Here is a 57671-nt window from a genome sequence, read left to right on the forward strand (position 1 = left end):
AAAGTGAAACTTTAATCAGCCCTCACCAATCGGGCGTTTACGGGCAGCAGGGCCTCCATCTAACTTCTTTGCTTCCGCTGAATTTTTGGGTGGGGGTCTTACTGCCCGGCAAATAGCGGGATAACTATTTTCTTCAATATAAAGAGCATGTCCTAAAATTAGAACATGCCACCCTCATCCTGTACATTCAGTTTAATAATAACCGTTGTTCCCTTACCTTTTTCACTTTCAATTTGCCAATGTCCACCATGTATATGAACAATTTGTCTCACAATGGCAAGGCCTAAACCTGTTCCACCATGTTGACGACTTCTCGCTTTATCAACTCGGTAAAAGCGCTCGCCAAGATTCTCTAAATGCTCTCTATCAATTCCGATTCCTGTATCCTTTATTTTTAATTCACAGTAATCATCGATCTGCTCTAAAGTTATAACGATATCTCCGTTTTGATTTGTATACCGTATCGCATTATCTAACACATTATGGAGCACTTGTTGCATACGATCCTCATCAATCATGACAATGACCTCTGGGTTTAAATTGGTTGAAATATGAATTTCCTTTTCTATAAACTTAATTTCATACGTATCTAATACGTCTTCAATCAGCTGTGAAAAAACGATAGGTTGCTTCTTTAACGGAAAATGCTCACCTTCTAATTGTGCCAAGTCTAACAAATCATGAACGAGACGCTGCATACGCCCTGCTTCTTTATGAATCAGCTGCGTTACTTTTTCCTGCTGTGGTCCCTTTGCAACGCCATCTAAAATAGCCTCGCTATATCCTTTTATATAACTAAGCGGTGTTCTAAGTTCATGCGAAACATTTGCTAAAAATTCCTTACGCTTTACATCTTCTGTTTCTAATGAATTTGCCATTTTATTAAATGCTTTTCCTAGTCGTCCAATTTCATCCTCTGAAGAAACGGTAATCCGCTCCGAGAAATCTCCCGTAGCCAAATGGTTTGCAACCCGCTCCATTTGCGAAAGCGGCTTCGTTATTGCAATTATAATTTTTCTTCCAACCCATATCGTAATTAAAATCATTGCAATTGCTAGTGGTGCTAAAATAAGACCCATATCATATATTAAGTCTTTTATACTTTTTAAAGGAATATAAGAATATACAATTCCGACTAATTTTTTATTTTCCAATACAGGGATGACAACCCCCATAATATTACGGTCAAAATGTTCTTCATATCCTATCTTTGTCACAGTTTTCCCATCTAATAGTGTTTGCCTATCTCCTTCACTTATAAGAGAATGATGATGCACATCAAAAGGCAAACATGCACTTAAATCACGCGGATTAGACACGAAAAGAACGTCTGAACTAGATATTTGATCAAATGACCTTACTTTCTCTTCAAAAGTTGATATTCCTTCGTGCTTATCATATTGAGCAGCAAGACTTTTTCCTTCCATTACTAATGAACCTTTTAAATTATCAACATATAGTTTTTCATACGAGTATAAAGATACGAAATAAAGAAAGGACACTGTTACACACACTGCACATACTACTGTAAGCCAAAGCTTTTGTACCATCGTAAACATATGTTACACCTCGAATTTATAGCCTACACCCCAAACAGTTTGAATGTAGTTTCCACTTTCTCCAAGCTTCAATCGCATCGTTTTCACGTGCGTATCTACTGTTCTTGTACTTCCCGCATAATCATATCCCCATACCTTTTCCAGTAATTGCTCCCGGCTAAATACTTGTCCTGTATGTTGGCAAAGAAAATATAGTAAATCAAACTCTTTTACAGTAAGAGAAATCGGCTCACCATCCGCCTCGATTCGTCTACTTTTTTCATTAATAAGAATTGGTCCAAATTGAATCTCTTCTTGCTGTTCTTGCTTTGTATATCTTCTTAACACTGCTTCCATACGTGCTACCAATTCACCAGGACTAAACGGTTTTACAATATAATCATCCGCTCCCATACGTAAGCCGTTCACTCTATTCCACTCTTCACCTTTTGCGGTTAAAAATATAATCGGCACATCGGACGTTTTTCTAATTTCTTTACAAACTGAAAGTCCATCCATTTCTGGCATCATAATATCTAATACAACGAAATCATAATGATCCGTTTCTAGTTTTTTAAGAGCCTCTTTTCCATTTTCAGCTTCTCCCCACTCATATCCGAAGTTATCCAAATACATTCCAACAAGCTGTCTCATATCACTTTCATCATCTACAACTAGCACTCTATATTTATTCATTGTCCTTCCCTTCCCTCTCTATGAGTTGAAACGGTCCTTTTCCGACTTTAATTGTTTGTTTTATTTTCAAATTTTTCATATCCATGACACATACTTCATCACTATCATAACTTGCTACATATCCTTCTGCTCCACTCTCCAAAAATGCAAATGGATTCGATCCTACTTCTACAGAAGCTATTTCTTTATATGTGCTACTATCAAACTTTCTAAGTGTATTCGACCCGTGACTTAATGCATATACGTACTTACTATCCTTCGTTATATTCACAGGCATAAATGGAGCGTGTACAGAACGCACCATCTCGCCGCTCTGTAAAGAATACACTAACACTTTCTCATTTACTTGATTTCCATCACCATGTCCGCCAATCCATATTTCTTTCCCATCAGGACTAATCGTCGCTCCTGTTGATGCTGGCGGAATCATAAAGGATTGAACAACCTCTTTTTTCTTCGTATCAATTGTCGTTAGTTTCGTATCATAAAAGTTTAGTACAGATAACTGATTATGATACTCTACCATAGTTATAGGCCCTTTTCCTGTTGAAACATTTCCTGTCTCTTTCCCATTTATCGTAAAGAACCTTACCTTTTGAACATTTTGATCGGCAGCAAATAATTGTTTTTTATCTTCTGATACGACCACATTTACAATGCCCTTTCCAGTTTTATATTTTGCCACTTGCCTTCCTTCCGCTAGTGAATATACATACATATATTCTAATTGCTTACCGTATACAAGGATTTCCTCACCGTTTGGAAGCAGTGTGATTCCGGCCATTGGCTCATTTAGTTCCCATGTCGTGATTAACTTTTTATCTTTTTTATCAATAAAACTAATACTGCCTTCTTTGATATTCGTTGTTATAAGAACATTTTTATCTTTAGCAATTGGTGTATATGAACTTCCTTGACACCCTACTAATAGAAATAAAAAACAGAGAAGAAAAACATACTTTCTCAAAAGATTCCCTCCATCTTCGGATGATTTCGTTATAATTGTAAAATAACAAATAAATGTGTGGAAAGTGTGAAATTTTCCTTTCTTACTCAATTTACATATATAATGTACAACAAATAGAATTTGAGGTGTGTCAATTATGCTATTTCCTGATTTAGCGAATAAAATTGTACGAGAGGTACGCAGACTAATTACAGAAAATATTATTATTATTAATATACAAGGCGTTATTATCGCAAGTACAGATACAGAAAGAATTGGTCAATTTCATGAAGGTGCACTCCGCTGCGCTAAACAAAAGAAAACCGTCATCATTACAACAGAAGATGAAAGGCAGTTGCAAGGTGTAAAGGCTGGGATGAATCTTCCTTTATTATTTCATGACGAAGTAATTGGTGTCATTGGAATTACAGGAGAACCTGAAAATATTTCACGCTACGGAGAAATATTGCGTAAGATGACCGAGTTATTAATTCATGAAAACTACTTTTTAGAGCAACTAGAACTTGAGCACCGTTCTTATGAAGCTTTCGTCTTTGATTGGCTTCAAAATATAGAATGGTCTCCAAGTTTTCTCGATCGCGCCAAAACACTTGGTATTGATTTATATAAGAAAAAACAACTTATTTTGTTTTCTATTGGCCAAAATGACACGATGCTCCAGCGTAAAATATGGCAACATGTACGCAATATATTAACAAAGGAGCATCTATTTGTTCGGTGGGGAAATGATCGTTTTATTTTATTTACAGCGATGAGCTCCAAAGAGCAAACGTACCAATTTTTAAAACGATTAAAACAAGACTGCGAAGCTTTATTTTCTATTCCTTTATATATCGGGATTGGACAAACAGTTATCCCAAACAATATGAACATATCTTACGAACAAGCATTACGTGCTCTTTCTGTATCATTGGAAACGAAACAAATTGTATTTAATGAAGATTTACGTTTAGAAATGTGTTTACAAGATATTTCTACCGAAACGCGTGAACAATTTCTAGAGCGCACCATCGAAAATTTACTATCATCTCCTGAGCTTCTACATACTTTACGCTTATTTATCGATTATAACCAATCTTATAAACAGACAGCTAAACAATTACATATACACATTAACACATTACATTACAGGCTAAAAAAGATTGAAGAACATACAGAACTTGATCCAAAACAATTCAAAGACTTACATATTTTATACTTCGCGCTCCTCTTATTAGATAATCACACAAAAAAGAACGATAAAATAGAGTAATCTTTAGATGATTATATATAGAAAGAATCCCCCAACTTTTTTATCATTATAATGAAAGCACTGTTACCACGTTGTTTATTATAACTAAACACGTTAACAGTTTGAGGGGGATTTCCAATGTTAGAAAATCAAATTATTCATTCATTCGTATCTATTGTTGGCGAAGATAATGTAGATACATCCAATATGGGTCGTTTAACTTATAGTTATGATGCCACTCCAAACTTCCAAGCAATGCCTGATGCAGTCATTGCTCCACGTAATACAAATGAAGTAGCTGAAGTGTTAAAAGTATGTAACACTCACAAAATTCCTGTGTATGTTCGCGGGTCTGGAACAAATCTTTGCGCAGGAACATGTCCACTTGAAGGTGGTATCGTCCTTATTTTCCGCCATATGAACAATATTTTAGAAATTGATGAAGAAAACTTAACAATTACTGTACAAGCCGGTGTCATTACACTTGATATTATTAAAGCAGTAGAAGAAAAAGGTTTATTTTATCCGCCAGATCCAAGTTCGATGAAGATTTCTACAATCGGCGGCAATATTAATGAAAATTCAGGTGGATTACGCGGCTTGAAATATGGCGTAACACGTGATTATGTAATGGGGCTTGAACTTGTCTTACCAAATGGTGATATTATTCGCACTGGCGGTAAATTAGCAAAAGATGTAGCTGGTTACGATTTAACTCGTTTATTTATCGGTTCTGAAGGAACACTTGGTGTGGTAACAGAAGCGATATTAAAACTTGTTCCTATGCCTGAAACAAAGAAAACAATGCTTGCACTCTATGAAGATATTAATGAAGCTGCACGTGCTGTTTCTTCTATTATTGCAAATAAAGTCATTCCAGCGACACTGGAGTTTTTAGACCAACCGACAATTGAAGTAGTAGAAGAGTTTGCACAAATCGGTTTACCTACAGATGTAAAAGCAATTTTATTAATCGAACAAGACGGTCCGCCCGAAGTAGTCAATCGAGATATTGAAAAAATGGCTAACGTTTGCCACTCTATGAATGCAGTTGATGTTCGCGTTGCAAAAGATGAGACGGAAGCAGATGCGCTTCGTACCGCTCGTCGAAGTGCTCTATCAGCGCTCGCAAGATTAAAACCTACTACAATATTAGAAGATGCAACTGTACCACGTTCACAAATCGCTCCAATGGTTGAAGCTATTAATGCCATCGCAAAAAAATATAATATTCCTATTTGTACGTTTGGGCACGCTGGTGATGGTAACTTACATCCAACTTGTATGACAGATGCTCGTAATGAAGAAGAAATGCACCGAGCTGAACAAGCTTTTGCTGAAATCTTTGCGAAAGCAATTGAACTTGGTGGCACAATTACCGGTGAACATGGTGTTGGTGCGATGAAAGCTCCATATTTAGAAATGAAATTAGGTAAAGAAGGTATTGCAGCTATGCAAGGGATAAAGCAAGCTTTCGATCCAAATAACATTATGAATCCTGGAAAAATGTTCGCGAAAGACACTCGAAAAAGAGTGGTGGTTGAGCGATGACCACATTAAATAAAGCAAATATTCAAAAGGAATTTAAAGAACGATTAAGTGAAGATGAGCTACTAAACTGTATGCGATGCGGTTTTTGTTTACCTACTTGTCCTACCTACATTCAATCCGGATATAACGAGGCACATTCACCGCGCGGACGTATCGCATTAATGAAAGCAGTCGTTGATGGTTTAATCGAGCCAGATGAAGATGTTGAAAATACATTAAACGTTTGTCTTGGTTGCCGTGCTTGTGAGCCTGTTTGTCCATCTGGTGTAAATTATGGACATTTATTAGAAGAAGCTCGCGATATTATTAATCAAAATAAAAAATTCTCAATGCCTGTAAGAGCCGTTCGTAAAGTCGTTTTTGAAGGATTATTCCCGCATCAAAATCGAATGAGAATATTAACAGGACTAATTGGATTTTATCAACGTTCTGGTTTACAAACACTAACACATAAAACAGGTATTATGAAGTTATTCCCTGAAACACTTACAACGATGGATCTCGTTTTGCCGAAAGTCCCTAAAATGAAAGCAATGAAAGATCGTCCTTCATTTTTACCTGCAGAAAGTTCAAAGAAAAAACAAGTTGCATTCTTCACAGGTTGCTTAATGGATACGATGTTTTTAGAAACAAATAACGCAACGATGAAACTTCTTCAATTAGCTGGTTGTGATATCGTTATTCCGAAAACACAAAGTTGCTGCGGTGCATTGCATGGACATGCTGGTGAAAAGAGTGGAGCAACAGAATTAGCAAAGCGAAATATAAAGGCATTCGAAGATTTAAACATCGACTATATTATTACGAATGCAGGTGGTTGCGGAGCTTACCTCGTAGACTATGATTATCTTTTAAAGGATGATCCGGAGTGGGCTGAACGTGCTAAGCAGTTTGTTTCTAAGATTAAAGATATTACTGCTATACTAGTAGAACTAGACTTCCATAAGCGAACTGACTTACGACTCCCGCAGCAAATTATTACGTATCAAGACTCTTGTCATTTGCGCAATGTTATGCGCACAGCTTCTGAACCTCGTATGTTACTAGAGGCTATCCAAGGTGCAACATATCGTGAAATGAAAGATGCGGACCGCTGCTGTGGTTCTGCTGGTATTTACAATATTGTTCATTCAGAGCTATCAATGGAATTTCTAGATTACAAAATGGACCGTGTGCATGAAACAGACGCGACAACCATTGTTACTGCAAATCCAGGTTGTTTATTGCAAATGAAATTAGGTATTGAGCGAGAAGGCCTTTCTCATAAACTGAGAGGAATTCACATTGTAGATTTATTATTAGAAGCAATTGAAACCAACTCGTAATAACTCGTAACATACGTAATAATAGGAAAACGGCTATCTCCTTCGTCTATGTAAAGAGATAGCCGCTTTTTTGTCTGCTACAACATTAAAAATATGTTACTTTATTATAAAAAAGAACAACAGAAACATTACAGTTTTGTAAAAATCAATCCATTATATTCCTCAAAAAAATGCTCAAACCATTGATACAATAGGATTCTTCATTTTCTATTTAGGTAACTTTATCCAAAAACCCTCTCTTAAAACCAAGTATAAAAACGCTATAAATGCCTTTTATACTCTATATTTCTCTTATTTTTGCTCTCTTCTTCTCTTAGGATAAATTAGGTAATTTTAAAGTCTATGAATTTTTTTCCATCTTTTTTCTCGCAAATTGTATGCTACGATGAATTTGTCAGTCAGACAGGCTGTCAAAAACAAATCGTGTGAAAACAAATTAAAACTTTATATAGGGGGACACACATCATGAAAAAGCGTGTTTTATTATCTGTAGCTGCTGCAACAGCTCTTACTTTAGGAGTATCTTCTCTAGATGCACAAGCTGCAACAGTACAACCATCTAACTTAAAGGTTCAAAATATTCAGCATTCAAAAGTGATGATGAAACAAATGAGCCAACAAGAATTACAAGCATTCTTACAATCTATGGGAGTTGAATCATTAGCACAATGGCAACAAGGGAACTTCCAACCAAACTGCTTCATTCCTGGTCAACAACCTACTGAAAATGTTGTAACTGAGCAACCAACAGCTAAGCCAGAAACTCAAAAGCCTGTTGAGCAAAAACCAGTTGAGCAAAAGCCTGCTGAAGAGGTTCAAAAACCAGAAGCTCAAAAACCAGCTGAAAACAACAATACTCAAAAACCAACTGAACAAAAACCTGCTGAGCAAAAGCCTGCTGAAGAAGCAAAATCTTTAAGTGAGTTCGAACAACGTGTTGTTGAATTAACAAACGCTGAGCGTGCAAAACAAGGCTTACCAGCACTAAAAATTGATACTGAATTAAGCAAAGTAGCACGTATTAAATCTGAAGACATGCAAAAAAACAACTACTTTGATCATAACAGTCCTACATACGGATCACCGTTTGACATGATGAAGAAATTTGGTATTTCTTATACATCTGCAGGTGAAAACATCGCTCAAGGCCAACGTACACCTGAAGAAGTAGTACAAGCTTGGATGAACAGCGCTGGACACCGTGCAAACATCTTAAATAACGGCTTCACTCATATCGGTGTTGGTTATGTAGAAAGCGGCAACTACTGGACACAACAATTTATTACGAAATAAATAGATTAAAAGAGTCTTCTCATGATGAGAAGACTCTTTTTTAAGTTTCGTAACTTTCTATTATGTATGAATAAAAAATATAGAACATAAACAAAATAGATCCACAACTTATTACACTAAGCAATACATAAAATCCCCACTCTAAGTTCAAAAACACTGAAAACAATATACCACATGCCATCACTTGAAAAATCCGTCTACTCACTAAACGAATTTTTTGTAATTGAATCGGATCTTTTTCTGTACCTTTTATTTTCTTAAATTCTTTACTAAGCATAAAAAGAAACATACTAATCCCAATCGTTAATCCGGTCTGAAAGGATATAAAACCCCAAAAATCAATAAATAGAATAAGCATATGAATAAACAAAATAAATAACGTAATTTTCTTTATAAATCCGCCTATAATACAATGCTCTCTTTCATTAAACTTATATATATTATGTGAAATAATATACAAAAATCCATATGAAAAAATAATAAAACAAGGAATAAATGCTACAACAACTTGTTTACTCATAAACTCGTTCGGCTCACCACTTACGTTCCAATGTACTGCCATACGATTTGGTAAATAGGGATAGAGGCATAGCGTAATTAAAAGACAAGCGAAAAATATTCCAAGTACATACTTATATTTGATCAAGTGATTCTCACCTCTCTTTTCTCTTAACGGCTTCGCTTCTTTTAGAGAAATCCCTGCAAAAATCTACTTTTTTCAAAGTAAAACTTATACTTTACGCATTTTCTTTTTGAAATTCTTTTATTTTATTATTTAGCTTTGTAGGAAACGGCACATCAACTTCAATCGCTTCTTTTGTAATTGGATGTAAGAAATTTATCTTCATTGCATGTAATGCTTGGCTAGACATATATTTTGTTTGTCCACCATATAATACATCTCCAACTAGTGGATTACCATTATGGCTCATATGAACACGAATTTGATGCGTTCTACCCGTTTCTAATTGTAACGTTACGAAAGTCGTGTTTTGCTTCTTAAAATACTTTTCTACTTTATAATATGTGATAGCTTGGTCACCTTTTGGAGAAATACGACGCCTTGTAGCATGATGGCGATCCCTGCCGATAGCAGCATCAATCGTTCCTTGTTTCTTCTTTACTTTCCCTTCAACGAGCGCTGCGTACGTTCTTTTAATTTTTCGTTCCATTAATAAACGATCCATAATTGCACCAGCAATTCTATGCTTAGCAAACACGACACCACCTGTCGTATCTTTATCTAAACGATGAATATGACGAACCTTCGTCTCTAAACCTTGCATTTGAAAATGAAAAGCAACAAGATTTGCAAGCGTCCCGGTTCCACCTTTTTCAGCAGGATGTGTGTCCATTTGCTCTGGTTTATTTACGATGAGTACGTGATCATCTTCGTATACTACATGTAATTCACCATACTCTGGATCTACACCGTACTCTTCCCCCGCAAACATATGAACTTGTAACTTATCGTTCTCTTTTAAAAGCTCATTCCATCTTCTTTGTTCTCCGTTAACCGTAACACCTTTTTCCATACGAAGCTGATGTAATAGCTTTTTCGGTATTTCCCATTCTACTTTTAATAACGATTCAATACTTATACCATTCCATTTAGCTGGAACTGTAATTTCGCACCATTCACCCTTTTTCTTTGTTTCCATACTGTTTATCACCTTATTTCTATTGATTCTCTCATTGTAACGGAAAACACACTTTGATGCACCGTCAAAAATAGAGGACAGTCTTATAATAGACTGCCCCGTCAAGCTCTAAGCCTTTTCATTTCTAACAATACTTCTTCAGCTTTTTGTTCATATGATAAGTCTTTAAAGAAGTCTGCCAACCTTTTATAGTCATTGTAAGCATCTAATAAATCGTCCATCTTTTCTATTTTCATCACTTGTTGTTTTTGCTTCATTTTTACTGGATAACGATAACCTGATACTTCTTGTATTTTGTAATACTCATCCTCTACTTGAACGACCTTTACAAGTTCTTCCTCCTCTGCATCCATCGTATAACCGTCAAATTCTCTAAGTAGTTCATAAATGATATGAGTCCATTCATCTTTCGGATAAAATCCCTTTTCTAACCGATAACCGACAATGCGATACATATGCCCATCGTTTTCACCAAATTGTACTGTATCATTTAACTTAAACTTAAAATAACGAAACATTGCCTTCACCTACTTGTATGTAATGTTCTTATCACATACTATTTGCAAAATATAGGCCTTGCTATTCATAAAAAAATGCTCATCAATATGATGAGCACTTTTTACGATGATTTTTCTCGTTTTTTTCGAAATGGTAACCACCAATTCCAGTCTCCAAATAACTTCATTAAGCTTGGTACGAGCATAAGACGAATAATTGTTGCATCAAGAAATATTGCTAATGCCACGCCAAGCCCCATTTGCTTTACTGGTAAAATATCAGTAAATGCGAATGCACCAGTTACAACAATCATAATTAAAGCAGCTGATGTAATGATTCTACTTGTCGAAACGAGCCCTTCTAACGTTGCTTGATCGTTATCTCCTGTTTCTTCATAGAGCTCGTGAATACGTGAAATAAGAAATACTTCATAATCCATACTAAGCCCAAATACAAGGCCAAAAATAAAGATTGGTAAGACAAACAGAACTGGGCTCGCTTCTAAACCGAAATGACCACCTTCAAATAACCAAACAACAATTCCAATGGTCGCACTTAAGCTAAGTATATTCATAATAATTGCCTTAATTGGAATGAGTATAGATCGGAATGCAAATAATAATATCATAAAGGTCGATCCAAATATAACAGACATACCAATTACGACTTTATCTTTAATTTCATCTTCTAACTCTTGTTGAAACGTCGTCATTCCGCCCAGATGATACGTAACATTCGTTTCTTTATAGTTCTTTTTAAAGTCACGCACCCACTGTTTCGCAGTTTCTGTACGTGGTTTCGTTTTCAAAAAGACTTCTATCGTCGTCTTATTCCCTTTCGTGTATGCTTCAAATACAGGATTTAGTTTCGCTGCTTCTGGCGACTGCAATATTCCAGCAACTTGATCTGCTTTCATTCCAGTTAGCCCGTCGTATAAACTTCTTACTTCATATACTTTCTTATCATCTTTTAACTTTTGAACGACTTCTTCTATCTTTTGTAGACTTTCTTTTTCTTTCATATCTTCTTTCGTCTCTACAACTAACGTAACATCAGCGTGTGTTTTGACAGTTTCATTAAATGCTTCTTCATACTTTTCATATGCAATCCTTGTATCACTCTTTTCAGGTAAAGCTTCAACACCAGGGAACTGCAAATTAGCTGTACGTAACGGTAATAAGCAAATAACAATAAATGTTGTAACAACAATAATCATTGCAATTGGATGTTTCATCACAAATTGTGCAAATTTACGCCATGCTTTTGCCGGCGTATGTGCTACTTGATTCTTTTTTAATATTCTTTTACCAATTAACGATAATAATGCTGGAAGAAGTGTGAGTGAGAATAAAATACTCATAATCACAACAATCATTCCGCTAATTGCGACAGATTGAATATAATCTATCTTAAAGAAAAACAAACCGGACAACCCAACAAATACGCATAATCCTGAAAATACGATTGCTCTTCCTGCCGTCTGATATGTAATTGCTATCGCTTCTTTTACCGTTCGTTTTGCAACTTCCTCTCGAAAACGGTTCACAAATAATAGTGCAAAATCAATAGATAGTGCAAGTCCAATCATCGGTGCAACGTTTAACACAAAAATAGATAATTCTTTATCAACACCGATGAAATACAATATACCCATCGTGCTAATAACACTAAGCGCCCCATTCAAAATCGGTAAAATTGATGCTAAAAGGCTACCAAACGAAAATAGTAATACAAGAAACGCAATTGGTAATCCAATCATTTCTGCTACTTTTAAATCATTTTGCGTTCTTTCGTTAATCTCTTGATTAATTTTTGGAAATCCTGTAGGTGTTACTTTTAATGCTGCATTACTTTCTTTCTCAATCTCATCAGCAAATTGTAATGTCTTTTCCATTCTTTCTTTATTTGTTTTCCCGGAAAATAAAATTGTCGCATAACCAATATCGCCTTGTAACATTTCTTTATTTTGGATTGGGTGATGGAAAGATTCATAGTTCTCTTTCTCTTGAACATTCTTTACAATTTCATCTATTCGCTTTCTAAATTCCTCATGTGAAGCATCTTTATTTTTCTCAAAAACGAGTAGAAGCGTATCTTGAGACTTCTTAAAATCTTTATCTAAAATCTCTTTTGTTTTTTGATAGTCTCCTTCCGTTTGGAAACCGTCACCACCTAATACTCCCGGTAGCTTTGGAGCAAAAATTCCAAGTGCGATTGCAAGCAACAGTAACGCTACAATTACTGTATAACGAAATTGATATAAAAAAGCTCCTAACTTCCCCCACTTATCAACTTTATGAACATTTGTCTTCACACATTTTCACCTACTTTAAATAATTCAATTGTCTCTTATACTGTATCATATCTTTATACAAACAAAAAACGCCTGGGAACACTATAATGATAGTTTTTCCAGACGTTTTTTCTATCTCTCTTTATTAAGTCCCAATCTCTCAGTAAGTAAACGATGGTAGTAAATCGTGATAATTAACAAAATACCACCTACGCAGTAACCAGCTAAAATATCAGTTGGGTAATGTACATTTAAAATGACTCTACTTAATCCAATCGATAAGATTACTATACCCATTACAATCGTTATGACACATTTCCCAGCTATGCTTTTCAAATTAGCAGCAATGATATAAGCAAGAAATCCAAATGTCATAATCGATAGCATTGCATGTCCACTAGGAAAACTATATCCAAGTGCATCTAGTGCTTCGTTTAATGACGGACGTTCTCTCTTTACGATCTCTTTTATCCCTTTATTCACAAGATGTGTTATTAAAATCCCCATTGGATACACAATCATTGCAGCATAATAACGCTTCTTCCAAAAAACAAGCAAACTTATAACGAGCGTAGTGACTATCCCAATTGCTGATCCCAATTTTGTAAAGTACGAGAAAAATGTAAGAGAACTCTCCGTTTGTAGCCCTTTTACTAATCCACGGACATATGTATCCATCACTGTCACGCCACCTATATGTACTCGCCAAGCAACAATACTAAATACAGCAAGTAATAAAGCGATACATATTACCTCATATTGATGTAACTTCTTCTTCAAACGATTTCCTCCTACTATGAAAAAATGCGATTTCTACTTTAGAAACCGCATTTCCTTACTTATTTACCTTTTGTTTTTAACTCTGTCCAGTAACGATCATAGTCTTTCAACTTGTCGTCTACATCAACAAGCCATTCTGTACGATCTAACTCTTCTTTCGTTAAGAAGATCATGTGGTTATCACGATATTCTTTACTATGAAGAGGACGAGCTTTTTCATTTGGGTTACTGTAACCGATTGACTCGTAGTTTTTCACACTTACTTTTTCATCTAGTAAGTAGTTCATAAATTTCTCAGCAAGCTCTTTATGTTTTGCACCTTTTGGAATTGCTAACGTGTCAGCCCAAATTGTGCCGCCTTCTTTTGGTACAACGTATTCTACATCTTTATTATCTTTTGCGATGAAGGCTGCATCTCCAGACCAAACTGTTCCAATCCAAGCATCTTCAGTAATGAATTTTTGTTTAATGTTATCTGTATCAAATGCTAATAAGTTTGGAAGCAGCTTCTTTAAATCATCTGCTGCTGTCTTTAACTCTGCATCGTCTTTCGTGCTGTTTGAGAACCCATGCTTCTTAAGACCCATTCCTAATACTTCACGAGAATCGTTTAGTAACGTTACATGTCCTTTATATTTCTCATTCCATAAGTCAGCCCAGCTTGTAGGTGCTTCTTTCACATACTTTTTATTGTATGCAATCCCTGTTACACCCCAAGTATATACTAAAGAATATTTATTCTCTGGATCAAACGCAGGTGTTTTGAAATTAGAAACCATATTTTCGATGTTCGGGATATTCTTTTTATCTAACGGTGCTAATAAATCCATTTTTGCCATTGTTTTAACCATGTAATCAGACGGCTGAATTAAGTCATACTTTGCGCCACCAGCTTGTAATTTCGCAAGCATTTCTTCGTTACTTGCGTACTTATCATAGTTAATTTTCACATTATATTTCTTTTCAAAATCTCTTAGCACTTGCTCATCAAAATTGTCAGCCCAGCTATAAATATTTAATTCTTCTTTCTTTTCACCACAACCAGCAAGCACACCAGCAACAAGGCTAAAGCTAATTGCTACGCCAGCTATTCTTTTCATTAATTTCATCGGTTTATTACCCCCTCGTACTTTCTATATCGTTCGTATTATAAAGGAAGGTGTCCTCCAGAGTTTTCTTCACCATCTGCACCTTTGTTACGGAAGATTTCAGATAGAACCATTAATCCTACGATAGCAACAATTAAAATTGTAGAAAGAGCATTAATTTCTGGTGATACTCCGCGCTTAACCATACTGTAAATGTATAATGGCAATGTTGTTGATCCTGGTCCTGATACGAAGAAACTAATCACAAAATCATCAATTGATAATGTGAATGTTAATAGTGCTGCTGAAATAACTCCCGGTGCAATTGCTGGGAACGTTACATAACGAAACGTTTGCCAAGGCGTTGCTCCTAAATCATTTGCAGCTTCTTCTAAGTCACGTCCCATACTTGAAAGACGTGCAGCTAAAATAACAACAACAAACGAAATACTAAATGTAATATGTGCAATAATAATCGTTGTTTGTCCAAGTTCCATTCCTAACTGACTGAAAAGAATTAGTAAAGATAATCCCATTAAAATATCAGGAATTAAAATTGGTAAATATACAAGGCCATTAATAGCCCCTTCGAAACGATATTTATAACGATGTAAAGCAATCGCAAAGAATACACCAAGTACCGTTGTCACAATCGTTGTTATAACTGCAATCGTAATACTATTTACAAATGCATCAATAACATCTTGCTTTTGAAATAAATCTGTATACCAATGGAATGTAAAACCTTCCCACTCCGCATTAATGCGAGAGTCGTTGAAAGAATAGACCATTAAAACCATCATTGGAAAATACAAGAATAACAAAATTAACCAAGAATAAGAAACTAAAAACTTCTTCATCTTTGCCTATTCCCCTCCGTTCTCATTATATTTATATACTTTCGTTGCACGATAATATAAGTAAATTAACAGAACAGAGAATAGAACAACGATAATCGATAACGCAGATCCAAACGGCCAGTCACGTGCACCTAAGAATTGATTTTGAATAACGTTTCCGATTAATGCTACTTTCGATCCACCCATCACGTCTGATACAACAAACATTCCGATAGAAGAAACGAATACTAAAATAGAACCAGTCGCAATTCCTGACATCGTCATCGGCACTGTTATATTCCAAAATGCCTTTATTGGTGTTGCGCCTAAATCATAAGCTGCTTCTAGCTTACGCTTATCCAGCTGCTCAATTGCTGCATACACCGGTAAAATCATAAATGGTAATAAAGAATAGACCATTCCGAGTATTACTGAAGGTGTATTATATAATAAATTTAACGGTTCACTAATAATACCAAGCTTTAATAACAACGTATTCACAAGACCTTGTGAACGTAAAATAACAATCCAGGCGTATGAACGAACAAGGAAGTTAATCCAAAACGGGATCGTTGCCAATAATAAAAGAATAGAACGGTATTTGCGATCAACAATTGTAATTGTATACGCAAATGGATAACCAATTAATAAACAGATTACCGTTGTAATAACTGCGATTTTAACAGTTTCCCATAACGTCCCTAAGTACAATGGATCAAACACACGGGATATATTCTCTAACGTAAATTGCATTTCTACTGTCCCGTATGCTCCGCGTTGCATGAAGGCGAATCCTAATACGAATACGAGCGGGATTAGGAAGAAAATTAACAGCCACGCGACTGTAGGTAGTGCGAGTAATTTCCCTTTTTTCAATTTAAGGTCACCTCGTCCTCTTTCTCCCAGCCTACATATACATTATCCCCAATGCTCCACTGCGCTGCTTCTTCAGCAGTTTGATATGCCATTAGTAATTCTGATGTTTTCTCATCACGTACATAAAGCTTCTCCATATTTCCAACAAACTCGATATCTTCAATATGTCCAAGATGGTATTCTTTTAAAATTGGTTCTTCAACCGAACGTACTTTTACATTTTCAGGGCGAATTGCTACATAGCCTTCCCCATTTTTTACAATATTATTTTCACCGATAAATGTCGCAACGAACAATGTTTTCGGCTTATTATAAATTTCTTTCGGCGTTCCGATTTGTTCGATATGTCCTTTATTCATAACGACGATACGATCACTCATGCTCATTGCTTCTTCTTGATCATGCGTTACGTATATGAACGTAATTCCTAAATTACGTTGTAAGTTTTTCAATTCACGTTGCAAGTCTTTTCGTAACTTAAAGTCAAGCGCTCCAAGTGGCTCATCTAATAGTAATACACGCGGATTATTTACAATCGCTCTTGCAATTGCAACACGCTGCTGTTGTCCACCAGAAAGCTTCGCAGGTTTACGATTACGGAACTCAAGTAACTGCGTTAAACGCATTGCCTCTTCAGCACGCTCTTTCTGCTCTGCTGCTGGTACCTTCTGCATTTTCATACCAAAACAAATATTCTTCTCCACTGTCATATGTGGGAATAGTGCGTAATGTTGGAACACTAGGTTCATATGACGCTTATATGGCGGCAAATCATTAATTTTTTCATCATCTAATAAAAGATTCCCTTTAGTTGGAGTTTCAAATCCTGCGATCATGCGAAGTAAAGTCGTTTTCCCGCAGCCACTCGGCCCTAAAATTGTTACAAACTCTCCCTCTTTAATATCTAAAGAAAGAGGTGGGATAATCACTTGATTTCCAAAATGTTTTTCAACTGCTTCAACTTTAATAATCTTTTTCATTTTCCCGTCCTATCTACCTTAAATTTAAATTTTTATATTCATGAATAAATATTTATGTTCTATAGACTATTTTTTGTTTCGATCCAAACAAAAATGGTTATTTAGCAAGCGTTCGTTTCTATTCTTTATGTAGTATGTTTGATTCATTTTCGCATGATACATAACGTCGAACAGAAAAACCCCTTCCATTGCGAAGGGGCTATTATCATACGGCTACGCCTACTGATAAACACCATCATCATTTTAACAACTTTCGTATGAATTTTAAAGCACTTTTTGTAGAAGAGTAACGAATTTTCATGTCGAATGCTGTAGATTGGGCTAAAATGCTTTTATAATGTGAAAAAGTCCGAAAACTTTCTTCCCCATGATAACTCCCTAATCCGCTACTTCCAACACCCCCAAAAGGTAAATATGGCGTGGCAAGATGATAGACAGCATCATTAATACAACCTCCACCATATGAAATATTACTCGTCACTTTCTTTTGTACTTCTTTATCTTCAGAAAATACATATAGCGCTAACGGCTTCGGATGTTGCTGGATTGTGCCAATTACATCTTCTATGTTGTCGTACTCTATGATTGGTAAAATCGGACCAAAAATTTCATCTTCCATAACAGCATCTTGCCATGTAATATCCGCTAGTACTGTCGGTTCAATATGTAATGTGTCCTTCTTATAGTTTCCACCAATTACGACTTGACCATCTTGTAAAAAGCGACATAATCGTTCAAAATGACGCTCACTTACAATACGCACATAATTGTCATTTTGCAAAGGTTCTTTACTATACTGCTCCGTAATTTCATGTCGCAGTGCCTCAATTAGCTGTTCTTTCACGGAAGAATGCACATACATATAATCAGGCGCTACACAAGTCTGGCCTGCATTTAAAAACTTCCCCCAAACAATTCGTCTTGCTGTCACCTCTATCTTTGCATCCTTATGTACAATACATGGGCTTTTCCCACCAAGTTCTAACGTAAGTGGCGTCAACTGTTTCGCTGCTGCTTCCATTACAACTTTTCCAACGCCAACACTACCAGTAAAGAATATATAATCAAATGGTTCCCTCAGCAAAGCGGTACTCTCTTCAACGCCACCTTCTACTACCGCTACAAGCTCTTCTGGGAATAATTCATCTAACATTCTCTTAAGCACTTTTGAAACGCTTGGCGTTAACTCTGACGGCTTTAAAACGACTGTATTCCCAGCTGCAAGTGCTCCTACAATTGGTGCAATGGCTAATTGAAACGGATAGTTCCACGGTGCAATAATAAGCGTCACACCATATGGTTCTGGTACTACTTTTCCTTTTGAGCCAAAATGAGTGAGTGCTGTTCGAACTCGCTTCGGTTTACTCCACGATGAAATATGTTTCAATTGAAAAGAAATTTCTTTTAATACATATCCAATTTCTGTTGTAAACGATTCGTGAACCGACTTGTTTAAATCTAATTTCAACGCTTGAAATATCTCATCTTCAAAATGTTGAATTCCTTCATAAAGTTTTTTCAAATTACGCTTTCTCGTTTCTACACTTCTCGTATGTCCTTTATAAAAATATTCTTTTTGTTTATTTACAATAGAGGAAATACTCATTCATTCACCTTCTCCCACTATTTTTATCCAATTCTTTCATTATTTATATAGACTTTATATGTAACAACTTTCTATTCGTAAAGTTACATTATATATGACTTTTTCAGCTATATAAAATTCAATGCTCACAAAAAAACTACCGAAAGAAAATCTCTCGGTAGTTTTTTGTATTAACGATATAAACGAACAGCACCTGCAGAATTATCATCAGCTTGTCCTACTACTTCAAACTTCAGGCCAAGATTCGGTAAAATACGTCCTGCATCTGGAATCTGCTGATTAATATACGTTTTAGAATCATCAAACTTAGGTACACCTGCTAAGCCATCATACGTAAACGTTCCACGCGTTGGAGATACAACTTTCCAAGCTGGCGTTTTATCGAATGAGAACGCCGCATCAGCAATTTGGAATCGTGTACTACTCTTAACTGTTGGTTTGCCATTTAAAGTTCCTACAATTGCTTCTGGGTGAGAATCAACTACGCCAAGGAAACCGTGCCCTGGATGTACGCCTACCCAGTTATCTGTATAAGCTGAATCCGCATACCATACAACCATACCAGTATTAAATACTGGACCGCGAGCATATTTCAATGCGTTATCTGCACCAGCATAGTTTCTCCACTCTACATAATAGTTATGTTTTTTCTTCTCTGTGCCGTTAGATACAACAAAACCATCTAATTTTAATTGTGGTGTACCTTCTGCATCATCAGAGAATACCACTTTACCATCTACTGTTAATGAAGCATTATCAAGAGCGAATCCATTTAATGCTAAACCACCATCAGTAATGTAATCAAATGTTAATTTTACTTTTTTACCTTTGAATTGGCTTAAATCATATGATTTGTCAATCCATTTTCCATTTGTCGAATCTGCATTTCCACTATTTGCTTTCTCACCAAGTCTTTCAATTAACGTTTGTTTACCATCTTCTGTTACAGCGTGTACTTCAAGGAAATCATAACCTGCTTCAATTTCATACAGTGACTTGAAATCGAATTTTGCATTCGTTGCATTCGTTAAATCGAACAGCGGTGTTTCCATCTTCGTATGAAGATCGTCACCTTTTGTGCTGTAGTAATACTGTTTACCAAATGCTGGCGCAATTGTTTTTACATCTTTATCTGGTAAGTTAACACGAATCATACCTGGTCGATCTGATTTCGTAACACTTTGATCCAAATACGTCGCTAGACCGATACCTTTATTTAATTTCTCGTAATCTACTTCTACGATATTTGACCAGTTACCACCAATTGTTTTTTGGAAAAACTCTTTATTTTGTGGTGAGAAACTCGTTGGCGTCGTTCCAGCGATTTTACCAGCCCAGCTTCCGCCACTCATAATAGACCAAGCTTCAATCGGCTCACCTTGACCACTATATTGTGTATCGTACTCATCCGGAAGACCTAAATCGTGACCATATTCATGTGCGAATACACCAACCGCTCCATCTTCTGGTTCAATTGTGTAGTCGAATGCTGCCATCTTTCCACCCCAATATGGTACTTTCGCTTGTGTACCTTCAATTGGGAATGGCTTTGGTCCAACTGTCCAACGGTGCGACCAAATTGCATCATCACCTAATTTACCACCGCCAGCTTCTTGTCCAACACCCGCATGAATAATCATTAAGTGATCGATTAAACCGTCTGGTTGATTTTTATTTCCATCACCATTTACATCGTATTGATCAAATTGGTCGAACTCTGATAAATCAATACCACTATCTACAGCTGCTTTTAATGCATCTTTTACTAAATCACGTGGTCCTTTTGGCCCTTTATTATCATGGCCTCCGCCCGGAGCATCTGCACCGTAATCAGCAGCTTTACCAGGAACTGTTAACCATTTTGTAACTGTTCCGTCCACTGTGTAACTACCACCAGATTGCTCTTCGTAATATTGTTTAAACGTTTCAATTTTGCTTCCATCATCTAATGTGAATGGCTCGTTGCCAAATAACATTTTTTCATAATGTTCTTTATTAAAATCGTTAGAATACATATATCCAGGCTCTTTGTCGATATTATTATGTTTAAAGTCAGCGTACTCTACAAGTAAAACGAGTACTTTGTCTTTACGAACTTCACCGTTATAGTCTTTTTGCTTTGCCGGAGAAGTTGGTACTTTACCATTTAGACCACCTTTAACTGGGCCTGTCGCTGCAGTTGTACCTGTTGCAGGTTTATCTAATTTTTCTTTTGTATCTGCTTTCGCATCTTTTACTTTCTTTAAAAAGTCGGATGCATCTTTCGTAAGTTGGTCCCCATTCGCTGCTTCTTTCCCAGGATTTTCACCCTTTTTGTTCTCTACATACTTTTCGACTGCTTTCTTTGTTTCTGTCTCTGAAGCCTTCGAATCAATTACCCCACGTTTTTTCAGGGCATCTGCTAAACGTTCTTCCGGAATTAAATGATCATCAACTGGGCTAGTAGCCGTCTTATTCACAGGCGTTTCAGCATATACAGACTGAGTACCAGCTCCGAATGAAATGCCTAATACAGCTGTCAAAGCAATTGATGATAAAACTTTGAACGGTTTCTTTCTCATCCCTTATTTCCTCCCCTAATAAACAATATGTATTACAAATTAAATTTTATTAAAAATTCAATATTTTTTCAATATTTAGTCATATTATGTAATGTTTTTGATATATTTGTAAAAATTCCATAGTTAGCATACGAATATATCACAATTCAACAATGTTTTCTGAAAATATTGAAAGTTTTTATCGAACAATTTATAATTTCCATAGAGGGAGTTTAATGGGGATTTTATCTTTGTTTCATCTACACAATATTTGATAATTCACTATATAAAACACAAAATCCGATTGCATTATCATGTGTTCTGTAGCAGCAATTATGACCGATAATTAGGGAGGAATTACATTTGTACAAAGATAAGACAGACGCACTAGATCAAGAATGGATTGATTTAATACTTGAAGCCCTAGATGCTGGTATCGCCATGCAAGACATCGAGCAATTTTTCCAACGTATGAAGCCATCCAGCCAGGCTCAATAGGTTTGTTCTTTTTAACGAAGTTTATGTTATAATAATGACATCATAAGACAACTACATATTGATAGAAAGGTGCGCAAATATGATTGGAGAACGTATAAAACGCCTTCGTTTACAAAAAGGTATTTCATTAACTGAACTTGCCGAAAAAGCTGGCGTTGCTAAATCTTACATTAGTTCTATAGAACGAAATTTACAAAAAAACCCTTCCATTCAGTTTCTTGAAAAGATCGCAGCAGTTCTACAAATTCCAGTTGATACTTTACTTCATGATGAAACAACAAAGGAAACTAACCTAGACTCCGAATGGACACAGCTCGTTAAAGATGCAATGAACTCTGGTGTCTCCAAAGAACAATTTCGTGAATTTCTTGAATTTACAAAGTGGAAGCAAAATAATAAATAGAAAGAAGTGCTTACAAGCAGCACTTCTTTTTCTTTATAAAAAAAAAGCGGGGGATACCCGCCTTTTTTTATTATCTTTCTTCCCCAGCTTCTTGGTTAGCATTGAATGTCCATTCTAAATTCAATGAGTCACCTTGGAATTTATTTTGGTCTTGACCATTATCTTCGAATACAAATTGTACCCATAGATAATCCTCTGTGCCAGCTTCTAATCCACCTTTTTCTCCCCACTCAGGAGCAAAGATGTCTTTAGCTAAAAGGTCTGGATCAGCTTTTTGTAAGTCTGCTAAAGTTGTTTCATATACAGGCTCACTTTGTTTATCCCAGTTCCAAATAAATTTCACTTTAATGTGCTTGCCAAAGTCTTCCCCAGCATTATCACCTTTTGCATCTTTCACAGTATACTTTGTTGCTAATTTAACGTCTTTAATTTTTAACGAACCATCGTTCTTTAATAAGAACTCTTTCTTAACAGAATCCCCTGGTTTTAAATCTTTAATATCCACAAGCGTTTTAGGGTTTAATGTAAGATCTAATGTCCCAGCTGCAAATGTATTATTTGATACTTCTTTATCACTAAAGAATGCAAACGTTCCTCCACCAATTAAAGATAACCCCAATGCTGCTGATGCAACTCCCATACCTAATTTCTTTTTCAGACTCACAATCAATTCCCCCTAGCTGTTTTTTGTATTTTTACATTGCTATCTCTTATATAAATAAGAGGTGTAACTTAAACTATATTAGCTAAGCTAATATTCGTTCTTTTTTAAAAACCTTATGTTCATTATAGCGAACACACCTGTATAAATACAACAATATTTTTTAGTATTTTCAATTATTTTTATTTCTCAATACTATTTTGATTTTTCTGAAAAATATACGATACTTTATACTAATTTACAACTTCTTTCACGATCAAATGCATGTAAAAAGAAAGACAAAGAGGTGAAGGCTAACATTCCTTCACACTCATATAAACATTAATAGTTTTGCTTATTCGCTCGTTATCGCTTGCACCACATTCTTGTTTTCCAGCTGTTTTACTAAAGCAGTTACCCCGATTTTATCTGTTTCTATTTTTTTGTTCCTCTGCTTTCTTCTGTTCCTCTGCTTTCTTCTGTTCTTCTGCTTTCTTTTGTCCTTCCGCTTCAATTGCAACGTTTAATTGTTGCTGAAGAGCCTGAATTTGCTCATCAATAGCTTTCAAGCTAACTTCTTTCTCAATATAGTCACGCTTCTCTTTGATACTGCTAAAGCCTTCATTTACATATAAGGACACTTGCTGAATCGACTCATCTTTACTTACCTTTAATTCTTCTTGTATTTGATTGTAAGGAGCTTCTATTTCAGTATATACATTTTGCAATGCTTCCTTCTCAGAAACAATTTTCTCACGTCCTTGTTGCCATACAGAAATCGCCTGTTTTATTTCATCAATAGAAGTTACTTTCGATTTCTCCTTCATTGTTGCATACTCACGCTCAATAAACTGTTTATGTTTCTCAGATTGCTCTTTTAACGTATTAACTGTTTTCGGAAATATAATTGCTGTAGAAAGCGTCGCTTCCACTTTCGTTTCATGAATGAACGCCGCTTCTGTATGCGTCATAATTTGAGATCCTAAATAAAACGTAATAGAACACACACACGGCAATATAAGCATCTTTTTAAAATTACGCGGTCTTTTCAGCATCTTAATCTCTCCCATCGAACATCACGTTCTTTATACAGAACATTACCTATATTATAGTAAAGAACTATTAAAATTGATAGACATATACTAGAAAAATAGAAAAAGGGCTATCCATGTGATAGCCCTTTTTCTTATTATCTTTCTTCACCTGCTGTTTGTTGTGCATCAAACGTCCAATTTAATTGTAACTTATCGCCTTGGAATTGATTTTGATCTTTTCCATTATCAACGAACTCAAATTTCACTTTGAATTTATCAGATTTACCTGCTGAAATACCTTTTTCATCCCAGAACCAAGCCGATAAATCATTATCTACAGCTGTAAGTGTGTCACCTTTTAATTTATCTAAAGTAGTTTGTTTCACAATCGTCTCATGCTTATCTACATTTTTTAAGAATGTTACTTTAATATGTTTACCAAAGTCATCTTTATTATCTTTCTTTACATCTTCTACATTATAGTCTGTTTTCAGTAGAACTTTTTTAATATCTAAAGAGCCTTTATTTTCTAGTTTAAATTCTTTTTCAATTGTATCCCCAGGTTTTAAATTCGATACGTTAACAACTGTTGATGGATTTAATGCTAAATCAAGTGTCCCAGCCGCAAATGTATTGTTTGACACTTCTTTATCGCTGAAAAATGCAAATGTTCCTCCACCAACTAATGCTGCTCCTAGTACTGCTGATGTAATACCCATTCCTAATTTTTTCTTTAAAGTCATGTCCATATCCCCTTAATATATATATTTGTTAACTTCCTAAACGGAAAGTATAACCAAATGAACTAGACGGATTGTTCTACTTTTTTATCTTTCTTTTCCCCGTCAATGCTGCGAATAGCGCCAAAAATGGAAATCGCGGAATAACCAAGTAAAAAGACTCCTGGAATAATAAGAAGTAATGCTGCTCCCGCTTTTGAATTCGCATAATTCAATAAATAACCAACATACGGAACTGTAATATCTGCATACTTTCCAACTACATTTTCTGCAAGTACTGGCTCTAGATCTGGTCCGTTGTTGTTATCCCCTTTTGTTTCATACATTACTTTTCCATTTGTATCTTTTACACCGATAATACGGTGAGTGATAATTTTTTGATCTTTCTCTTTAAAGGTAATAACATCACCCTTTTGATATTTAGAACCATCTTTATTTGGTTCTATTGCAATGATTGATCCTGTTAAAAACGTCGGCTCCATTGATCCTGAAAGAACGCTCTTAAATTGATATCCCATCACTGTTGGATCACCACCGCTCGCTTTTGAAGAAATAACTACAAAAGCTAAAAACACCATCAATGCAAATAAAACAAATGAGATTGCGTTGCTAATTACCTTCCAAATTAATTTCATCGACTCTCTCCCTCTCCGTTGTTTTATATTATTTGAAGTATGCAATGTCCATTTTGTTCTTTAACAAGAACACAAGTAAATGATATAACGAACTTCAGGTTATTGCAATAAGAAAATTTACAATTATTAGTTAAATGTATTTTTAGCCTAAAAAAAGACTGTGACAAAATCTCTCCACAGCCTTTTTTACTAATACGTTATTTTTCTTCTGTTTTCATTCCTTTTGTATTTCGGCGTAGTACTACAAATAAAATGGCTCCAAATAATACAAGTGCGCCTATCCCAACACTTATTACTTTCACATTTGACTCTTTTGCTTCAGGGGCAACTGTATCTTTTTTAGGCATCGCAAAAGTAACATCTTCTGTTGAAAGAACATTTATCGTCGCAATTGTTTGATTATTCTTCGTGATATCAACTGCACCAACTACCTCACCACGATGTATTCCTTTATGATACAAAGATTCTTTATCTAATGAAGCTGCCCGGAAAATGGTTTTCACATTTTTCCCTTCATCTTTCTTAAGCATAAGTTCTGCACTTTTTTCCAGCTCAGAATTAACATTTTTATTTAAATATGTTGTTTTTTGATGCCAATCATGTTTATCGAGCACTGTTTGCTTCGTAAATTGACCAAAAGAATACTCCGCCATCTGCTTCAAATCTTCATAAATTTCAGGTCTTTGAGAAGCCATTACTACATTTATAATACGATTTCCATCTTTCTCATTTAATAAAACAAGTGTATTACGCGCTTCATTCGTAAATCCCGTCTTACCACCAATACTATATGGATTTTCAAAATAAGTAGATTTATTAAAAATAGACACCGTCTGGCTAGACGTCGTAACTGTCGTTCGTTTCGTATTCATCGCTTGTAAAATCTCAGGATATTTTTGCACACCTCTCGTAATCATCGCCATATCATACGGCGTCGTATAATGATTCGGATCATGCAATCCATTCGGTGTTACAAAGTGGCTATCTGTCGCCCCTAATTGCTTCGCTTTCTCATTCATCATATTAGCGAAATTCTCAACACTCCCGCCAATCCGCTCCGCAATTGCATACGCCACATCATTCGCACTCAGCACCATTAAAATCATAAGCGCAGTATTTCTATTAATTGTCTCCCCAGGTTGAAACTCAATTTGATAATTACTCTTCTCTTGATCTAATGCTAATTGTGAAAATGTAAATTGATCCTCTGGCTTCGTATGCTCCATGAGTAAAATCGCTGTTAACACTTTCGTCGTACTAGCAGGAAATGCGCGGTGATGTGCGTTTTTGTCATACAAAACATCTCCTGTTTTCGCATCAATCGTCGTTGCAAACTGACTAAAAACATTCGGTCCTTCCGCAGGTGGTGGTGCAACTTGTTCTGGATTCACTCCAATATTCGTCTCAGCACGCAATGTCATAGGTGTCAAAAAAAACAAACAAATAACTGTAATAAAAACCAAAATTTTCTTAAAATTTACCATATGACTCTCCCTTTTCCATTTACTCCCCTAACAAAATAATGAATCTACCAATCATATGTAATTTGTATTAAATTGGAAGAATTTTCACTAATTTTCACTATATCATATTTTTACGATAAAGAACATAAATATACAATAAAAATAAGAAGGAATTACTCTTTCTTATCCTTCTCATCAATCAACGAATCTATTAACTTTTGACTAGCTTCCTCAGGCGTAATCTCATCTGTTATCCCCATAAACGACCAACCTCTAGAATCGACCCACTCAACAAACTCTTGTAAAAATTCATCATGTGTAACATCCACATCAAGAATCGATCCATTAATCGAAATCGTTCTATTTTTAGACACACGCATCTTGAACGTTTTTCTTACCATTACAACTTTTCTCCCTCTACTTCTGAATATTTATAAAGTAAAACTTTAATCCGTGGGGGGTTCTTCATCCCCCACGGATTATTAGTTGAACCAATCGGGCTTTTACGGGCAGTTGATTTCCCACCTAACTTCTTTGCTTTCGCTGAATTTTGAGCGGGGATCTTACTGCCCGTTAATGCGGGGTAAAATAATCTTGTATCTCTGTTATACATGATTTTAAGTAAATTGTAAAAAGGATATATTGGCCAATTGGAAATAGATTCATAAAAATGTACAATTTAAAACATAATAAAGTTGTTTAAAAAACGTCAGTCATGTGATCCAACAATCGGGCTTTTTAGTTGAAGAAGCCATTCTAGTCTTTTGGAAGATATTATCTAAAATAGTATACTAAACTGATAAAGGATATTTGAATAAGGGACCTGAGGCAACTTCATTTAGCTGGACCCTTAAATTGTAAACTTAGAGACTGATGTGGGAATTAATATTTCGTTCCTATTTCTGTACATCATATCGTAAGAAAGAAGGTAGTACTGTGAAAACAACAGAAAATTTTACTGACAAGGCCGATATATATGCGAAATATCGCCCTAGTTATCCTAATGAATATATTGATTATTTATTTTCAGCTAACCAACTGAAAGGGAATCGGATTGTGGCCGATATTGGTTCGGGTACGGGGATATTTAGCCACCAGCTGCTTGAAAGTGGTTTACATGTTATTGGAGTTGAGCCAAATGATGACATGAGGAAGATGGCTGAGCAATCGTTAAAACTATATTCTCGTTTTCAATCCATAAAAGCAACTGCTGAAAATACCACTTTAAAAGAGAATAGTGTGGATTTAGTAACTGTTGCTCAAGCATTTCATTGGTTTAATAAAGAGGCATTTAAAATCGAATGCCAACGAATTTTGAAACAAAAAGCAAATGTTGCTCTTGTTTGGAATAGCAGAGATTTAACTAGCCCGATTATTAAAGAGAATGCGGAAATTTGCCAGAAAACCTGCCCAAACTTTAAAGGATTTAGCGGTGGAATTGAGGAAACTCCAGAAGTATTTAACAGCTTTTTTAAGGATGGAAAGTATGAGTTTAAAGAATATCAAAATGATTTACTTTTTGATTATGAAGGGTTTTTGGGAAGGAATTTATCAGCATCTTATGCTCCGAAAGAAAATGACAAAGAGTATAAAAATTTTGTTTTTCTCCTATCAGAGTTATTCGAAAAACATAGTAAAAAAGGCAAAATTGTTCTCCCAAACTTAACGCGAAGCTATCTAGGCAATGTCTAAGCAGCCAGATACAAAGAGACTTTAATCAAAATTAAAACAAGCCTAACCCCTTCCTACATGTAGAACGGGGTTAGACTTATTTTACGTGTTGAAATGTAATAGCTTTATTATCTTTTTACAAAAACAAAACGACTTGCATTTTACCACATCAAATTCAAATGACTTTCGTACAATAAAGTAGAATATATTAGAAAACACCTTAAAATGAGGAGGAACTCAATGGCGCGTTGTACATATTGTAAAACGAAATGGAAAGTAAAAGATGTATGATCGCTACTCGTGACATTTGAAAAAGATTGTACGTATTGTTTTGGAAGGCAATATCTATCAAAGAAAACAGTGAACGCCATGCCAGAACTTATAAGCTTACCTTTACACTTCTTGTTCCCTTTTCTTGTTGATTTAGGTGATGAAGGTCCTTTAGATTGGTATCAGAAATAATATAACCTCTACATCCAAAGACTACTTTCTACTAAATTCGCTTCTCATCATTATCCCTTCATACATGACTCTCATAATCGCTTATACTTTCCCTTTTGAAGGTCTCGTAACTCAGCAGGAAGAGCTTATCCTGGACAAGGTTTATCAATTATGACTAAAAAACAGTGATATATGTATACTGTTAAACATAAAAATTAGCATTAGGTTCCAATCAAATATTAATTGAAACCCAACACTACTTGTATTCTGTAATTCAGAATACAAGTAGTGTTTTTTATTATGCATTTTTGCATACAGTATGATTTTCTCTTGTAAATAGATAATAATGGTATATAATAAAACCAACGTTTTACCAATAAAAGGTAATAAAGAGACGTGTGATAAGTAAATAACCAAAACGTATTAACAGATTTGTTCTATGTAAATCATGATACATATATAGAATCAAAACTATGAAATTTTATGTAGAGGTTAGATTACTACAAGATGAAAGATTCATAGCGAATACACTCGAGGAAAAAAGCGGTCGATTAGATTAATGTTATAAAACTACTTGATGTGATATCTATCGAACGAATTGAGAATATACTTAGGGGGAATTTTAAGTGAAAGCATTTAGTAAAGTATTATTAACAGGAGCTTTAGCTTTAGGCGGTTTAACAGCTATGAACATTGATACACCAAAGGCACATGCTGACGGAGCAAGCGAGTTCTGTCGTTATATTTGTGGTCCTAGCGAAACGTTGAATGGTTTCACAATTCAATTACACGCTACAGAGTACAGCAACGGCCAAAATATGATTGCAAAAATCACAAATGATAGAGCTGAAGATGTGCGCTATCGTGTAACTATTGAAAAGAAATGGGCAAGTGGCTGGAGTTATTATGACACTGACTTCAATTTTGGATCCGAATTACCAGCTGGAACAAACGAAGAATTTTCCAATACAACTGGTTTGGGTGGACAACTTTCAGAAAACGGGGAGTATCGTTACAAAGTTGAAATTACAAATGTTGACGGTTCTGTAGATACAATTTATACAGCTTCAATGACACTTACAGGAAGATAATTCATGAACAAGCTCCATTATTTATGATTGTATTTTTGATAATATCATTAATAATTGCGGTAATATTATTATTAAAATAAGCTCTTCGGAGCTTATTTTTTTATATAAAAATTGGAATGATAATATTCAGAAAATTACATCTTTACACTACTAAAGTTTGTTGCTATTATAGGAATACATCAAATGTTACAATATTCAACAGATTATACAAATCCTCCGATTACACGAATGAAATGAAAACACATTGCTGATGGTAACATTTATAGTTGGGATCCCGTAGCTCAGCAGGGAGAGCGCCACCTTGACAGGGTGGAGGTCGTGAGTTCGAGCCTCTCCGGGATCATATGAAAAACCCCTTGATAGTCAAGGGGTTTTCTTTATGTAGCAAATAAATGATTATTATTAAAACTAAATTTTTTCCCTACTTCTTTTCTCCATTTTGGAGAAAGACATAAATTATATTAATCATCGCTCTGCGTTGTTCGCTATAACTCGATTCTTTACTCTCTTTTGAAAGCTTTTTAAAATTCTCTTTGAAAAATAGCCTAATACGGCAATTTTTATATTTATTTATATAAATTTCTCAACAAAAAAGATCTACACAGTTTAACTATGCAGATCTTTGTAAATTTAAGTTTAAAAATGAATAGACGAATCCTATTTTTGCCCTAACTTGATTGCCTTTTTGATATTACTAAATGCACCTTTACCATATATTAATACGCCACCGCGGTAAACACGACTCGTTAAACCAATCATTATACATATTGTTGCGATTAGAATCCCTAATGCTAGCGCAATCTCCCATACTGGGATATTAAGGAATCCAATTCGTACAAGCATAACTATAGGAGTAAAGAAAGGTACATAACTAGTAATGGTAACAACCATGCTGCTTGGATTTGACATTCCATAAATTGCGATATACAAAGCAGCAAGTAACATAAACATCAGCGGCATAACAGCTTGAGAAGATTCCTCTATACGCGTAATGATAGAGCCAAATAGACAAGATAATGAGCCATATAATAAGAATCCTAATGTGAAGAATAGAATCCCATAAAACACTAGAGTTGGAGCAACAGAATTTAAATCAATACTATTTAAAATATCATTTTTCGAATCATTAATTGCTGTTTTATATCCAACAGTTGCGACCAAGCCCCAAATTATGATTTGCGTAATACCAGCCAATAATGTCGAGAATAGCTTCGCATATAAATGTTTGGTAGGCGAAATACTTGAAACAACTAACTCCATAACACGAGAAGATTTCTCTGTTGCAACATCTGTTGCTAATTGTGCAGCATACATTAATATCATTAGATAATTTAGCATGATAAAGACATTAATTAAAATCCCTACACCCTCAGTATGTTCTCCATCTTTAACCTTATCTGAAACCGTTTTGGTATGAATTTCTACTGGCGTTGTTAACACCTTTAATTCATCTTGCGATAGATTCAATTGCTGGGCGAAGTTAGAAGATTGTATTTGAGATAAAATCGTTTGAACCTTGCTAACATCTTGCTGATTTACATCCGTCTCAGTTATATACGTAGCCTTTAATTGTTTATTATTCAATTCCTCTACAACGATTGCATATGTATAATCACCATTTTTAACACCTGATTCTGCTTTTTGTTTATCCGTGCTACGTTTAACTTGTATCTTACTATCGACATTTTTAAACACTTGATGAATGGTTGAATATAATTCTTCTTTTTCTGTAACAACAACAACTTGATCGTCCTCGTTATCTGCAAACAAGTTATAAATCTTGTCAAAATTCATCAATCCTATAATTAACATAGAAACTATTATTGTAATAGCAAAATATGATTTTGATTTCACTTTAGATTTATAGTTTTGTAAAAAAATTGTCCAGAAACTACTCATTTTGTGCACCTACTTTCGCAATAAAGATATCATTTAATGTAGGCTCTTCTACTGCAAACTTTTTAACATACCCTAATTTTGTTATCTCTTTAAATAAAACATGTGACACTTCTTCATATGAAATTTTAAGAGTAACTGCATTTTTACGTTTCTTCATACTTTCTACACCTTTTATTTCTTTCAAATGGTCAAAGTCATGATCGCCAACGATTACAACGTTCTTTTTACCAAAATCACTTTTAATTTTGGCAATGTCACCCTGAACAACAGGTACACCTTTGTGCATAATACAAATGTGTTGGCATAACTCTTCCACATGTTCCATACGATGTGAACTAAAAAGAATTGACGACCCTTGTTTTTGCATATCAAGAACAGCGTCTTTTAACATTTCAACATTTACTGGGTCTAAACCACTAAATGGTTCATCTAAAATTAAGAGTTCAGGCTTATGTATAATCGCTGTTATCAGCTGGATTTTTTGCTGATTCCCTTTAGAAAGTTCTCCTACCTTTTTGTTAAGATGCTCAGTAATATTAAAACGCTCCAGCCAATAGTGAAGTTCTTTTTCTGCATCTTTACTTTTCATGTTCTTTAGTTTTGCAAAAAAGTTAACTTGTTCTTTGACAGTCATTTTCGCATAAAGACCACGTTCTTCTGGTAAATACCCAATTTTATCTGTAACACCATAATTTATAGGTTTACCATTCCATGAAATGATCCCACTTGATTTCGATAAAAGTCCAAGTATCATTCGAAATGTAGTCGTTTTACCTGCTCCATTCCCGCCCAAGAATCCAAATATTTCACCTTTTGGTATCTCTATATTCAAATTATTCACTGCAACATGCTCGTCAAATTTCTTTGTTAAATCTTTAATTAGTAAACTCATTATCCACACCCTTAATTCCCAAGATGATTTATTTATACAATTGTATATCCATAGTCAACCACAATATTTTGCCCTCTAATGGCATCGCTTTTATCAGACATTAAAAATAAAATGACATTTGCAGAATCTGAATTTTCAACAAATTCCCTATATGGAATCTTTTTTAATAACTTATTTCCTTCAAAGGACTTCAAATAGCTTTCGTTATTATCGTTTATACTATAGGACAGTAAATTGTATACCACTGTAATGATTCATTTTTTATCTTTCAAAAATGAATCATTACCAACAAATGTTATATTTCGCATTATAAGGTTAGCATAAGATTTTAAATATTTAATATGCAATTCTGCATATTTTAATACTCTCAATTATTTACATAGTGTTTGACCATCTTTATTTAAAGCAGCCCCCACATTTACAAAATTCACTTAAAACAAGAATTTGTTTATCCATACTTTTTCTATAATTTTTCATGGAAGAACTGAAATTAATTAGTACCCCTGTTAAACACCTAAATCTGATACTTAAACTAACTAATCTTCCTCTAATAAATTGTTGTCTTATTTAACTTCACAATTAATAGTATCCAGCAGGCATAGTCACAACATCTTCGTACACCTCCTCATTAAAGCTGAAGGAACACTAATTAAAATCTGGTCCAGAAATTTTACCTTTCTACGTTACAGGATCCGCATAAGAAAACATAAAATACAGTACCTCCTCTGTTACAACTAGCTTTATGTCTTAAATTAAAAAAACATAATATCTAATTTATATAATTAATTTCGTGAGTTCAAACCTCTCCAGGTTCATAAAAAAGAGACACCATATCAACCTTCTACGTGATATGGTGTCTCTTTTTATCTAATTCAATCACTTTCCACCAAACATCTTCTCCAACGACTTCGCATTAGCAAACAATACTTCTTTCAAGTTATCATCTGCAACGATTTTATAATCGCCATCTTTGTTTTTCTTTAAGTTCAAGGTAACTTCGCGAGTTGCCATTGCTGCATCTTTATCCGTTAAGTTTTTGATGATAGTTGAGGTCATTGTTTTTTCGATCGCTTTTTCAGATTGTTCTTTGTCTTCGCTAAATGCGCTAGCGAAAGCCATTGGCATAACTTCTCCCACTGCTTTTGTTACAGCAACGGATAGATCAGCAGATGTAATTTTCACTTTCACTTCTGCTTTGTCATCCTTTTTCGATACTTCTTCTATCTTTTCAAATTTAAAGTTCTTTGTAATTGCACTTAGCATTGCTTTTGCCTCAGCATCATCTGTTTTTTCATTTAGTTTATTAAATTCCTTGTCACTCTCAACAAATGTACGAGCCTTTTCCACATCACCTTTTTGTATCGCTGTTAAAAATTCTTCTGTCGTATCTTTCGGATTTGCACACCCTGCTAAAACACCTACTGTTAATCCTACTACCATCATTAACAGTAATAATTTCTTTATCTTTTGCACGTTCATTCTCCTCTTATCTTTTCTAGTAAGTCAGCATCATACAATATTATGAAACTGACATTACAAACATTTTTTAGTATAGCATTTACAAGATTCGTTTTCTATTAATTCCCAAAAGATAAAGGGCCTTGCAGCATTCCTACAAGGCCTCTCTTCTATCAATCTGTATCCGTAGCACAAATGAACCACATTTTCTGTTCCCTACTATCTAACACCATCCACATACTTCGATCAAAGATCATAAGCGATAACCAAAGTGATATATTAATAGCAGCAAATACTAAATATAAAACGAAGTCTCTCTTTTGTAGTGCCCCTCTATTCATCAAAATGTAAACAGCACCGATAGGAGGAAGAATAAAACAAAGGAAAAAGACAAATGTTTTTCTTACCGACCACAGATACGTAGTTACTGTCTACATATAAATCCCCTTTTCATCATAATACTTGCTTTAACATCGGCCTCACTACCCTATATTCATCACAATAAGCTTCCTTTATGATTAAAGGCGGGTAATCACTTTTTTCTTCCTCAATCATTGTAAACACTTCTGTTTTCTCTTGTAATGTATTAGATTCTTTATTTTTAGTAGGTTTTTTACTTGTTTCAATTTTCTTTGTTACTTCGCCAAGTTTTTGCCCAACTTCTTCTACTTTGGCATGTTCATTCGTAACATAGTATTCTTGTTCGCCCCATACTAATATAGGTGGCACTTGTTCTCTTTTGTTACATATTATATAAGTAGTACTAGCTACAAGTAGTAGACAAGTTAATAAATAGAAGATAGTTTTTTTATTCATATACTACACTCCTTATCTATCATTTCATTGAATTATATAATATAAGTTATTTGTAGTAAATGGATTTAGTGGTAATTTTTAGGTTTAACGATAAAGAAAAGCCTTACCGAAGTAAGGTTCCGTTTTTACATTCTATAGTGACTGATTAATTAATACGATCATTACAATAATCGCTATAAACATAACAACTAAACAGCCGATCATTTTATAAAATCCTCGTTTCGTTAACGTCCCGCCTTGAACGTCTTTACGAATAAATAAGAATACGGCTAAAAATAATACAAGCCCAATGCCAAAAGCATACATCATTTGCATATGTTAATCTTCCTTTCTCTCTTCCATCTTAATATCTTTTTGATAAAACAACAAATGAGATAAAAACTGTACTCATCGTAAGTGCCATAAGTATATTCAATAATTCAGTAGCCGATAGTGTAAGTATTTTTAAGTTTAAGCCGATAGAGAAAAGAAGATAATATGCTGTTAGTGCAAAAAAACTGAAGAACATCCCTTTATAACGAATGAGTTTCATTCGCTCATCTTTTTCTTTAAATTGCGGGTGCAAGTAGCTTAGGCAGAAACTCATAATCATCATCCCAAGCAATGGATACGTTATAGCTGGCGGTGCTGAATGCGTCATTATACCTGTTAATATCATAAATCCACTCATAAATAGAAAAATAATCCCCATAATTACAAAGTACTTTTGTGAATAGTTCATCCTTACTCCCCCTCTTCTTTTCCTTCGTAAATAAATACATGTTCTATCGTTGTCTGAAATGTTTTTGCTATTTCAAATGCTAACGGAAGTGACGGATCGTATTTTCCTTTTTCAATTGAGATAATGGTTTGTCTTGAAACGCCAAGTTTCTCAGCTAATTTTTCTTGAGATAGTCCAAATTTTTTTCGGTATTCGACCATTTTATTTTCCAAGGAAATTTCCCCCTCCTCCCATATATCGAGTATATATGTAAAGGAAACTTTACGTCAAGTTTCCTTTACATTCCTTTTAATCATTTTTCACTCTATTTATATAGAAGAAACTTGTTCGATTTCAACACGTCTATTTTGTAATAAAACCTGGAACACTGTATGTAATCGTTACTATATTTCCTCCTCAGCTTTTTTAAAATTTAATATCTTCATATTTGTTTTATCCTTTTAAAATATTTCATTCTCTTCTTTATTAGATGAAATGCGTTATTGGTTTTACGGTGTTTTTTGGCATATTTATAGAAACTAACGGGTTATGAAGCAATTTTTATGTTTAGCCACTTTTTTTGTGGAAATCCTTCATTTTCCTTTCGATAGTTAACACTATCGAAATAAAGTTTACGCTAAATTCATAATTTTTTATTTTTTATACTATATTCCGTTATATTGTTGTATAATATCTATGAAAGCGCTTATTATTTCAATATACATAATTCTAATCAACTTTTATCAAAACATTCCAACGATTATACTTATATTTACATGTAACAATTCTAGTTTTTAATGTAGGTATACCAAATATATCCACCCCATTTTTCTGTAAAATTACTTTATAAAGTGAAAGATTAACTTGGGTGATAAGTTATTGTGAATGTTTTTTTACAAAACAGATAAGTAATAGTGTTTGGTATTATGTAAATTATTGTAATAACATAAGAGTAAAGAAAACATTTACATTGATTATTGGTTCATCAATTATTGAAAAGAGCAAAATGCACCTTTTGTATGGAAAAAGGATTATATGCATTGGGAGGTTTAAACAAATGACGAGGAAGAATACAACGACAAACCCTTGGGCCAAGTTCCACGGTCCGAACCTTGGTTATGTTATTGAACAGTATGATCTTTACGTAACTGGAGCAGGTTCTGTTGATCCGGAATTACAAGAGCTTTTTGAAATCTTTGGAGCTCCTTCGTTTCAAGATGATGTCGTAACAGGGGACAACACAGCAACACATTTTTCTCCTCAAAACACAGGTAACATTGAAAAAATTCTTAAGGTCGTTCAACTTGTTGAGCAGATTCGTTCTTTCGGGCATACGTTGGCTCACATCAACCCGATGGAAGATGCTGCAAATGGACAATCTCTTCTTGAGAAAGCAATGAACGAACTGAGCGATGCGGACTTGAAAGCGATTCCAGCAAAAACAGTATGGCAAGATGCACCAGAAGGTATTCACACTGCACTTGATGTAATTCATAGATTAAAAGACGTTTATACAAAATCTTTAGCTTATGAATTTTCTCATATACAAGATAGTGAAGAACGCGCGTGGTTGCATCAAATGGTGGAATCAAATTCATTGCGTCAACCACTATCAAATAAAAAACGAACTGCTCTTTTAAAACGTTTAACAGCTGTTGAAGGTTTCGAGCAATTCTTGCATAAAACATTCGTTGGGCAAAAACGTTTCTCTATCGAGGGCGTTGATATGCTTGTACCTGTTTTAGATGAAATTGTTCTAGAAGGTGCTAAGAACGGCGTAGAGGATGTCATGATTGGTATGGCTCACCGCGGTCGCCTAAGCGTACTTGCTCACGTATTAGAAAAACCATATACTCACATGTTTGCTGAATTCAAACATGCAAAAATAGAAGGCGCAGTAGCCAATGCTGGCTGGACTGGCGACGTGAAATACCACTTAGGTAGAGAACAAGTCGTTAGTAATGAAGAAGTTAGCACTCGCGTTACTTTAGCAAATAACCCGAGTCATCTTGAGTTCGTGAATCCTGTAGTAGAAGGTTTCGCACGTGCAGCTCAAGAGAATCGTAAAAAATCTGGTCTTCCAGAACAAGATACTTCAAAATCATTCGTAATTTTAGTTCATGGTGATGCTGCATTTCCTGGTCAAGGTATTGTATCTGAAACGTTGAACTTAAGCAGATTGAACGCATACCAAACAGGCGGAACGATTCATGTTATCGCAAACAATGCAGTTGGTTTTACAACTGACAGCTATGATTCTCGTTCTACGAAATATTCAAGTGACCTTGCAAAAGGTTTCGATATTCCGATTGTTCACGTGAACGCTGATGATCCAGAAGCTTGTCTTGCAGCTGCTAACCTTGCGATTCAATATCGTACGTTATTCAAAAAAGACTTCTTAATCGATTTAATTGGTTACCGTCGCTACGGTCATAACGAAATGGATGACCCAGCAGTTACGCAACCACAAGTATATAAAAAGATTAAAAATCACCCAACTGTAAGAGCAATTTATGCAGATCAATTACAAACTGCTGGTGTTCTAAATGCAGATGAGGTTGAAACAATTACACAGTTTATACAAGAGCAATTAAAATCTGACTATGCACAAGTGCCACCAGCTGATACGGGTAATGCAACAATTCATGTTAAAGTACCAGATGTTGTTGCAAAAGGTATTCAGCCAATTGATACTGGTATTGAGCTTGACTCACTTCGTACAATTAACGCAGGCTTATTATCTTGGCCTGAAGGATTTAACGTATATCCGAAAGTGAAAAAAATTCTTGAGCGCCGTAAAGATGCTCTTGAAGAGAACGGTAAAATTGAATGGGCACTTGCTGAGTCGTTGGCATTCGCTTCTATTTTACAAGAAGGTACGCCAATTCGTTTAACTGGTCAAGATTCACAGCGTGGTACATTCGCGCATCGTCATATCGTATTACACGATACTGATACAAATGAAACATATTCACCATTACATCGCTTACCAAACATTAACGCTTCATTCTCTGTTCATAACAGTCCGTTATCAGAGGCTGCTGTTGTTGGTTACGAATATGGTTATAACGTATTCGCTCCAGAAACTCTTGTTATGTGGGAAGCGCAATATGGTGACTTCTCAAATACTGCGCAAGCATTATTTGATCAATATGTTTCAGCAGGAAGAGCAAAATGGGGTCAAAAATCTGGTTTAGTTCTTCTATTACCACACGGTTATGAAGGTCAAGGACCAGAGCACTCTAGTGCACGTCCAGAGCGATTCTTACAGTTAGCTGCTGAGAATAACTGGACAGTTGCAAACTTAACGAGCGCGGCACAATACTTCCATATTTTACGTCGCCAAGCATCTATCTTAGGAACAGAAGCTGTTCGACCATTAGTACTGATGACGCCGAAGAGCTTGTTACGTCACCCACTTACGCTTTCAACTGCTAGTCAGTTAAGCGAAGGACGTTTCCAACCTGCTTTAGAACAAGAAAACCTTGGTATGAAACCAAACAAAGTAAAACGTCTTGTTTTAAGTACAGGTAAAATGGCGATTGACTTAGCAGCAGAAATCGAGTCTGGTAAACATGAGTACAACTTAGACGAAGTTCATGTCGTTCGTATTGAACAGTTGTACCCATTCCCTGCTGAGAAAGTTCAATCTATTATTAAACGCTTTAAAAACCTAGAAGAAATCATTTGGGTTCAAGAAGAACCTCGTAATATGGGCGCATGGCATTACATGGCTCCAATTCTGTTCGAACTTGCTGGAGATAAAGTGAAAACAGGTTACATTGGACGTCCTGATCGCTCCAGTCCATCTGGCGGCGATCCATTCGCACATAAAGCTGAGCAAGAGCTAATTGTTGCACATGCTTTAGATGTGAAGTATAACTTCCGTCAAGATAAGCAAGAAATTGAAGTTTACAGCAACTAAAAAGTAACAATGAAGGTTTCTAGCTTGTTCCTTGGGCAGATATTCTGCCCAAGGCCCGGCTAACAAATGGAGATTACCGAAGACAAAAGAAGAAAAAACACACCGTTAGGCAAATAAGGGGAGGACATTTAAAATGATCGAAATTAAAGTACCTGAGCTTGCAGAATCTATTACCGAAGGAACTATTTCACAATGGCTTATCAACGTAGGCGACAAAGTTGAGAAAGGTGGCAGCGTTGTTGAGCTTGAAACTGATAAAGTCAATGTAGAAATCATTGCAGAAGATTCAGGTATTGTATCGAAGTTACTAGGCGAACCTGGGGATACAGTTGAAGTTGGCGCAACTATCGCAATTTTAGATGCTAATGGAGCACCAGTTGCAGTAAGTACACCTGCTCCAGCTGCTGAGCAACCAAAACAAGAAACAGCTGAAGCACCGAAAGCTGCAGCTCCAAATGCTGAACAAACTAAGGGTCTACAAGGCTTACCAAATACGAACCGTCCTATTGCATCACCAGCTGCTAGAAAAATGGCTCGTGAATTAGGAATCGACTTAAACGACGTACGTAGCACAGATCCACTTGGACGCGTGAGACCACATGATGTACAAGCTCATGCTGCAGCACCAAAAGAAGCACCAGCTGCTCCAAAGAGTCCAGCTCCTGCTCCAGTTGCAAAAACTGAATTCGAAAAACCAGTTGAGCGTGTGAAAATGTCCCGCCGCCGTCAAACAATTGCAAAACGTCTTGTAGAAGTTCAACAAACATCTGCAATGTTAACAACATTTAACGAAGTTGATATGAGTGCGATCATGGAATTACGTAAAGAACGCAAAGATGCTTTCGAGAAAAAACATGATGTACGTCTTGGCTTCATGTCATTCTTCACAAAAGCAGTTGTTGCAGCATTAAAACAATTCCCATTATTAAATGCTGAAATTCAAGGTGACGAGCTTATCATCAAAAAATTCTATGATATCGGTATTGCAGTAGCAGCTCCAGATGGATTAGTTGTTCCAGTTGTACGCGATGCTAACCAATTAAACTTCGCTGAAATCGAAAGCGAAATTCGTAATTTAGGTATGAAAGCACGCGATAACAAACTTTCATTAAAAGAACTACAAGGTGGTACATTTACAATCACAAACGGTGGTGTATTCGGTTCTCTAATGTCAACACCAATCCTAAATAGCCCACAAGTAGGTATTTTAGGAATGCATAAAATCCAAGTACGCCCAGTTGCAATTGATGCAGAACGTATGGAAAACCGTCCGATGATGTACCTTGCACTATCTTACGATCACCGTATTGTTGATGGTAAAGAAGCAGTTAGCTTCCTTGTTGCTGTTAAAGATATGCTTGAAGATCCAAAATCATTATTATTAGAAGGTTGATAGATTTTTAACCTATTAAAGGCTGTAGAATGAATCATTCTACAGCCTTTTTTTATTGTGTTCATACGGGACAAATTTCATGACATAAAGTAATAATGTATGCCTAAACGTAAGGAGGATTAAAATGAATAACCTTCCAATTCATGCAAAACTTAAAGTAAATAAGGATACTTTCTTCCTCCCCGACTCAAACGGGGGTGTCTATTTTCGAAATAACGCCAGTTCATTTCGCATGGACGGTGCTGGAATTTATGACTGGATTGAAAAACTAATGCCAATGTTTAACGGGAATTATTCTTTAGCAGAAATAACCGATGGTCTCCCTCTCCCCTATCAAAATCGCGTATTTGAAATTGGAGAGATTTTATATGAAAATGGTTTCGTTCGCGATACAAATCAAGATGAACCTCATGAATTAAACAGTACATTACTCGACAGATATGCTTCACAAATTGAATTTTTAGAAGCTGATTCTCATTCGGGTGCTTTAAAATTCGAAACGTACCGTGGGGCAAATGTCCTTGTACTTGGTTCTGGGGATATGCTTACTTCCTTAGTTTCTTCTTTATTAGAATCTGGTTTACCTACATTTCATTACCTCGTTACAGATCGGGATGAAACAAACTATGACAGAATACATGAGCTAATAGAACGTGCATATGAAGTTGATAACACTGTACTCCTTCAAGAAATCGATACTACAATTGACCGTCCTTTGCATGAAGTATTCGAACCTTTTGATTGGATTTTATATGTTTCTCAAAATGGAGACATTGACGGTTTAAAGACAGTTCACACTATTTGTAGAGAAGCGAAAAAGAATTTCATACCAGCTATTTGTTTATCAACACTCGGTATAGCTGGACCTGTCGTAACGGAAAATCGTGATGAATGCTGGGAATCTGCATGGCATCGTCTACATGAAACGACTTTGCAAAATGAAAATTCATCTGATTCCTTCTCACCCATTACATCTGCAATGTTAGCAAATGTAATCGTTTTTGAATTATTTAAGCATGTCGCGGATGATTCACATCGGGAAAAAGGATCACAATTCTTTTTATTAAACTATGAAACACTCGAAGGAACGTGGCATCCTTTTATAAAACACCCTCTTGCAACTGATGAAAGTTTTACAATTGATACGATAGAGAATCTTTCTGAAAAACTTGAGCATCGGTCTAACCAACATACTTCAACTGATGTATTCCAATTTTTCGATTCATTAACTTCTAAAGAAGCCGGTATATTCCATGTATGGGATGAACAAGATTCATATCAATTACCGTTATCACAATGCTATATTCAAGTAGCCAATCCACTATCAGATGGCCCAGCTCCCCTCCTGCCTCTTATGACTTGCAGTGGATTGACCCATAATGAGGCACGCCGAGAAGCTGGTTTAACAGGAATTGAAACATATGTAGCAGAAATCATTCACCGCCTTATTCCTGAACATAACGATATCGGTATCGGTGCTGGAGAAACGATGACAGAAGGGTTTTACCGGGCACTACAACAACATTTAAACAATAAACTGTATGAGCGGCAGTCACATACGCTAGAAGAACTTACAACAATTGATTTAACTGACATTCACGATAAACATTGTAGATTTTATTACGATGCTCTCTCTACAATCCATGAAACACCTACAATAGCAATGAGTGAAGAGATTCTTAGTTTTCCTGTCGTTTGGATTGGTATAAATGATAGATGGTACGGTGCATCTAATATAAATATGACGTTAGCGTTACGAAACGCACTACAACTGTCACTCTTTCACATTCAAAATGAAGAGATTCCTTACAGAGCTAATATTTTGTATGACTCATCTATTATTTTATATGACACTGATTCTTTTAGAGTGGAAATACAAGCGGAAGAAGAAATTCCAAGTGTGCAATCTTTACAGCTTGCCTTACAGCATTTAGAAGAACATAATTTTTATCCTTTCGTATTTGATTTAGCAATTGAACCATTTTTAAAAGAAAACTTAGACGGTGTATATGGGGTATTAATCGCAAAGGAGGATGGTCTATGACTCGAAATATATTGCTTATAGGAGATGGCCTGCTTGCAGACTATGTACATGATCAATTATGCGAACAATATTCCATCATTCGCCAACATACCATTACAGAAGAACTCCCTGAAAATATTCACCTCGCTCTCGTATTACATGACGGATCTCCTTCTACTATTCATCATGATGCTGAACTTATTTTTCGCTCAAATCATATTCCGTGGCTTCGCGGTTTCACTTCATTTGGCGAAGGTATTATCGGTCCTTACATTCATCCTCTTTCATCTGGCTGTTCCCATTGTTCTGATGGACGCCGGTTTATCGCTGGATTTGATCAACAAGAAATGTGGGAACTACAGCGGAAATATGCCTTTAAAGCAGAAAATGTAACGAGACGTGATGTACGCGCCACCCAAAATGGAATGTTACAAATGTGCCATCTTATTCGCGTAGAAACAGAGAAAATATTAACTCATAACCATTCTTCTTTAGAAAATGAACTTATTTTACTCAACTTACAAACATTACAATGTACGCGGCATTCTTTTCTTCCAGATCCGCTCTGTCCTGTATGTAGTAATTTACCTGATGATTCTGCGGATGCGGCGGAACTTTCTTTACAACCGAGTTTAAAAGTAAGCACCGAAACGTATCGCTGTCGGTCCATTCATGAGCTAAACACATTTTTAACGAGAGACTATTTAGATTATCGGGTCGGTATGTTGAACGGAAAAATGCAGCATTCTTTATTACCATTTGCTGATGTCATTATAAACATGCCATTAATGTTCGGAAATGAAGGTGTTGCGGGACGAACTCATTCATTTGCAGTGAGTGAATCAACTGCTATTTTAGAAGGTTTAGAACGATATTGCGGTATGTCACCTCGCGGGAAAAAGACAAATGTGCATGGTAGTTTTCATGATTTAGAGGAACATGCACTGAATCCCCTCACACTCGGTGTACATACAAATGAACATTACAATCGCGATAGTTTTCCATTTAAGCCGTTTGATCCTAATTATGAGCAAAACTGGGTATGGGGATATTCTTTATCACAAAACAGACCGCTTTTAGTTCCTGAATCAATTGCTTATTACAGCCTCGGTCATCGAGATGCTTTCGTGTATGAAACATCTAATGGATGTGCAATTGGTGGTAGTTTAGAAGAAGCGATTTTTCACGGTATTTTAGAAATTGTAGAGCGTGATGCCTTCTTACTTACTTGGTATGCCGAATTACCTCTTCCCCGCCTTGATCTTAGTTCAGCAAATGATACGGAATTACAATTAATGATCCAGCGGTTACGTACGATTACCGGGTATGAATTACACGCTTTTAACGCGACGATGGAACACGGCATCCCGAGCTTATGGGTAATTGCAAAAAATACGCGTGAAAATGGAATGAACGTTGTTTGTGCTGGAGGCGCTCATTTAGATCCTATTCGAGCTTTAAAAAGTGCCATTCAAGAAATAGCAGGCATGTTACTTATAACAGACGATGAGCTCGAGCACAAAAGAGAGTACTACGAAAAATGCTTACAAGATCCTTATTTCGTTAATAAAATGGAAGACCATAGTATGCTGTACGGATTGAAAGAAACGGAAGAACGTCTTCACTTCCTTTTACGAGAAGATGCACCGGTACAAACGTTCCAAGAAATGAATGTATCACAATCATTTGATATGGATTTAACATCCGATCTTCACCAACTTTTAAATCGTTTACATCAATCAGAACTTGAAGTAATCGTTGTAGATCAAACCGTCCCCCTTATAGAAAAGAACGGACTACACTGTGTAAAAGTCATTATTCCAGGCATGCTACCAATGACGTTCGGTCACCATCTCACTCGGGTTACAGGACTGGACCGGGTATATACCGTACCGATGACACTTGGATATACAAATGAACCTTTAACGAATGAAAGTTTAAATCCACATCCACATCCGTTTCCATAGTAAAGGAGGGATTTCATGCAGCTAGATACTTTTTTACATCATCTCCATTTCTCTATTGATGAAATTATGCCGAATCATGAGGTGGACTGGAAAGACGCACCGCTTCCTTATAAATTATATCGAAATGTACCTACCATCCCACTCTCCTTAGAAATCCCGTTATCTTTACCGAATTCTTCTACTACACCTACTTTAGATGAGATTGGTCACTACCTTTGGTATTCATTTGGTTTAACACAATTATGTCAGCTAAATAGTGAGAGAAATGTATTACGAAGATTTATTCCTTCAGGTGGCGCTTTATATCCGAATGAATTGTATATCTATTTAAAGATTGACGATTATCCAGACGGCATTTACCATTATGACGCCGCGCATCATCGACTTATTTTACTTCGCGAAGGAAATTTCGATTCTTATTTGGCAGACGCACTCGGTAATCGCTGTAACATACATGATTGTTTTGGTGCTGCATTTATATCTACTATGTTTTGGAAAAATTTCTTTAAATACAATAATTTCTCATATCGTCTTCAAGGATTAGATAGCGGGGTCCTCATTGGACAATTACTAGAATGTGCAAAACAGTTCGGCTACACAAATGGCGTATATTTTCAATTTCTAGACCGGGCAATGAATCATTTACTCGGATTGTCTGAAGGCAAAGAAAGTGTGTATGCCGTTATTCCTTTAAGTACAGAACGAAATGCAGATTGGTTTCACGATGATTATCGTACAAATAAGCCTGTTACTTCTCATGAATTACTGCAGCAAATTCCGCCGTTAGCACATGAACATTTCATTCGTTCCAAGCATGTGGATGAATATCCTATGATAAAAAAAGTGAACGAAGCTTCTATGATTGAATCGACAGAACACTTCCAAACATTTGCTCATGAAGAATTTCATCAACATAATGTTCATGCTGTACAACTACCGAAAGTGGAACGGTTATCGTATAATTTCCTACAACTTTGTAAAAAACGATACTCTCCTGATGCGGACTTTCTTTTAACAAAATGGGATGCAGCCGAGCTCGCTACATTACTACAAGAAGCGAGTCTCTCCTTCCCCTATTACAACGACCTTGATGGCAAGTATATAAATGAAAATGCACGCGTCTCCTTATACGGATGTTTTTATAACGTAAACACTATCGAAAACGGGGCTTACGCTTATAACAGTAAAACACATTCCATACACCCCATTCGTTACGGAGACCTTCGTTATCCCCTTCAGTCTAGTATGACGATGGATAACGTGAACCTTTTTCAAGTACCACTTTGCCTACATGTAATCGGAAAGAAAGATTACTATACACGTGCCTTAGGCTATAGAGGATACCGCATTCACCAAATGGAAGCTGGTATACTCGTTCATAAACTCGTTTTTGCTGCAACTGCTATGGGGATGGGCGGGCATCCGTTACTAAGTTTTGATACAAATTCATGTGATCAATTGTACGGGATCGATGCCGGAAATGAAACGTCTCTCATTCAAGTTCCAGTTGGGGCGTATCGGGCGAGAAATTGGTTAAAAGGGGCTTTACATTATTAGAAGCACGCCGTCTATCGGCGTGCTTTTTTTAAAGGATTTAATTTATAAAGAGCGAAATGAGTATATATTCTTACATAAAAGGAGAATTTAACTTGAGCATTTTACAACGGTTAATTCAGCAAGCAAAAAATCCTAGCGGAACAATTGGTTCCTCCATGCTTTGTATTATGAACGCTGCACATACGAGATTAGCAAATTGGGCTTTGCAGAAAGTACATATAAAGACAGATGCAGTCGTATTAGACATCGGCTGTGGTGGAGGCAAAACCATACACACTCTTTCAAAACGAACTCCACTTGGGAAAATATATGGGATTGATTACTCCGATCAAGCTGTGAAAAATTCTATACAGATGAATACAAAAGATGTTCAAAAACAAAAAGTAATTGTTCAACAAGCAAGCGTTTCTTCTATTCCACATCATACGAACTTCTTCGATCTCATTACCGCCTTTCAAACGCACTACTTTTGGCCTGATGTTGAACAAGGTATAAAAGAAGGTTTTCGCGTCTTAAAACCGGACGGCTCCTTTTTATTAGTGGCTGAAACTTTCAAAATTCAATACCATATGGAGAAATTTAAAACAAATGAAGAATTAATAAACCTATTTTATAAGACAGGATTTACCAAAGTGCAATATTATGAAGAAAAAGGGTGCCTTTGTGTAATAGGAAATAAGTAAAAAAGCAGACCTTTATGGGCCTGCTTTTTACTAGATTAACTTAAAAATACTCTTAATTTGTCTAGCAAATAACCAATTTTTCGTACCGTAGTTATCATTTAAACTATCTAAATTGATAGATTGTCCGTTAGCAAACTTTAATTCTAACGTTGTATTTTTGTCATTTGTTTTTAATTTACTATTTGTAATGGCTTCATACTTTAATTTTTCAATCTCAACATATTCATCTTTTTCTTGTCCAATCACGACATGGTCTTGGAAGAAGAAGAATACTTCTACTTTCTTACCGAAACAAAATACATTTTTCGTATAAATTAATGTCGCATTATCAAGTCCGACACATACTTCTTTCATTTCTTCCACAACGTGCCCAAAGTCTTCTTCATGTCTTGCATTTGATTCCGCAATCCATTCTTCGATTGTTTTCATGTTAATTGCCATACTGTGCCCCCTGGTTCGTTCATTGCTTTATTTAAAAATAAATACTATATGAAAATATAAGCGATACGTACTATGTTTTCAAGGGGGAACGGTATATTCAAAATAAAGTGAAACTTTAATCAGTGGGGTTTTCTTGATCCCCCACCTAACTTCTTTGCTTTCACTGGATTTTGAGGTGAGGCCTTAATGCCCGTTAATGCGGGATAAAGTTAAATTTCAAAGTAATATAACAGGAGCACCAATTTCATTATATTTTAAACGTTTGAACAAGGCATTCTTCATCATCAATTAGCTGCTCTCTCTCATCAAATTCAATGTTCAGTTCTTTATATACTTTCTTCCAAAACGAAATTGCTGGTACATTTTTCACAAGTTCAATAACGAAATACTGTCCTCGTTTCTCTTCTAGTAAATTCTCAATAACTTGTTTACCAATTCCTTTTCCCTTGTACTGATTCAATATGAAAATGTCATTAATACCAAAATCATTTTCCTTCTTCAAAAACGGACGTTCTAGTAGTAATAAGAATCCTATAATACTATGATCAACCTTTATAAAATACGGAGTGATTCCGTCCTTTTCCCAAAACATGTGTAAATCTTCGTATTCAAAAAAACCGTCCGCTCCGATAGTTATATTCATAGTGAATTTAGAAAGGTCATGAAGATATAATGCATACAAATTGCGTAATATTTCTTTTTCTGATTCTTGAACTTTTTGAAGTGCTACAATCATTTGTAAAGATCCCCTTCCTCGTATGTAACTACTTCTCCCTCTTTATTATTCGCTAAAAAAGTTTACTTACCTTTGCAAAAAAAATAGCACTTAAAAAGTGCTATTCTGCTCTCCTTGCTGCTTGCTGAATTGGATCCCAAACGCTGTTATATGGTGGTGCGTAACTTAAATCGACATCTTCTAAATCGTGAATACTCATTTTATTGAAAAGTGCCATTGCAATCACATCAATACGTTTATCTACGCCTTCTTCTCCAATTACTTGTCCGCCCAACAATTGTTTCGTATCGGAGTGATATAGTAATTTCAAGTAAAGTGGTTTTGCATTTGGATAATAGCCCGCCATATTTGTAGAATCTACTTTGACAGTTTTATACGGGATATGTAGCCCTTTTGCTTCTTTTTCATTTAAGCCAGTTCTCGCAAGCGTCAAATCCATAAATTTAATAATGCCTGTGCCTAACGTACCTTTAAATGCTCTTCGTTTATCCAACATATTCAGTCCAGCAAGTCGTCCTTGTTTATTGGCAGTCGTTCCAATTGGTATATGGTCATGAATTTCTTTTATAACGTGATAATGTGTAGCGCAATCACCGGCTGCATATACGTCTTGCACATTCGTTTGCATATATGCATTTACTTCGATTGCTCCTTTATGATTTGTACGTATATTCGTCCCTTCAAGAAAATCAGTATTGGGCTTCACTCCAATCGATACTAAAACAAGATCCGCTTTATACGTACCTTTATCCGTTTCAACTGCTTCTACTCGTTCATTCCCTTTAAACGCTTTTACATTTTCATTCGTTAAAATTTCAATATTATGCTTATCTGCTTCTTTATGTATGTACTCTGCCATATCTGCATCATAAATCGTACCGATATGATCATTTCGCTCAATCATTCTTACTTTCTTACCAAGTTCGACGAATGTTTCTGCCATCTCCAGTCCGATTGCACCGCCGCCAATAATCGTTACATCTTCAACTTTATTCGTTTCTAGCGTTTTTAATATGCGCTCAGCATCAGGAATTGTTTTTAAACGATGAACACCTTGTAACTCCCTTCCTTCCCATTCTGGCATAACAGGACGTACTCCAGTCGCAATTAACAAACGATCATATGGAAATTCAAAAACATCTTTCGTTTTCGTATGTACCGCATACACAATTTTCTTTTCCGTATCTACTTTCTTTACTTCATGACGCACTTTCGCATCAATCCCATATTTATCACGAAATGTCTTCACATTCCGCGCAATTAATTTTTCAGTTGAAGCGATAGCACCGCTAATGACATAAGGTAATCCGCACTGAGCGTATGAATAGATTTCACCTTTTTCTAGCGTCACAACATTTGCAGTTTCATCGTTTCTAATAATTTGCATTGCTGCGCTCATACCAGCTGCATCTCCGCCAATAATGACATAGTTCATTTTACCACTCCTTCTTTTTTCATACTCTTTACGATTTCCATATTTTATAGAAATAACACCTATTCCCATTGTAAAGAAATAATATTTTATCTACAAATTTGGTGCACAAACCTATACATGCATAGGTAACTGTCGTGTCTTCTAAACAACATGTTTAATATGCTATAACAGTAACTATTGAAAGTAGGTGAAACATACATGTGCGCCGGCCTTCTCGTCCAACTTCCAGAGGAACCGATAGAACCGAGACCCGCCCTTCCGCTTGAACAAGAGTTTACCGTTAGTGTAACTTTATACAGTGCTCGCGCTTGGTTATCTGACAATGACACTTTCTCACAAACTATTTGGAAAGCTACCCGCTTCGCTTCTGCATCACACGCTCGCAAAGCCATCTTTCCAGTCGGTACTGTTAAAATTATAAATTTTTCTGATGATACAATAACTGTTATTGCATCATCGGAATCAGATGATACTCTCAAAATAATCGTTCCCCCTCATTCCGAAGCTGCTTTAACCTCTAGTTCTTTATCTGATGTGCAAGCAAGTACATCAGGGGGAGCAAGCAAAGTCACATTTCTCTTTCATATCTTTTTCTCTAGGGATCCTGGTCCAGCTAAATAACCATAAAAGAGGTACAGTATATGCACTGTACCTTTTCCAAACGCTCTATTCTCTTGATTTGATCAGTTCAACATTATAAGTTTCAATATTTGTTAACGTTCCTGTAAAATACGGATTTTCTCTATACCAAGACTGTTTTGAAAAATAGGCTTGCAGATCTTTCGTTTGAAAAATATGTCCATGTCTTGCGTATATTTCGTTTCTAGCAATTTTCAACTGCTCTTTCGATAAATATGTTAAATCTGTGCTCGTTAATTTTCGAATATCACTATCAGGGAAGATGAAACCATTATATACATACCCAGTCGCGGGCGTTGGAGTAACATTATAAACAACTGTTTTTTCTGTACTTTTCTTTTGGAATGGAAGATTATAAGACGAAAGTGCCGTTACCGTCTCTACTTTTGTCGTTTCCCGTCCGCTTTCTCCATTTCTTTCTAAATAAATCGTCGTACTTCCATCAATGGCTACCGGTCCCCACGTAATTTCTTCTCCAGTCAATGCTGTAACTGGTTTTTGATTCACGTACAATGTTGCACCAGGCGCATTCGTTTGAACTGTAATATATTGACCTTGCAACGTTAAATCTACCGTTACGTTATTTTGACTTTGTTTCATAAGTACAACCTTTTCTTCACGTGATAGTTTTACATAGTCATTTTTATATTCTGATTGAAATACTTGATTTCCTGGAAGAAATGGTCCATATTGCTTCTCAAACTTTTTGTCATCTGTCTTATCAATTTCTTTTCCGTTCATTTTTAACGATACGCCTTTTTCATTTGTAAGCAAAGTTGTATAGTACGTCTTCGCTTTCAATTTATACCGATCAAATATAAAGAAATACTTTCCATCTTTCGTTAATGAAAAATCAACTCTTTCTATTCCATCCCGTCGTTTTTCACCTTGCCTCAAATATTCTTTTAATTCATTTACGTAAGATGGGTTTTCTTTTATATATGAAAATAGAGGCGTTACACTCTCTCTCGTTATCGTAACCGATGGATCATCGGCCGTAACGATCTCAGCTAATTTCTCTCCGTCTCTCTCTTGTAAAATCGTAATCATCCGGTCTACTTGTGCCACCTGCGTATAATACGATGATCCGTACAAATACAATGCAACAATCGCTATAACAAATAGTGCTAACAGTGTAATACCAACTTTTGTACCACCGCTCATGTTCTTCTTTACTACAGGACTTCCCCTCTTCGTCCCGCAGTTTTGACAAAATTGCACACCATCTTCAAACTGAATTCCGCACTTTGTACATACATTCATCCAGTCAACCACCTTTTTCTTAGAAGCCAGTTATTCCCCGTGTAAAGGCTTGAATTATCGTGCTAATGTAAGACCAAAGTACAATGAATGTTGCAATTCCAATTAAAACATTAGCAATAATAAGTGTGTAAACAAGATCTAATCCGCCATTGTCTAGTTTTAATATGGCTACAATTATACTAACCCCTATATAAGTTGTAGCTACCGATAATAATATCGGTAAGAAAAAGATTAATAAGAAACTAAAAAGGAAAGAAAGGACTAATATTACAATAGCTGGAGTTGCTATCGTTCCCCATATACCGAATACTTCAAGAAACGAAAAGGATGATTTCATCATCTTACCACTTACAAAAATAATAAATCCGACAAATAAAGTTAAAATTAATAAAAAGAAAAAGACCGTTATAGATTCTCCAAAAAATGTGGGAGTAGATATATCTGGTGCAAATGTTCTCGTAACTGCTGATGTTGCACTCATCATTCTATAAAAAATACATGCTCCTAAAAAACAAATAAGAACAAGACTTACAATTCCATTTCGTACTTCAATAGTGCCGCTTTTCATAATCGCTGTCGGTGCTTGTAATGCATGTTTAAAAAATTGAAAATAGCCGCTCGCAAACCGCTTCGCTTGTTCTACCGTTTCATTTGGACGAGCTTCCTTCACTTGCTGCCCTTCTTCTTGGACACTATTTGCCACCACTTCTTCTGTTAGCGAATGTCCACAATTCCCGCAAAACTTTGCCTCTGCTGCATTTTCTGTATGACATGCCGGACATTTCATGCTCTCATCCCTCCTTAAGCATATACCTTATAGGGTGTTACAAATTCAATATATGACTTTGTACATAAAACATGACTACAAGAAAAAGATTATGAAATCCTTCTTTTAAATGAAACTATGTGTACTAGAAATATAGAAAAATAATGTTATTATGAAACAGAGCAAATAACATTTTTAACAGATTGGATGAAAGACGATGGAATTTGTAAACTCTATTTTTCAAATACTCCTTACAAGCGTAATCCAATTATTTTCTTTAATTGGCGTAATCATTGTAATTGGATTTCTATTAGGCTATTTAGAATCTCTCACACGAATGTATTGGTCGAGAGCTTTCGGAAGAAAAGGATTTCTTTTAACGGCGTGGATTGGTGTCCCGATTCACGAACTTGGACATGCCATTATGTGTGTACTATTTCGTCATAAAATTGTAGCAACGCAGTTCTTCCCGACAGATACAAGTCAAGGGGCTTTAGGATATGTACAGCATCAATACAATCAAAAAAGTGTGTATCAACGAATTGGGAATTTCTTCATCGGCATCGGCCCTATTATTTCTGGTATTACTGCATTAATCCTTTTAATGCGCTATTTCGTACCAGAATCATATTTTTTATTTAATACAACTCTCGAAAAAACAATTGCTTCTACTTCTATTAATATAGAAATGGTTCAAAACATGCTCTTGTCGACGTTTGTATTATTGAAAAGCTTATTTACAATAAGTAATGTATTGAATCCTTCCTTCTGGTTATTTTTATTTATCGCCATTTGCATTTCCGCACATATCGCTTTAAGTAAACCAGACATTAAAGGATCGATAGACGGTGTCATCGTCATGTTTATCGTTTTATTTTTATTCAACATAATAGCAGGACTGTTTCAGTACGACAGTAACCAGCTAATTGGACAGGTTATGAAATATAATATGTATCTCATTGCATTTTCTAGTGTGGCATTGCTGTTTTCTTGTATTTCTACACTTGTTAGTTTTGGGTTTTATAAAATAAGAGGAGGGCGTTCATTTTAAATATAAAAAGGTATCCAAAATTTTTTAGATACCTTTTTATTTCAATATATGTTTTTCATAAAGATATTTTTCTGGTGATGCTACTTCGCAATTTTCTCCTTCTTCAAGAAATTTAGAAACAATCGAACAATGCGACACACCAACTATAAATAAAATGCGCTCCTCAGGTGATTCAATTAAGCGAACGATATTCGAATACATAATTAAATTTCTTTTGTACCACCATGTTAACCATTCCATCCCAACATAATGACCGAAATCACCGATACGTGCCATATTTACATATAACTTATGCAGCTGATTAAATACTTCTTGATTATTCATTTCTTGATAAAACTCTAGAACACTTTTAGTATCTGTTAAATTTAATTCTGGTACTAAACTAAATATTTCTTCAAATAGATCTGGCTGATTTTCTTTCACCCATTTATGTACATCCCAAACATCAGTAACGTCATTCCCACCCATCCAATCAATTGCATATACTTGTTTATGTTTTAAGTTTGCTGCCATTCTAAAACCAATTTGATCTATTTCATTTAATGCCAATTCGTATGCACCTAACTTGTACTGTTTAAAATCCTCATTTAATTTATTCTGCTTATCTGTAATACTTTCAACTGCAATTTTTGTTGGTTGGAATCTCTGCACAATAGAAACAAGCTCTCTAATTTCAACTTGCCTCTTTTCCGACAATAATTCTTCATGCTCACTCATATGGCATGATCCAAGTATTAGAACTTTCGGTTTGCTTCCTTTCATTTTCACCCTTCCTTTTTTTCTGACTATTCAATTATATCAAAGCGGACTTAATTGTAAATAATTGTATTACGCGAAAAAAGGCCATCTAACTTGCAATGGCCTTTCCATTTATAACAAACTACCTCTTACTTGTATAACTACAATGCTCAACCGGAACACGAGCATGCCCCTCATCATCGGTACACCATGACTGTGATTGAAATGCAAGAAAGATACCAATCCATTCGTCTTCCTTTTCAAAGTGAATGAGTATTCCTCCGTCTTGCCATATGCCATCATCACCTTGCCATTGTTCTACATTCCCTTGATTCATGTGAATATCGTGTATACCATTTCCTGGCTTGAAATGAAAATAGGAATCAGGTGTATTTTCTTCTGGTCCCCATCTTTCTCCAAACGCGTAAATAATTGCTTTTTCTTCTATTGCTCGCTTTATATAACGTTCTATTTTTTCGTTCAAATCATTATCTGCTCCTGCTTTTTCGGCAGGCAAAGGAATCATTTGCTTCGAATCCAATACATTACCTCTTACGTAGTCTAAAGCTACTTTCGGCACGTTATTTTTCACTTCTGTAAATCCGAATGGTAATGTCGGTAAAATACGAATCGCCTCTGACCTAACATTGTTACTCGCAAAATATAAAACTTCTGACGGATAACTTTGCGACTTTACGTTAATTGCAATACGATAATCTACTCCTGTCTCGCCCTGTAAATGAACTTGATAATGAGGTGTTTTCCCTTTTCCAATCTTTGATTGTATAACTGTACCTTTTAACACACCGTAATTTTTTAAGGGCATACCTTTCATCTCCTATTCATTTAGTAGAACCTTTTCATACTTAAGGCATTATCCATATAAAAAGAAAATCCTTCTTTCCCAGGAGGATTTTTTATTTTCTCAACATATACCAGAAAATAACTTCCACTACTACAAGTAACACCGCCCCAAAAATCATTAACGTCGTTTTCTTTAATAGTTCGTTTTCACGATAAGGGATATTACATAAATAAGCACCAAGTGTAATACGTGACGGGCAAGCGATTGTAGCTACTGATGATGCGGTGTTTTGCAGTGTTGTGACGTATTGCCACGGGAGTGCTACGTTTTGTACTGTTTGCATTTGTAGTTTTATAAACATTGCATTTGATCCTGCGTTACTACCTGTTAAAAAGCCACCGATTCCGCCGATGAACGGAGCAACGAAAACGAAAAAGGTACCAAATGTTTCACCAGCTGTTTTTGCCAGTAATGAATGCATGCCAGATGCACCCATTAGTTCTGAAATGGCGATAAACATTGTCGTGGTAATAGCGAAAGGAATCCATTGTTTTATCGTTTGCGAGAGTGATTGCTTAATAATATGAGATGGAATGCGGAAAAAAATAATTGTAAATAAACAAGTCATACCGAGCCAAAATCCTGGTGAATATAGCATTTCTAATTTGTAAGAGTATGATTTCAAATCAAGAACCGCATATGATCTTAATAAATCATGTAATGCTGGAACGAGGCGAGAAAGTAAAATACAAACTGTTAAAAAGATATAAGGGCTAATAATTTTTATAATGGATACTTCTCTCTCCGTTGCCGCAGCATGTTCTGTTATAAGATTTTGTTCATTTTTCCCTTTTAGTTTAATGATAAGAAAGCCAAATGTAATCGTAACGATAGAACTTAATATACCTGCTAGTTCAACACTTACATATGCGTTAGAAAGATAGATTCCGAGAGAAAATAATAGAAAGAAACCGAATCCTTCCTTCCACTTTTCAATAACGGCCTGCCAGCCGCCAACAACATATAAAGAAAGGATGACGAAATAAGCAAACATCGGAATGCTTAATAGTGCCGTATTTGTGCCAAGTGTTGTAAGCGGCATATTTATAAGCTGCGAACCGATAATCGTACCCGTTGCCATTGCGCCCCATGAACTAGCTAGTAAACCAATAAATGAAAGTAGTACAGCTTGAAACGGTTTATATCCTAATGAAAGAAAAATAGGTGCTGCGACCATAAAGCCAATTCCGAATCCACTTACTGATTCGATTAACGGACAAATACCAAAACACATAAGAAGCATTTGTAATAAACGATCATGCGTCACTTCTTCTAAAAAACGCGCCACTTGATCGATGTACCCCATTTTGTTCATGAGGTGAAATAAAAAAATACCGAAAAACAACACGTACCCGACAATAAAACAAATTAACCAACCTTTAATCGTTGCGTGCACAGTTTCACTTACCCCTAATTGAAACGTTGGCGAAAGTAAAACGATTCCAACAGACACAACGTAAGCAATTAACGAGGACCGTAATGACGTTTGTTTAAATAAAAATAAACAAATGAAAATCATCATAATTGGGATAAGTGCCAACAGTATGGCCATGTTATCATCTCATTTCGTTATAAAATACAATTTTTAACTATTATATAACAGTTATCAAAATTTTCAATTGTTTTTACAACAGATTCAAAAAAGGAGCCAAACGGCTCCTTTTCATTCACTCCCATTTTCTATTATCCTGAAAAATCGTTTGCTGTCCGACTATTTTATCTAACACAACAAACACAATATACGCACATATTACTTGCAATACAATATTTCCAAATTTCATTAATTCAAATGAATGAATCCACCTGAATAATTCGTTTAATAATACAATCGAAACGATACTAAATAATTCTACACTAATCGAAAATATACATATTTCTAAAATAGATTGTTCTTGAATGCGATTTAAGTTTGAAAAGATGAATACATATCCTAAAAATAGAGCCATCAACTCTATTTTCGTCATGCTAACGAGCCAAGCGTATAATGGTACAGTTAAAAGAAGATATAGTAGTTTACGTCTTAGCATGCCTTCTCACCTCTGGATT

General features: G+C 35.6%; 53 protein-coding genes, 1 tRNA gene and 2 pseudogenes. 18 read left to right on the top strand and 38 right to left on the bottom strand.

Annotated features, from left to right (window positions below):
• Nucleotides 1-158: 158 nt before the first annotated feature.
• From COK05_RS05595 to COK05_RS05605, 3 genes are read right to left on the bottom strand one after another with little or no spacing between them, the layout of a single operon-like run.
• Complete coding sequence (locus tag COK05_RS05595) at nucleotides 159-1559, bottom strand: sensor histidine kinase (protein WP_098611781.1); 1401 nt, start codon at nucleotides 1557-1559, stop codon at nucleotides 159-161.
• Nucleotides 1560-1562: 3 nt separating this feature from the next.
• Nucleotides 1563-2234 (bottom strand): response regulator transcription factor, encoded by a 672-nt coding sequence (locus COK05_RS05600; RefSeq protein ID WP_001046396.1) that lies wholly within the window; start codon nucleotides 2232-2234, stop codon nucleotides 1563-1565.
• Nucleotides 2227-3201 (bottom strand): YncE family protein, encoded by a 975-nt coding sequence (locus COK05_RS05605; protein ID WP_098611782.1) that lies wholly within the window; start codon nucleotides 3199-3201, stop codon nucleotides 2227-2229. The genes COK05_RS05600 and COK05_RS05605 overlap by 8 nt, the downstream gene beginning before the upstream one ends.
• A gap of 127 nt (nucleotides 3202-3328) precedes the next feature.
• On the opposite strand from COK05_RS05605, the gene COK05_RS05610 reads away from it, so the two are divergent.
• The 4 genes from COK05_RS05610 to COK05_RS05625 all read left to right on the top strand — a co-directional run bounded on the left by COK05_RS05610 (nucleotide 3329) and on the right by COK05_RS05625 (nucleotide 8601).
• Nucleotides 3329-4453 (top strand): CdaR family transcriptional regulator, encoded by a 1125-nt coding sequence (locus tag COK05_RS05610; protein WP_141538907.1) that lies wholly within the window; start codon nucleotides 3329-3331, stop codon nucleotides 4451-4453.
• A 117-nt stretch (nucleotides 4454-4570) separates the two neighbouring features.
• A complete protein-coding gene (gene glcD / locus COK05_RS05615) occupies nucleotides 4571-5983 on the top strand; it encodes a glycolate oxidase subunit GlcD (protein ID WP_098611784.1) in 1413 nt (470 codons plus the stop codon).
• Nucleotides 5980-7308 (top strand): (Fe-S)-binding protein, encoded by a 1329-nt coding sequence (locus COK05_RS05620; protein ID WP_098611785.1) that lies wholly within the window; start codon nucleotides 5980-5982, stop codon nucleotides 7306-7308. Before glcD ends, COK05_RS05620 begins: the two co-directional genes overlap by 4 nt.
• Nucleotides 7309-7773: 465 nt before the next feature.
• Nucleotides 7774-8601, top strand: coding sequence for a CAP domain-containing protein (locus COK05_RS05625; RefSeq protein ID WP_098611786.1), 828 nt, complete (start codon nucleotides 7774-7776; stop codon nucleotides 8599-8601).
• A gap of 40 nt (nucleotides 8602-8641) precedes the next feature.
• Here COK05_RS05625 and COK05_RS05630 read toward each other — a convergent pair whose 3' ends face one another.
• The 11 genes from COK05_RS05630 to inhA1 form a co-directional block, all read right to left on the bottom strand.
• Nucleotides 8642-9247 carry a DUF1648 domain-containing protein gene (locus COK05_RS05630; RefSeq protein ID WP_098611787.1) on the bottom strand — a complete coding sequence of 202 codons (606 nt, stop codon included), beginning with the start codon at nucleotides 9245-9247 and terminating at the stop codon, nucleotides 8642-8644.
• 91 nt (nucleotides 9248-9338) lie between these two features.
• Nucleotides 9339-10262, bottom strand: a complete 924-nt coding sequence (locus COK05_RS05635; RefSeq protein WP_098611788.1) for an RluA family pseudouridine synthase — start codon at nucleotides 10260-10262, stop codon at nucleotides 9339-9341.
• A gap of 101 nt (nucleotides 10263-10363) precedes the next feature.
• Nucleotides 10364-10780, bottom strand: a complete 417-nt coding sequence (locus COK05_RS05640; protein ID WP_098611789.1) for a histidinol dehydrogenase — start codon at nucleotides 10778-10780, stop codon at nucleotides 10364-10366.
• A gap of 101 nt (nucleotides 10781-10881) precedes the next feature.
• The gene (locus COK05_RS05645; RefSeq protein ID WP_098611790.1) at nucleotides 10882-13074 is read right to left on the bottom strand and encodes an MMPL family transporter; all 2193 of its coding nucleotides are present in this window, start codon (nucleotides 13072-13074) and stop codon (nucleotides 10882-10884) included.
• A gap of 111 nt (nucleotides 13075-13185) precedes the next feature.
• The gene (locus COK05_RS05650; protein ID WP_141538908.1) at nucleotides 13186-13833 is read right to left on the bottom strand and encodes a phosphatase PAP2 family protein; all 648 of its coding nucleotides are present in this window, start codon (nucleotides 13831-13833) and stop codon (nucleotides 13186-13188) included.
• A 59-nt stretch (nucleotides 13834-13892) separates the two neighbouring features.
• Nucleotides 13893-14942, bottom strand: coding sequence for a spermidine/putrescine ABC transporter substrate-binding protein PotD (gene potD / locus COK05_RS05655; protein WP_098611791.1), 1050 nt, complete (start codon nucleotides 14940-14942; stop codon nucleotides 13893-13895).
• A 38-nt stretch (nucleotides 14943-14980) separates the two neighbouring features.
• Nucleotides 14981-15781: a spermidine/putrescine ABC transporter permease PotC gene (gene potC / locus COK05_RS05660; protein WP_000714192.1), complete on the bottom strand. Its 801-nt coding sequence runs from the start codon at nucleotides 15779-15781 to the stop codon at nucleotides 14981-14983.
• Between the two features lie 6 nt (nucleotides 15782-15787).
• Entirely contained in the window at nucleotides 15788-16636 is an 849-nt protein-coding gene (gene potB / locus COK05_RS05665; protein ID WP_000715500.1) for a spermidine/putrescine ABC transporter permease PotB, read from the bottom strand.
• A complete protein-coding gene (gene potA, locus COK05_RS05670; RefSeq protein WP_098611792.1) occupies nucleotides 16633-17616 on the bottom strand; it encodes a spermidine/putrescine ABC transporter ATP-binding protein PotA in 984 nt (327 codons plus the stop codon). Before potA ends, potB begins: the two co-directional genes overlap by 4 nt.
• A gap of 238 nt (nucleotides 17617-17854) precedes the next feature.
• On the bottom strand, nucleotides 17855-19222 hold the full coding sequence (locus COK05_RS05675) for an aldehyde dehydrogenase (RefSeq protein ID WP_098611793.1): 1368 nt from the start codon (nucleotides 19220-19222) through the stop codon (nucleotides 17855-17857).
• A 170-nt stretch (nucleotides 19223-19392) separates the two neighbouring features.
• A complete protein-coding gene (inhA1, locus tag COK05_RS05680; RefSeq protein ID WP_098611794.1) occupies nucleotides 19393-21783 on the bottom strand; it encodes a M6 family metalloprotease immune inhibitor InhA1 in 2391 nt (796 codons plus the stop codon).
• Between the two features lie 342 nt (nucleotides 21784-22125).
• Between inhA1 and COK05_RS05685 the strand changes: the two genes are divergently transcribed.
• Both COK05_RS05685 and COK05_RS05690 read left to right on the top strand, forming a co-directional pair.
• The gene (locus tag COK05_RS05685; RefSeq protein WP_000276219.1) at nucleotides 22126-22260 is read left to right on the top strand and encodes an anti-repressor SinI family protein; all 135 of its coding nucleotides are present in this window, start codon (nucleotides 22126-22128) and stop codon (nucleotides 22258-22260) included.
• 79 nt (nucleotides 22261-22339) lie between these two features.
• Nucleotides 22340-22663, top strand: coding sequence for a helix-turn-helix domain-containing protein (locus COK05_RS05690; RefSeq protein ID WP_000578884.1), 324 nt, complete (start codon nucleotides 22340-22342; stop codon nucleotides 22661-22663).
• Nucleotides 22664-22733: 70 nt separating this feature from the next.
• Here COK05_RS05690 and calY read toward each other — a convergent pair whose 3' ends face one another.
• From calY to COK05_RS05720, 6 genes and pseudogenes are all read right to left on the bottom strand, one after another.
• Complete coding sequence (calY, locus tag COK05_RS05695; protein WP_098611795.1) at nucleotides 22734-23327, bottom strand: biofilm matrix protein CalY; 594 nt, start codon at nucleotides 23325-23327, stop codon at nucleotides 22734-22736.
• Between the two features lie 416 nt (nucleotides 23328-23743).
• Nucleotides 23744-24358, bottom strand: a pseudogene (locus COK05_RS05700) (DUF4047 domain-containing protein); the annotation flags it as partial.
• A 134-nt stretch (nucleotides 24359-24492) separates the two neighbouring features.
• On the bottom strand, nucleotides 24493-25080 hold the full coding sequence (locus tag COK05_RS05705) for a CalY family protein (RefSeq protein ID WP_000172852.1): 588 nt from the start codon (nucleotides 25078-25080) through the stop codon (nucleotides 24493-24495).
• Nucleotides 25081-25142: 62 nt separating this feature from the next.
• Complete coding sequence (gene sipW / locus COK05_RS05710; RefSeq protein ID WP_000767802.1) at nucleotides 25143-25712, bottom strand: signal peptidase I SipW; 570 nt, start codon at nucleotides 25710-25712, stop codon at nucleotides 25143-25145.
• A 197-nt stretch (nucleotides 25713-25909) separates the two neighbouring features.
• Nucleotides 25910-27196, bottom strand: a complete 1287-nt coding sequence (locus tag COK05_RS05715) for a D-alanyl-D-alanine carboxypeptidase family protein (RefSeq protein WP_098611796.1) — start codon at nucleotides 27194-27196, stop codon at nucleotides 25910-25912.
• A 152-nt stretch (nucleotides 27197-27348) separates the two neighbouring features.
• Nucleotides 27349-27576, bottom strand: coding sequence for a hypothetical protein (locus COK05_RS05720; protein ID WP_098611797.1), 228 nt, complete (start codon nucleotides 27574-27576; stop codon nucleotides 27349-27351).
• A 535-nt stretch (nucleotides 27577-28111) separates the two neighbouring features.
• On the opposite strand from COK05_RS05720, the gene COK05_RS05730 reads away from it, so the two are divergent.
• The 4 genes and pseudogenes from COK05_RS05730 to COK05_RS05745 all read left to right on the top strand — a co-directional run bounded on the left by COK05_RS05730 (nucleotide 28112) and on the right by COK05_RS05745 (nucleotide 30721).
• The gene (locus COK05_RS05730) at nucleotides 28112-28867 is read left to right on the top strand and encodes a class I SAM-dependent methyltransferase (protein WP_098611799.1); all 756 of its coding nucleotides are present in this window, start codon (nucleotides 28112-28114) and stop codon (nucleotides 28865-28867) included.
• Nucleotides 28868-29086: 219 nt separating this feature from the next.
• Nucleotides 29087-29308, top strand: a pseudogene (locus tag COK05_RS05735) (hypothetical protein).
• Between the two features lie 605 nt (nucleotides 29309-29913).
• A complete protein-coding gene (locus COK05_RS05740) occupies nucleotides 29914-30378 on the top strand; it encodes a hypothetical protein (protein ID WP_098611800.1) in 465 nt (154 codons plus the stop codon).
• 270 nt (nucleotides 30379-30648) lie between these two features.
• Nucleotides 30649-30721 (top strand) — tRNA-Val (locus COK05_RS05745).
• A 314-nt stretch (nucleotides 30722-31035) separates the two neighbouring features.
• Here COK05_RS05745 and COK05_RS05750 read toward each other — a convergent pair.
• From COK05_RS05750 to COK05_RS05785, 9 genes are all read right to left on the bottom strand, one after another.
• Entirely contained in the window at nucleotides 31036-32277 is a 1242-nt protein-coding gene (locus COK05_RS05750) for an ABC transporter permease (protein ID WP_098611801.1), read from the bottom strand.
• The gene (locus COK05_RS05755; protein ID WP_098611802.1) at nucleotides 32270-33169 is read right to left on the bottom strand and encodes an ABC transporter ATP-binding protein; all 900 of its coding nucleotides are present in this window, start codon (nucleotides 33167-33169) and stop codon (nucleotides 32270-32272) included. The genes COK05_RS05750 and COK05_RS05755 overlap by 8 nt, the downstream gene beginning before the upstream one ends.
• 32 nt (nucleotides 33170-33201) lie before the next feature.
• Nucleotides 33202-33414, bottom strand: a complete 213-nt coding sequence (locus COK05_RS05760; protein ID WP_255290304.1) for an SDR family oxidoreductase — start codon at nucleotides 33412-33414, stop codon at nucleotides 33202-33204.
• 631 nt (nucleotides 33415-34045) lie between these two features.
• Nucleotides 34046-34642, bottom strand: a complete 597-nt coding sequence (locus COK05_RS05765) for a DUF4878 domain-containing protein (protein WP_141538909.1) — start codon at nucleotides 34640-34642, stop codon at nucleotides 34046-34048.
• A gap of 158 nt (nucleotides 34643-34800) precedes the next feature.
• On the bottom strand, nucleotides 34801-35043 hold the full coding sequence (locus COK05_RS31255; protein WP_255290305.1) for a hypothetical protein: 243 nt from the start codon (nucleotides 35041-35043) through the stop codon (nucleotides 34801-34803).
• Between the two features lie 37 nt (nucleotides 35044-35080).
• A complete protein-coding gene (locus tag COK05_RS05770) occupies nucleotides 35081-35443 on the bottom strand; it encodes a hypothetical protein (protein WP_098611805.1) in 363 nt (120 codons plus the stop codon).
• 132 nt (nucleotides 35444-35575) lie between these two features.
• Nucleotides 35576-35758, bottom strand: a complete 183-nt coding sequence (locus tag COK05_RS05775; protein WP_001178300.1) for a DUF3976 domain-containing protein — start codon at nucleotides 35756-35758, stop codon at nucleotides 35576-35578.
• Nucleotides 35759-35786: 28 nt separating this feature from the next.
• Entirely contained in the window at nucleotides 35787-36164 is a 378-nt protein-coding gene (locus tag COK05_RS05780; protein ID WP_098611806.1) for a permease, read from the bottom strand.
• A gap of 2 nt (nucleotides 36165-36166) precedes the next feature.
• The gene (locus COK05_RS05785) at nucleotides 36167-36376 is read right to left on the bottom strand and encodes a helix-turn-helix transcriptional regulator (protein WP_000428506.1); all 210 of its coding nucleotides are present in this window, start codon (nucleotides 36374-36376) and stop codon (nucleotides 36167-36169) included.
• An 824-nt stretch (nucleotides 36377-37200) separates the two neighbouring features.
• Between COK05_RS05785 and odhA the strand changes: the two genes are divergently transcribed.
• The 6 genes from odhA to COK05_RS05815 all read left to right on the top strand — a co-directional run bounded on the left by odhA (nucleotide 37201) and on the right by COK05_RS05815 (nucleotide 47691).
• Nucleotides 37201-40068: a 2-oxoglutarate dehydrogenase E1 component gene (gene odhA / locus COK05_RS05790; protein ID WP_098611807.1), complete on the top strand. Its 2868-nt coding sequence runs from the start codon at nucleotides 37201-37203 to the stop codon at nucleotides 40066-40068.
• Between the two features lie 133 nt (nucleotides 40069-40201).
• The gene (gene odhB, locus COK05_RS05795; RefSeq protein ID WP_098611808.1) at nucleotides 40202-41461 is read left to right on the top strand and encodes a 2-oxoglutarate dehydrogenase complex dihydrolipoyllysine-residue succinyltransferase; all 1260 of its coding nucleotides are present in this window, start codon (nucleotides 40202-40204) and stop codon (nucleotides 41459-41461) included.
• A 124-nt stretch (nucleotides 41462-41585) separates the two neighbouring features.
• Nucleotides 41586-43505 (top strand): putative thiazole-containing bacteriocin maturation protein, encoded by a 1920-nt coding sequence (locus COK05_RS05800; RefSeq protein ID WP_098611809.1) that lies wholly within the window; start codon nucleotides 41586-41588, stop codon nucleotides 43503-43505.
• Nucleotides 43502-45451, top strand: coding sequence for a TOMM precursor leader peptide-binding protein (locus tag COK05_RS05805; RefSeq protein WP_098611810.1), 1950 nt, complete (start codon nucleotides 43502-43504; stop codon nucleotides 45449-45451). The genes COK05_RS05800 and COK05_RS05805 overlap by 4 nt, the downstream gene beginning before the upstream one ends.
• Nucleotides 45452-45466: 15 nt before the next feature.
• Nucleotides 45467-47008: a SagB family peptide dehydrogenase gene (locus COK05_RS05810; protein ID WP_098611811.1), complete on the top strand. Its 1542-nt coding sequence runs from the start codon at nucleotides 45467-45469 to the stop codon at nucleotides 47006-47008.
• 92 nt (nucleotides 47009-47100) lie between these two features.
• On the top strand, nucleotides 47101-47691 hold the full coding sequence (locus COK05_RS05815) for a class I SAM-dependent methyltransferase (protein ID WP_098611812.1): 591 nt from the start codon (nucleotides 47101-47103) through the stop codon (nucleotides 47689-47691).
• Nucleotides 47692-47721: 30 nt separating this feature from the next.
• Here the strand turns inward: COK05_RS05815 and COK05_RS05820 are convergent, their stop codons facing one another.
• The 3 genes from COK05_RS05820 to COK05_RS05830 all read right to left on the bottom strand — a co-directional run bounded on the left by COK05_RS05820 (nucleotide 47722) and on the right by COK05_RS05830 (nucleotide 50303).
• Complete coding sequence (locus COK05_RS05820; protein WP_098611813.1) at nucleotides 47722-48132, bottom strand: DUF3908 family protein; 411 nt, start codon at nucleotides 48130-48132, stop codon at nucleotides 47722-47724.
• A 247-nt stretch (nucleotides 48133-48379) separates the two neighbouring features.
• Entirely contained in the window at nucleotides 48380-48868 is a 489-nt protein-coding gene (locus tag COK05_RS05825; RefSeq protein ID WP_098611814.1) for a GNAT family N-acetyltransferase, read from the bottom strand.
• A gap of 100 nt (nucleotides 48869-48968) precedes the next feature.
• Nucleotides 48969-50303 (bottom strand): FAD-dependent oxidoreductase, encoded by a 1335-nt coding sequence (locus tag COK05_RS05830; protein ID WP_098611815.1) that lies wholly within the window; start codon nucleotides 50301-50303, stop codon nucleotides 48969-48971.
• A 198-nt stretch (nucleotides 50304-50501) separates the two neighbouring features.
• Here COK05_RS05830 and COK05_RS05835 point away from each other — a divergent pair, with 198 nt between their 5' ends.
• On the top strand, nucleotides 50502-50924 hold the full coding sequence (locus COK05_RS05835) for a hypothetical protein (RefSeq protein ID WP_098611816.1): 423 nt from the start codon (nucleotides 50502-50504) through the stop codon (nucleotides 50922-50924).
• Nucleotides 50925-50969: 45 nt separating this feature from the next.
• Here COK05_RS05835 and COK05_RS05840 read toward each other — a convergent pair whose 3' ends face one another.
• The gene (locus tag COK05_RS05840; protein ID WP_098611817.1) at nucleotides 50970-52205 is read right to left on the bottom strand and encodes a TcaA 3rd/4th domain-containing protein; all 1236 of its coding nucleotides are present in this window, start codon (nucleotides 52203-52205) and stop codon (nucleotides 50970-50972) included.
• 19 nt (nucleotides 52206-52224) lie between these two features.
• Nucleotides 52225-52992: a zinc ribbon domain-containing protein gene (locus tag COK05_RS05845; RefSeq protein ID WP_098611818.1), complete on the bottom strand. Its 768-nt coding sequence runs from the start codon at nucleotides 52990-52992 to the stop codon at nucleotides 52225-52227.
• A 196-nt stretch (nucleotides 52993-53188) separates the two neighbouring features.
• Here COK05_RS05845 and COK05_RS05850 point away from each other — a divergent pair, with 196 nt between their 5' ends.
• Nucleotides 53189-54022, top strand: coding sequence for a hypothetical protein (locus tag COK05_RS05850; protein WP_098611819.1), 834 nt, complete (start codon nucleotides 53189-53191; stop codon nucleotides 54020-54022).
• A gap of 36 nt (nucleotides 54023-54058) precedes the next feature.
• On the opposite strand, the gene COK05_RS05855 is transcribed toward COK05_RS05850, so the two are convergent.
• The 4 genes from COK05_RS05855 to COK05_RS05870 form a co-directional block, all read right to left on the bottom strand.
• A complete protein-coding gene (locus COK05_RS05855; protein WP_098611820.1) occupies nucleotides 54059-54784 on the bottom strand; it encodes a DUF5694 domain-containing protein in 726 nt (241 codons plus the stop codon).
• A gap of 118 nt (nucleotides 54785-54902) precedes the next feature.
• Nucleotides 54903-55586, bottom strand: coding sequence for a DUF2278 family protein (locus COK05_RS05860; RefSeq protein WP_098611821.1), 684 nt, complete (start codon nucleotides 55584-55586; stop codon nucleotides 54903-54905).
• A 91-nt stretch (nucleotides 55587-55677) separates the two neighbouring features.
• Nucleotides 55678-57177 carry an L-lactate permease gene (locus tag COK05_RS05865; protein ID WP_098611822.1) on the bottom strand — a complete coding sequence of 500 codons (1500 nt, stop codon included), beginning with the start codon at nucleotides 57175-57177 and terminating at the stop codon, nucleotides 55678-55680.
• Nucleotides 57178-57292: 115 nt separating this feature from the next.
• Nucleotides 57293-57652 carry a DUF4029 domain-containing protein gene (locus tag COK05_RS05870; protein ID WP_098611823.1) on the bottom strand — a complete coding sequence of 120 codons (360 nt, stop codon included), beginning with the start codon at nucleotides 57650-57652 and terminating at the stop codon, nucleotides 57293-57295.
• Nucleotides 57653-57671 lie beyond the last annotated feature (19 nt).

This window comes from Bacillus cereus, assembly GCF_002567495.1.
In the GTDB taxonomy this organism is placed as follows: Bacteria; Bacillota; Bacilli; order Bacillales; family Bacillaceae_G; genus Bacillus_A; species Bacillus_A cereus_AQ.

Bases quoted from the DNA above. Each gene is read 5' to 3' on its own strand.
- COK05_RS05855 (WP_098611820.1), bottom strand. From the start codon at position 54,784: ATGAAAGGAAGCAAACCGAAAGTTCTAATACTTGGATCATGCCATATG.
- COK05_RS05625 (WP_098611786.1), top strand. From the start codon at position 7,774: ATGAAAAAGCGTGTTTTATTATCTGTAGCTGCTGCAACAGCTCTTACT.
- COK05_RS05870 (WP_098611823.1), bottom strand. From the start codon at position 57,652: ATGCTAAGACGTAAACTACTATATCTTCTTTTAACTGTACCATTATAC.
- inhA1 (WP_098611794.1), bottom strand. From the start codon at position 21,783: ATGAGAAAGAAACCGTTCAAAGTTTTATCATCAATTGCTTTGACAGCT.
- COK05_RS05805 (WP_098611810.1), top strand. From the start codon at position 43,502: ATGACTCGAAATATATTGCTTATAGGAGATGGCCTGCTTGCAGACTAT.
- odhB (WP_098611808.1), top strand. From the start codon at position 40,202: ATGATCGAAATTAAAGTACCTGAGCTTGCAGAATCTATTACCGAAGGA.
- COK05_RS05825 (WP_098611814.1), bottom strand. From the start codon at position 48,868: ATGATTGTAGCACTTCAAAAAGTTCAAGAATCAGAAAAAGAAATATTA.
- COK05_RS05705 (WP_000172852.1), bottom strand. From the start codon at position 25,080: ATGACTTTAAAGAAAAAATTAGGAATGGGTATTACATCAGCAGTACTA.
- COK05_RS05860 (WP_098611821.1), bottom strand. From the start codon at position 55,586: ATGCCCTTAAAAAATTACGGTGTGTTAAAAGGTACAGTTATACAATCA.
- COK05_RS05715 (WP_098611796.1), bottom strand. From the start codon at position 27,196: ATGGTAAATTTTAAGAAAATTTTGGTTTTTATTACAGTTATTTGTTTG.
- COK05_RS05640 (WP_098611789.1), bottom strand. From the start codon at position 10,780: ATGTTTCGTTATTTTAAGTTTAAGTTAAATGATACAGTACAATTTGGT.
- COK05_RS05835 (WP_098611816.1), top strand. From the start codon at position 50,502: ATGTGCGCCGGCCTTCTCGTCCAACTTCCAGAGGAACCGATAGAACCG.
- COK05_RS05690 (WP_000578884.1), top strand. From the start codon at position 22,340: ATGATTGGAGAACGTATAAAACGCCTTCGTTTACAAAAAGGTATTTCA.
- COK05_RS05810 (WP_098611811.1), top strand. From the start codon at position 45,467: ATGCAGCTAGATACTTTTTTACATCATCTCCATTTCTCTATTGATGAA.
- COK05_RS05800 (WP_098611809.1), top strand. From the start codon at position 41,586: ATGAATAACCTTCCAATTCATGCAAAACTTAAAGTAAATAAGGATACT.
- COK05_RS05780 (WP_098611806.1), bottom strand. From the start codon at position 36,164: ATGAACTATTCACAAAAGTACTTTGTAATTATGGGGATTATTTTTCTA.
- COK05_RS05840 (WP_098611817.1), bottom strand. From the start codon at position 52,205: ATGAATGTATGTACAAAGTGCGGAATTCAGTTTGAAGATGGTGTGCAA.
- sipW (WP_000767802.1), bottom strand. From the start codon at position 25,712: ATGAAATTAATTTGGAAGGTAATTAGCAACGCAATCTCATTTGTTTTA.
- COK05_RS05865 (WP_098611822.1), bottom strand. From the start codon at position 57,177: ATGGCCATACTGTTGGCACTTATCCCAATTATGATGATTTTCATTTGT.
- COK05_RS05720 (WP_098611797.1), bottom strand. From the start codon at position 27,576: ATGGTAAGAAAAACGTTCAAGATGCGTGTGTCTAAAAATAGAACGATT.
- COK05_RS05595 (WP_098611781.1), bottom strand. From the start codon at position 1,559: ATGTTTACGATGGTACAAAAGCTTTGGCTTACAGTAGTATGTGCAGTG.
- COK05_RS05820 (WP_098611813.1), bottom strand. From the start codon at position 48,132: ATGGCAATTAACATGAAAACAATCGAAGAATGGATTGCGGAATCAAAT.
- COK05_RS05620 (WP_098611785.1), top strand. From the start codon at position 5,980: ATGACCACATTAAATAAAGCAAATATTCAAAAGGAATTTAAAGAACGA.
- COK05_RS05775 (WP_001178300.1), bottom strand. From the start codon at position 35,758: ATGCAAATGATGTATGCTTTTGGCATTGGGCTTGTATTATTTTTAGCC.
- COK05_RS05850 (WP_098611819.1), top strand. From the start codon at position 53,189: ATGGAATTTGTAAACTCTATTTTTCAAATACTCCTTACAAGCGTAATC.
- COK05_RS05600 (WP_001046396.1), bottom strand. From the start codon at position 2,234: ATGAATAAATATAGAGTGCTAGTTGTAGATGATGAAAGTGATATGAGA.
- potA (WP_098611792.1), bottom strand. From the start codon at position 17,616: ATGAAAAAGATTATTAAAGTTGAAGCAGTTGAAAAACATTTTGGAAAT.
- COK05_RS05750 (WP_098611801.1), bottom strand. From the start codon at position 32,277: ATGAGTAGTTTCTGGACAATTTTTTTACAAAACTATAAATCTAAAGTG.
- odhA (WP_098611807.1), top strand. From the start codon at position 37,201: ATGACGAGGAAGAATACAACGACAAACCCTTGGGCCAAGTTCCACGGT.
- COK05_RS05755 (WP_098611802.1), bottom strand. From the start codon at position 33,169: ATGAGTTTACTAATTAAAGATTTAACAAAGAAATTTGACGAGCATGTT.
- potD (WP_098611791.1), bottom strand. From the start codon at position 14,942: ATGAAATTAATGAAAAGAATAGCTGGCGTAGCAATTAGCTTTAGCCTT.
- COK05_RS05770 (WP_098611805.1), bottom strand. From the start codon at position 35,443: ATGAATAAAAAAACTATCTTCTATTTATTAACTTGTCTACTACTTGTA.
- COK05_RS05675 (WP_098611793.1), bottom strand. From the start codon at position 19,222: ATGAGTATTTCCTCTATTGTAAATAAACAAAAAGAATATTTTTATAAA.
- COK05_RS05845 (WP_098611818.1), bottom strand. From the start codon at position 52,992: ATGAAATGTCCGGCATGTCATACAGAAAATGCAGCAGAGGCAAAGTTT.
- COK05_RS05635 (WP_098611788.1), bottom strand. From the start codon at position 10,262: ATGGAAACAAAGAAAAAGGGTGAATGGTGCGAAATTACAGTTCCAGCT.
- potC (WP_000714192.1), bottom strand. From the start codon at position 15,781: ATGAAGAAGTTTTTAGTTTCTTATTCTTGGTTAATTTTGTTATTCTTG.
- glcD (WP_098611784.1), top strand. From the start codon at position 4,571: ATGTTAGAAAATCAAATTATTCATTCATTCGTATCTATTGTTGGCGAA.
- COK05_RS05830 (WP_098611815.1), bottom strand. From the start codon at position 50,303: ATGAACTATGTCATTATTGGCGGAGATGCAGCTGGTATGAGCGCAGCA.